We start from the raw sequence: 57671 nt of genomic DNA, 5'->3' as shown, positions 1-57671 counted from the left end.
AATCGCCCTCCGACCGTGATAATATTCGACATGACCGCTCTCCTTTTTGTGGATCACTGCAGACCCACCTTGGCACATCGATGCCGCCGGAGGGCGGTTACATCGTTAAAGCCAACTCTGGCACGATCCGGTTCTTTTTTCTTTGGCTCCCTCGCCCCCTTCTGGGCGAAAAGCACAGCGCAATAATGATATAACCATCTGAAAAATAACAAATAACTATCATATTTCTGATATTCGCACAATTGTGCTATACTTTAGATATCCGTTATTTACCGAGTTTGTTTGGTCTTTTTTTTGCACCAAGGCAGCGCGTGAACGGCTGCTTTTGCTGCCAATGGTAGGATATTTTCAATGCCTGTATATTCAGCCGCTTCTGGCGACCCATTCGTTATCAACACAACTCAAACTGGACGACAAAGTGATCCTGATATCGCTGTTTTGTCGAACGGCAACTATGTCATCGTCTGGAATTCGCCCGGACAGGATGATCCCAATGCTTTCAGTGACGGCGTCTTTGGACGCGTATTCACCGCAAATGGCCTACCGCTGGGGGATGAGTTTCAGGTCAATGACGTAACCGACAACTTCCAGCGCGCCGCGCAGGTGGTCGCAGGTAACAACGGAGGTTTTACTGTCTTTTGGGAGAGTTTCGTTGCTGATAACAGGGGCGGCATTGTGGGACGCAGCTTTGCCTCAGATGGCAGTGCCGCAGGTGCCGAATTTGCCGTCAACACAACCACGAACAGCATTCAACGCAGTGTTGTCGCCACGGTTCTGAATAATGGCTCCATCGCCACCGCTTGGGAATCGCAAGGCCAGGACGGGAGTCAGGGTGGTATCGCGGCCCGCATCACTGGGACTGGCGGCGGCGGCGAGGATGATTTTATTGTCAACACCACATTGCCCTTAAACCAAACGGCACCTGCGATAGCAGCATTGGCAGATGGTTCGTTTGTTGTCAGTTGGACGGGCGAACTGCCGCGCGTCGGTGCAACGCCACAGTTCGAAACCTATGCCCAACGCGTTAGCGCAGCTGGGGCACTGATTGGCGACGAAATTCTTGTCAACACGACCAGCATTGGGGGCCAGTTTAATAGCGATATCGCAGCTGTGGCGGGCGGTGGGTTCATTGTCACTTGGCAGAGCAATTTTCTGACCAACCGGGCGATCAATGCCCAACTGTATGACCAAAACGGTGCGCCTGTGGGCGGCGAGGTTCTGGTGAACACCCATGGCAGCCCTGCAACGGACGCGCCCTCTGTGATTGGCACGCCGGATGGAGGATACCTGATCAGTTGGCGGTCAGGCGGTGTTCATACCAATCCCGATTTGCCAGGCGGGCATTACGCGCAACGTTTTGATGCGGGCGGAAACCGGGTCAGCGAGGAATTTCGTATATCGACCCAAATTAACGGCAACCCAGCCCAGGCGCGCCTTGCTGTGACCATTACGGGTGACATAATTGCGACATGGCAACATGGCGGGCCTGCCGGGGACGGCAACGGCGGTATAAGAGCGCAGTCGATCGTGACAGCGGGTGAGGTCACCGGCACCAATGAAGCGGATTTCTTGCGCGGTGCGCATCTGGGCGACCGGATTGAAGGTTTGGCCGGAAACGACACCATCTATGGGTTTGACGGTCCCGATACCATATTTGGCGATGCTGGCGATGATCTGATTTTCACCGGCAGTGGTGGAAATTTTGTCGGCGGCGGATCTGGCAACGACGTTATCCGAGGCGGGTCTGGCAACGACACCATCTATGGCGGTGTTGGAAGCAACGATGTCAGTGGCGGTGCTGGGAACGACCTTCTGCGCATGTCTACCGGGGCCGACACTGTTTACGGCGGGCTTGGCGATGACAACATCGGAGGCGGCGCGGGCAATGATCTGATCATCGATGGCGCGGGAACCAACATCATCTACGGTGGTGCGGGCAGCGACACGGTACAGGGTGGTTCGGGCACGGATTCGATTTATGGTGGCGGCAACGGGGCCAACCGCCTGTTTGGCAACGCCGGTAACGACCTGGTTGTTGGCGGTGCGGGTAATGATTTGATCGGCGGCGGTGTGGGCAATGACGCGCTTTATGGATCGACAGGCAACGATACAATCTATGCCGGGGACGGCAATGATTTCATTGGTGCTGGCGCTGGGAATGACGCAATTATTGCAGGTGTCGGCAGTAATCGGATTTATGGCGGAGCGGGCAATGACACCGTCTATGCGGGCGTGGGCCGGGACGTGATCACCGGAGGACCCGGTGTTGATCATTTCGTGTTCAACTCGGCAGCGCAGATTGGCCTTGGTGCCGGTCGCGACGTGATCACGGACTTCACCAGCGGCGTTGACAAGATCAATCTTGACCTGCTTGACGCCCAGTTCAACGGCGCGTCTGGCCTGATCGGAAACGGACAGTCCTCGTTTTATTACTACGCAGCTAGTGGCTTGTTAATTGGTGATTCTGATGGCGATGGCTCGGCGGATTGGGCGCTGGAAATGAGCGGCGCACCGTCTGTCGCGGTGGATGATTTTATTCTCTGATCAACCAACAGTCCCGACGCGACCTTTTGGGCTCTTCGCTGTTGAATGGCCCTCCAACTGACACAGTATTGTCACCGAGATTTGACTCGCTCCATCGTCGTGCATTCTTTGTCATGATGTGGTCTCCCCTCGTTTTTCTTTCGTTATCGCTGGGCTGGCTAAAACCATTGCAGCCCTTGCCTATGGGGAGGGTCAGAAATGACAGCCCTGCGGGTTTCAACGTTATCGGAACCCCTCCGCACAGAAATGGCTCGCCTGAAAGGGGCGGGCCACCACCTCTTGCCGTTGGGTGGTGTGGATGGGAATGCGCCGCTGTTGCGCGCATGGGCTGGCCCCGGCCTAACCTTGGGCAGGATCTTGGCCCCCATGCATCGGACTGGCTCTACAACTTACGGCGTGCGGCTGGATGGCTTGGCGGTAATCGACTGCGATGAGGATGACAGCGCACTCGTTGCGCAGATGGAAGCGCGGTTTGGTCAAAGCCCTGTCCACGTCAAAACACCACGCGGGCGGCATCTGTATTATCTTGCGGGCGGCGTGATGCCGAACCTACGCAGCGAAGGCTTGCCCGTGGATATCAAGACCGGGCCGCGCAGCTATGTGGTGGGTCCGCACTCACTGCGCCCTGATGGCGGCTTCTATGAGCCAGTGAAGGGTTTGCTGGGGAAAGATGCCCTGAACCCCCTGCCCGTCCCTGCAAGCCCGGTGTCTGACCCGATCCTGACCGGGCATCGTCATGTAGAACTTGTGAAGGAGGCCATGCGGATGGTGGAACTGGTGAACGATGCCGCTGAACTGCAAGCAAACTTTGCAGGCATCCGTGACGATTGGTGCGTTGATCCTGCAACAATGCCAGATAGTGAACTCTCAGGCATTGCCGGATGGGCTTGGAAGTATCGCTTGGAAAACCGCATTTATCGGGGCCGTGACAGCGCCTTCCCAGTACAACGGCGCGCCTTAGACGCCCTGCGCAGCCAAGCTATTGGCACAGATGCTATCGCGCTGCTGGTGCTGCTGGAGGATCAGCACGGACACCACCCCGGAAAACGCTTCCCATTGGACTTTGATGCCATGCGGAAGGCGGGGCTGCTGAACCTTTCCAAACTCCGACTACGCGCCGCACGCCGCACGCCGCACGCTGGAGGGCGCTGGGCTGTTGCGGCTGGTGGGTCGGCATCGCGCCGGATCAGTGCGTCAAACCTTTGTCCTTACAAGGTCGCATCCGGGCAGAGGCGGCGCGGTGGATGTGCAACCCATGCATAAGGCTCGCTCGGACGGGGTGGCAGGGGAAGTAAGGGGAAGGGGCTAGTATTACTTATGACGCTTAATTTCAGACCTACAAATTCAACGGAGGCAAAAAAGCCATCACAACCAAACCCGAAAAACAAAAGGTGCTGTCAACAATCCCCAAGGCGCAACAGGACCGTATCAAAGCAGTCGCTAAAAAACAGGCCGCAAGCGCAGATGGTCCGCCGATGAAATCCAATATCATGGATGGGGTGCTGCAAGTCAGTTTCACCCATGCAGAAAGATCAGATAAATAACCCGCCTCTGCATTGCGATTAAGTTAAGTTGGACGGCTAAACATGCCAGCACCTGACCCGAACGGGGTTTATATCTCAGAGCGTGCCGAAGGCCGGATTACAGTCACCCATGAGGGTTATCTATGGAGCAATGGCAGCCACGACCGTTTTAAGCGGGCGGTGACAATTCTCAGGCGGCTCCATTTCGGCTCATGGCAGTGTGATTGGTGTTAGGAGGCTCTGCAAACATGGCGCAGAGCTGATGCCATGTATTGCTGTGAAGGATGTCGCAAGCGAGCAGCGCGTCAGAGGCGGCTGTGGAGAGGATAACTTTCCAAATGGTTTCGGCAAAATCCGGAGGTGAGACATGGGCGGAATAGGTAGCGGACGGCACTGGCAGTTTGGGGCAGACGCAACGGAAGGCTATCGTTCGATTGACGTGCGGTGGCTGAAACGCGAGGGGCTTCTGTCCTCAGGGGTATGCCGTCACATTACGTGGTCCCGTGGCGGCGAGTTACAGGCTCGATTAATGTCAGGTCCGAATCCGGTCGCGCGATCCTGAACTATCGCCAGCGGGATCGAGGCGGAGAATGGCAGGACGAAAGCTATCCAGTCCATCTCGATACCACGCCCTGCCACATGGGTGGTGAGCGGCATTGGTTCCTCTGCCCTGTCCGTGGGTGCGGTCGCCGCGTTGCTGTACTCTATGGCGGTGCAATCTTCGCGTGCCGCCATTGCTATCGGCTGGCCTATCCTTCTCAGCGTGAAAAGCCGGGGGATCGAGCGGCCCGAAAAGCTGATAGGGTCAGGGATAGGCTAGGCTGGGAAGCTGGAATATTGAACGGCTCGGAGCCTTGGAACAGGCCCAAGGGGATGCATCAAGCCACCTTTGATCGTTTACGCTGGAAACATGACCGTTTTGTAAATCGTGCTTTGGTGGGATTAGCTGAGCAATTTAGTTTTGATCTAGAAGTCAAACACCGTTTCTAAAATAGGCTGATTTAGAGGTGTGCGAAGTTGGCACGAAATCGGGGCTCTCTGTTTGCATATCCGGACAAAGGTTGCGCCGCTGATTTAATATTGACGTTCATTTGCTTGAAAGCGGACACTCCCCCAAGAATATTGAAAGGGGCATTTCATGGGCGAACTGAAAGTGCGTTTTCTGCCTGAGGGTGGGTTCGACAAGAACGGAGCATTCATCGAATACGAGGACGATGCACCGAACGGTGACGAAAAGGAGTATCAGCGGCAGTCCTATCTGACGCTCGACCTTGCCTGCAATGACTTACACGTTGGCACGCACTTCTCTGTATTGAACGAGACTGAGGAACAACCGGAGCGCACCGCCAGTAGAGCGATCAGGGCAAAGGGCGTGGTCCAGCCAGCGCGATGGGGAAGGTTCTCGCTATCGCGGATGGGTGAACGGCAGAATATCCATGAAGTCGATGTGCGGATACGAGAGAACAAGCACGGCGAAGCCGCGATGATGTCCGGATTATTCATTGAAGGTGACCTCGACATCGAGAGCGAGGATTCCTTCTTTTTGCAAATCGAGATGCACTCAGACAGGTTTGCTCCGCTTCTAAAAGAACTGGCCGCACCAGGTGCTAAGCTACGATTGTCCGTCGATGTTGAGCGGTTCAGAAACTTCTATGCCGAGTGGTCCCCCTCCATCAGCGAAGGGCGGGTGATCAAGTTCCTCAAAAGCAAGCGAGACGTTGAGAACGCCGACGAGATACCGGAAGATTTCTGGCGGACCCCGGAGTTCCAGCGTGAGTTGGTATCCAACCTAGACGATCCGCCTGTAAGGATCAGCGTTGGGCGTCCCCTGCAACCTCTATCTCTCGCCCCCTCCACCGCAGAGGACGAAGAGGATGACTGTGACAAAGATGTTGGCGCGCCTTTATCGAGCTTCCAACCGATGCCCGCGCCAGTCCCTAATCCTATCCCGGCGCTCGAAGAGCTATCTAAGCGTTTGCGGCGCGGGGCGTTCTGGATCAGTCTCTGGTTGGCCCTGATCTTCGCAATCCTGCTCCTGCAGGCATGATCGGGCAAAACGCCCCGATAAACGGTGGCGATGTGGTCTGGCCGCTTTACCATGCAATCAAATACTATAAGACCAAAGGTCCAAGCGGTTTTTCTATGTTGGGTATTATGTGGGGTAATCCCTCAAAATCACCAATTTATACAGTGATTTCAAGGGGTAATGGCGGAGACGAAGGGATTCGAACCCTCGAACGCTTGCACGTTACTCCCTTAGCAGGGGAGCGCCTTCGACCACTCGGCCACGTCTCCGTCGCCCCGTTTAGAGAGGGTGAGCTCAGGAAACAAGATCAAAATGGTCCAAAATGCAGCTATCTTGAAAAATCTATGGTGCTGGACCCTAAGACCAATCTGCATGTAGTTTGGTCGCCGCCTAACGCAGCGCGTTTTTCACGATTGGACTACCAGGACATTGAGATTTTGTAGCTGTAGTTTATCAGCCTACCATCCAAGAGAGCAGGCACTATGATCCTGCCTGAGACCTCGATCTTCGATGTTCGGACAGATAAATCAAGGGCATCTGTACACTCCCGAACCATCCGAATTTTTCTCAGGAATTTTGCAGCGCGCACTGGGTATGATCCCGTCTTCCTCAACCCAACTCGAAATGATCCCTGAGATTCATTCATGGAGCAAAGGCACCTGGCAGTAGGCTTCATCCCAATCTGCAGCGCCAGCGCCTTACAAACCACCCAACACGAACTCGTCCAAGTCTGAACCAAAGATCGATCTCACAACGCGATCCCTTAATGCGGGCTCAACGAAACAACGGGTAGGCTGGCGGGAAAATCTCGTCGACCGGCGGATGCCCCCATGTTCGTTCGGGATACTTCTTTCGCAATCCCTCGAACTGGATCTGGGCACGGCTACGGGCCTCAGCCATGTCCATCCCCGCCACCTGCCCTTCGCGCATCGAGAGCCGTCCGTTTACAAAAACCGCCTTGGTGACGCGCCCTGACGCCCCGAGGACCAGCGTGCGGATCGGATCAACTTGCGGGGCCATCATCGGGTCCGACATGTCGAAAATTGCAATGTCGGCCTTCGCACCTTTCTGAAGCCGCCCCAAATCGGATCGCCCGAGTACATTGGCACCGCCAAGAGTGGCCGCGTCAAAGAGGTGTTCGGGCGCTGTCTCGGTCTGGCTGTCCCCCGCCATCCGCGCCATCATCACACCGACAGCCATGTTCAAAACCATATCAGGTGGCGCTGTATCGGTGCCCATACCAATGTTGATGCCCATGCGCCGCAGCTTGCCAAAGGATCTAAGCATCGCGCCGGAGCGACCGAAGACCAACGGACAATGCGCGACCGTCACACCGTGATCGCGGTAAAGCGCGAGGTCCGCGTCGGTTGCAAAAGTGGCATGTGGCGCGATCAGGCGCTCGTTCAATGCGTCAAAGCTGGCGAGCCATTGCGGGGCCGTTGCGCCATGCAGAGATTGAACCGTATTCCGCTCCATCTCCCCCTGTGCCATGTGCAGCCGCACCGGAATATCCAGATCCCGCGACGCAGCCATCGTGCGCGTCAAAAGCGCCTCTGTGCAGGTTTCCACGCGGTCGGGCGCCAGCATGCCCTGCACCAGACCGTCAAACCGTCCCGCCTGTGCCTTTACAAAAGCGATCCCGTCGTCCAGCCCAACCAAACCGCGCGCCTCGTCAAAGCGCGGCTCCAGTACACCGGGAGCGGTGCAGACGATGCCGCCAGCGCGGTACGCGGGGCCGAGCCAGACCCGCAGACCCAACTCCCCCGCCGCCTCTGCAGCCGCTTCGAATTCCGCGACAGTTTCGCCCCATTCACGGTAAAACAGTGAGGCAATTGGCAAAGCGGAGGTGATGCCGTTGCACAGAAGTTGCGCAAAGCTAAACCGCTTTTGGAAGGCGAGTTCATCCGGCGAGTACATCTCATAGGGGCCGCGCTCGACATAGCCTTTCGGCCAGACACGGCCCTTGGCCCACGCGGGCCCGCAATCGACCCCCAGCGTCGTGGTGTCGAGGTCCGATAGTGCATCAAGGTCGATCAGGCCCGGCGAGATCAGTACATTGCCTAGATCAATCCGCCGCGCGACGTCGCCCTCGAACTTGGGGCCTACATAAATGATGCGATCCCGCTCGAAGACCAATTCGCCATTCTCCAGCAGGCGATGGCCGTCCTCCTGATGCGCGACGATCCAGCGCGCCGTGAGCAGCGTGCGCCCGTCCGGCTGGGCACCAAGTGTGAGATTTTCAAGCATCACGGCGCCTCCATCACAGGCTTACCGGCGCGTCCGGTGATCCGGCCCGCTTTCACAGTCAGCGCGACAGGTCCGCCCGTCGCGACTGCCTCCGCCAGAGTGCTGCCTGAAACCAGTGCCAGATCGGCATTGCAGCCGACCTCGACGCCATGCCCTGAAACACCCATCACGGCGGCACCTCCGGTCGAGCAGATGCCCAGCACCAGTGCCAGATCGGCGTCAGAGCGCAGATTGTTCTTTTGGGCCACGATGCGCGCGCGATCCAGCATGTCGGGGCGGTTCCACGGGTTCCATGTGTCAAGCACCCCGTCGCACCCTGCCCCCATGCGGATGCCCGCGCCCAGCACACGCTTTACCGCAGGAACCGCACTTGAAGGCGCACCCGTGGTCAGGATTGGCACATCAAGGTCGGCCAAAGCGGCCAGCAAAGCTTCGGTCCGGTTCCAGTCCGGCATACCGAGGCAAAAGGCGTGGCTGATGGCGACCCTGCCCTTCATCCCCAACGCCCGCGTGCGCTCAAGGATCAACTCCATTGAGAACGCTCCAAGTTCCCCTGCCTCGTGCAGGTGGATATCAATGCCTTTGCCGTGTTTCTCAGCCAAAGCAAAAATCGTATCCAGATGGCCCTTCGGGTCGTGGTCGATCCCGCAAGGATCCAGCCCGCCGACCAGATCGCCGCCCATCGCCATCGCTTCGTCCAAAAGCTCTGCCGTGCCGCGGCGGACCATCAGGCCCGATTGCGGGAAGGCAACAATTTCGATCTCGACCACATCGCGCAGGGCCTCGCGGGTCCGCAGCACGCCCTCCATCGCGCCAAGGCCGTTTTGGGTATCCACGTCGACATGGCTGCGAATATGAGTAACGCCGTTGCCCGCAAGCGCCAGCGCGTGACGCATCGATTGCTGATGCGGATCGTGCCTATCAGCTGTGCGCGCAGCGCGTTCATTGTCGATCATCGAACGCAGGTCGGTGCCGACAGTGTTTTGATACCACCCCATGCCCATCATCGTCTTGTCCAGATGGGTATGCGCCTCAACGAGGCCCGGAATCGCAATCGCGCCCTGTGCGTCTTCAACATGCATGTCGGGCGCTTCGATACCTGCGGCAATCTCCACGATGCGACCCTTGCGGATTAACATGTCGGTCTGCGCAGCGCCCATCGGGCGCAGGTTGCGGATAAGAAGGTCTGTCATGCTGCCTCCGGGGCAAAGCCCCCTGTTTTGATGCGGGGCCATGCGTAGCCACCAAGTTTTGAAGTGCGGTAACCCATGCCGATCAAGGCTTCGGCCTGTCGCACGGCTGCAGTCACGCCATCAATCACCGGAACGCCGGTTTCTGCGGTCAACCGCTCACACATCTCCGCCATGCCAGCACAGCCGAGCACCACAACTTCGGCACTATCATGGTCACGCGCGGCGCAAACCTCGGCGGCCAGCAGCGCGTAGGACCCATCGGGGTCCTCCTCTAACGTCAGAACAGGCAAATCAATCGCACGCACGCGGCGACAGCGCCGTGCGGCCCCATAGCTATCAACCAAGTCCTCAATAATCGGGACCGATCGACCCAGTGTGGTGACAACCGAAAACCGCACCGAGAGTGTCATTGCGACCTGAACGGCAGCCTGACAAATCCCGATGACTGGCGCGGCTGCGACCTCGCGTGCCGCTGAAAGGCCTGGGTCATCAAAACAGGCGATCACATGCGCCCCCGCGCCGCGCGCTTCGGCGGCACGGATCTCGGCGAGCATCGCGGGAATGGAAAGCGCCTCGTCAGCATAGCCTTCGATCGAAACAGGCGTGCCTCTGGCGGTCACGAGATCGATCACGGTGTCCGCGCTTGCAGCACGCCGTGCCGCCCGCCCGATCTGCGCTGTCATGGAAATAGTCGAGTTGGGATTAATGACATGCACGCGCATCATTTCGCCTTTTCTTGCCGCGGGGACAGTTGCGCGGCTTCCCAAGAGGCTGCCTCGTCTGGTTTTTTCAGCTCGAACTGCTGGTCTGCAATGATGTAATTATCAGCATGCAAACGCGCGATGGGCTGGTAGACCTGCGCATCGACATAGCGCCCTTGCGGATCGAGACAGTCGTTGCGCACGGTCATTTCCACCACCTCGCCCAGCACGATAGCGCGGCGCGGAAAATCGATAATCCGCTCGACGCGGCATTCCATCGCGCAGGGTGTGCGAAGCAGATATGACGCGTCGATCTGGCGGCAGGCTTCGGTATCGAGCCCTGCAAACTTCGGCTCGTCCACATCGCGGGAGAAATTCACTCCGCAAAGGATCATTGCGTCGGCGATCTCCATATCGACCATGTTGACACAAAACTCCTGCGTGCGTCGAATATTCACCAGCGTGTCTTTCTCCTCTCCGTCACCGCGGGTCTGGATGCCCAGAATGACAATCGGCGGATCCTGTGAGAAGACGTTGAAAAAGCTCATCGGCGCGGCATTGGAGTGGCCTTCCTCCGACCGTGTGGTCACCAGCGCAATCGGGCGCGGGCCGACAAAATTAGTCAGTAAACGGTAGCGGTCTTCGGGGGGCAGTTGGGTGAAATCAAAGTCCATTAACTGGCCTTTCTTTGGGGAGGCACATCAGCTCGGCCTTCTTCTACCGCATGGCAGCGCACATGTGTCGCACCTCTAGCCAAAAATCTTGGCGTTTCAGTCCGGCAGCGATCGTTCGCCAAGGGGCATCGGGGGTTGAAATGGCAGCCCATCGGCGGCGTGACAGGGTTGGGCACCTCGCCTGCAGGGCGGTCCATATCACGGTGCGCCATGGTGATATCAGGCACGGTTTCGAGCAGGAGCCGCGTATAGGGATGCTGGGGGTCGGCAAAGATCTGATCCGCTGGCGCAAGTTCGACCAGACGCCCCAGATACATCACGCCAATGTAGTCAGAGATATAGTTCACTACTGCCAGGTCGTGACTGATGAACAGATAGGTCAGGCCTAGCTCGCGCTGCAACGCGCGCATCAGGTTTAAAATCTGCGCCTGCACAGAGACATCCAGCGCCGAGGTCGGCTCGTCGCAGACCAGAAACTCCGGCTTGGTCGAGATCGCCCGCGCAATCGAAATCCGCTGCCGCTGGCCGCCAGAAAACTCATGCGGAAACTTCTCGCCATCTGCCGCTGAAAGGCCGACGAATTCCAACAGGCGGTCGACTTCCTTGCGCCGCGACGCGGGATCGGGATAGGTGCCAAAGCTCTTCATCGGCTCACCAATAATGCGCGCCACACGCCAGCGCGGATTGAGGCTGGCATAGGGGTCTTGGAAGATCATCTGCATGCGGCGCCGCACATCCGGTGGCTGACCGGCAGAAGTGCCGGCAAGCTCATGACCGTCGAGCTGAATACTCCCGTTCGAGGGGTGCGTCAGGCCCATCAGCAGCTTTGCCACAGTGGATTTGCCACAGCCGGATTCCCCCACGAGGCTGAGCGTCGTGCCGCGTTCGATGGAAAAATCGACCCCATCCACCGCATGGACGTATTTGCGCGCGCTGCCCGACATGAGGCGGTTCAGGAACGGTTGGGACAGATCGAATGACTTTTTCAGTCCCGAGACCTTTAAAAGCGGAGTGCTCATGCGGGGACCTCCTCGGCCAGATGGCAGGCGACCGATTTCGTCGCAGTACCGGTTGATTCAGGGCGGCGCTGGGTGCAAACCTCGATCCGGTGGGGGCACCGCGGGCTGAAAGCACAGCCCTCGGGGCGGGCATTGGGGCGCGGCATCGCGCCTTCGATCTGGGCCAAGACATCAGGCCGAGGACCGATGCGCGGGATGGAGGCCATCAGACCCGTGGTATAGGGATGCTTCGGGGCCGTCAGCACCTCGGTCACCGTGCCGATCTCGACGATCCGGCCTGCATACATCACCGCCACACGGTCCGCAGTTTCGGCGATCACGCCCATATCGTGGGTCACCAACACCACCGCCACGCCGGTTTCGCGCGCCAGCTTGCGCAGCAGCGCGATGATCTGGGCCTGTACGCTGACATCCAACGCTGTAGTTGGCTCATCCGCGATCACCAGCCGTGGCTCGGCACAAAGCGCGAGAGCAATCACCACCCGCTGCCGCATACCGCCCGAGTATTGGTGCGGATAGGTGTCGATGCGCGCTTCCGGTGCCGGAATACCGACGCGGCGCAGCCAGTCGATCGCCCGCTCCCGCGCTTGGGCCTTAGGCAGTTTCAGATGGGTCTGGATCGTTTCGATCAACTGTTCGCCCACGGTCAGCACCGGATTAAGGCTGGTCAGCGGATCTTGGAAGATCGCGCCAATTTTACGACCCCTGATGCGGCGCATCTCTTCGGCGCTGAGGTTGTCGATGCGGCGATCTTCAAGATGGATCTGGCCTTTGGTGATGCGGCCCGGCGGTTCGATCAACCCGATAATCGCAGCACCGGTCATCGACTTCCCTGCCCCGCTTTCGCCGACCATGCCCAAGATCTCACCCGGCGCTACTGAAAGTGTCACATCCTCAATCGCGTTCACCGAGCCACTGCGGCCCGGAAAGGCGACGGTCAGGTTTTCGACGGTCAATAATGTCATTGTTTCTACCTCAGTTTCGGGTTCAGGGCGTCGCGCAGCCAGTCACCCAGAAGGTTGACCGCGAGGACGAGGATGACCAGGACGGCGGAGGGGAAAATCACCACCCACCACACACCGGAGAAGAGATACTCATTCCCGATCCGGATGAGCGTGCCAAGCGACGGCTGGGTTGCGGGCATGCCCACACCGAGGAAGGAAAGCGTCGCTTCGGTCAGGACCGCCATGCCAAGGTTAATTGTGGCGATTACCAACACCGGTCCCAGCACGTTGGGCAGAATGTGATGGATCATGATGTTCAGCCCCGACACGCCATTGATCCGCGCCGCTTGCACATATTCCTTTTGCCGCTCCACCATCGTCGAGCCGCGCACGGTTCGGGCATATTGCACCCAGTTGGTCAGCCCGATCGCGAGGATCATCACCCAGATCGCCGCATCAGCGTGACGCTCAGGCGGCAAAACACCGCGGGCGATGCCGTTCACCAAAAGAGCGACAAGGATCGCAGGAAAGCTCAGCAGAATATCGGCCACCCGCATGATTGCGCCATCGACCATCCCGCCGAGAAACCCACCCAGCAGCCCCAGCGAAATCCCCAAAGCGGCAGCCAGTGCGACACTGGCAAACCCGACGATCAGCGACAGGCGCAGCCCGTAAAGGATAGAGGAGTAAAGATCGCGCGCTTGCTGGTCGGTGCCCAGAAGATAACGCGGATCGCCGCCCGCCACCCAGCTCGGCGGCAATTCACTATCAAGCAAGAAGAGCTGCGAGATGTCGTAGGGGTTTTGCGTCGCCAGATAAGGCGCCAGCAGGGCTGCGGCGAAAAGCACGATCAGCAGCAGGCTGGAGATGCGCGCCACCCAAGACTTGCGAAAGCTCCAAGCGATGTCGCTCTCGTAGGCGCGGTTTAAAGTTGCAGATATCATATCTTCCCCCGGATCAATGCGCGGAACGTGCGCTGTCAACACGCAGGCGCGGGTCAAGCACTGCGTAAAGCAGGTCGACGGTGGTGTTGATGATGACGAAAATCAGGCTGACCAGCACTAGGTAGGCGGCCATCACCGGCACATCGCCAAAGCTTACGGCTTGGATGAAAAGTGCACCCATGCCGGGCCACTGGAACACAGTTTCGGTGACAATGGCGAAGGCGATCAGCCCGCCAAGCTGCAAGCCAAAGATCGTGATCACGGGGATCAGCGTATTCTTCAGTGCGTGGCGAAAATGAATCGAGCGGTTGGTCAAGCCCCGGGCCTTGGCGAACTTGATGTAATCGGTGCGCAGCACCTCAACCATCTCGGCCCGTACCAGTCGCATGATGAGCGTAAGCTGAAACAGGCAGAGCATGACCGAGGGCAAAATCAGCGCCTTAAGGCCCGAAATGGTCAGAAACCCTGTAGACCACCATCCGATATCGATAACGCCACCACGTCCGAAGGAAGGCAACCAGCCCAGCCAGACCGAGAAAATGAGGATGAGCAGAATACCGGTGACGAAGGTCGGCAGCGAAATCCCGACGAGGGAGAGGAACTGCAAGCTCTGCGCCGACAAGCTATTGGGCCTGAGCGCAGTCAGGATGCCAAGCGGGATGCCGAGGACCAATGAAAGCCCCGCAGCCACCAACACAAGCTCTGCCGTGGCGGGAAAACGCTCGGAAAGAAGCGTCGAAACCGGCCGCGCGTTGCGCCATCACAGGCCGAAATCGCCGGTCGTGGCACGGGCGACAAAGCGGCCATATTGCACCCAGATCGGCTGATCGAGACCGAGGCGTTCGCGCACGGCGTCGCGCTCTTCGGTGGTCGCGTTCTCGGCGACCAGTGAATTCACCGGATCGCCCATGAAGCGGAACATCATAAACGCAATCAAAGCGACGGCGAGCATGACGAAAACCGATTGGATGATACGGCGGATGAGAAAGCCGAGCATGGTGAATTCCTCTCTAGGGCTTATGGTCCGTCAGCGGAGCCGGAGATATGTCACCCCCGGCTCCATATTAGGTCACTTGGTGACGTTCGCGTACCAGAGGCGCACCAGATCATCGGCAGCCTGCGGGATTTCCACGGTGTCGCGCGCGGCCCAAGACAGCGGCTGCTGGTGCAGCGGCAGCCATGGCACATCGGCCTTGGCCAGCATCAACGCTTCCTGCATCATTTCCAGACGCTTAGCCTCGTCGACTTCGACGGCAACCGCATGGGTCAACGCGTCAACCTTGGCGTTGGAATAGCCCGCTGGCGTGAACGTGCCATACTCACCGCCCGGTGAGGCCAGCATCGCCGACAGGACCGAGAAACCGTCGAGCATCGGGAGTGTCGCCCAACCCAGCATGAAGACATCAACCTGACGGTTGTCGACTTTTTGGAAGTGCATCTGGCGCGGTTCGGTCACCAGACGCGGCTCGAAACCGGCCTGCGCCATCATCGCCGCCATCGCCTGACAGATTGCCTCGTCGTTAACGTAGCGGTCGTTCGGGCAGTTCAGGTTAAAGGCGAAACCTTCAGGATACCCGGCCTCGGCAAGCAGGGCCTTGGCCTTTTCGGGGTCATAGGCAAGGCGCGCGTCCATCGCATCGGAATAGCCCTTCACGGCGGGGGCAATCAGCGAGCCGGTCACGCGGGATTTGCCGCGCATGATACGGTCGCGGATCAGGTCCATGTTGATGGAGTGGTACAGCGCCTGACGCACCTTAACGTCCTTGAGCGGATTGCCCTCAACGTTGCCGTCAATCAGGCTGTCACCCATGTTGATGCCCATCATGATGCTGCGCAAACCGGGGTTTTGCAGCATTTTGACACCCTCGGTCGCCTCGATACGGTTCGCGTCCTGCAACGGCGCGGGCTCGATCAAATCAATCTCGCCGGAGAGCAATGCTGCCACGCGGGTGGCGTCTGACCCAATCGGAGAATGCTCGATCCGTGTCAGGTTGTGCTGCGGCGTGTCCCACCAGCCCTCGTTGACCACCAACACGTTCAGCGCATCGGGGCGGCGGCTTTCCAGAGCAAACGGGCCGGTGCCGTTGGCATTATTGGTGGTGTAGCCTTCTTCGCCTTGGCTGGCATCGATGACGGGCACGGAGTTGTGCTCCTCCAGCCAGCCCTTATCCATGATGAAGATGTTGGAAAGGTAGTTATTGAGCAGCGGTGTCGGCCCTTCAAGGATCACATCTACAGTCAGGTCATCGACGATCTCGACGGCCTTCAATCCGGGCAGGTTGCCACGCAGCGGCGACTTCGGATCGACTGCCCGCATCAGCGAAACCTGCACATCATCCGCGCCAAAGCTCTGACCGCCTTGGTAGGTCACGCCTTCGCGCAGCTTGAACCGTACCCGTGTCGGCTCGATGACTTCCCAGCCTGTCGCCAAAGCCGGTTCGATCTTCATATCCGCATCATAGCGCACCAGCGGCTCATAGATGTGGTGGGTGAAAATATTGGTGAAACTGTCGGTACTGGCATGTGGGTCGAGCCCGTAAACATCCCGCGCTGTGGCATAGCGCAGGGTTTCGGCACTGGCCCCAGCCGCGACGAGTGTCACAGCAGTGGCGGTCATCATGAGGTGACGAAGCATTGGCAAATCTCCCGTTGGTTGTTCGCGGTCCTCTGCGGAAATCAAGCAGGGCCGCGATACCCACATTGCAAACACAAGCGACATAAATTGTCTACAATTATTTATTCTTGTGTAAACATCATTGTTGACCTACTTTCTTGTTATACTGGAAATTGCCTGTAAGGTCGGGAGGATACCAAGCATGAATTCAATGGAAACAAGCGCAGACACACCGCAAATGGATGTCTACAATCGCATCTGGCTGTCGATTGCGGAGCGCAAGTTGAAGCCCGGCACCCGCCTAAAAGAAGAGCAACTGGCCGAGATATTCTCGGTGAGTCGCGCCCGTGTCCGCCAGGCGCTGTCCGCTTTGGAGCACGATGGGCTGGTGACCTTGGTACCGCATCGGGGGGCTTTCGTGTCGCAACCCTCGACCGAGGAAGCCCGCGATATCTTCTTTGCACGCAGAACGATTGAGACCAGCCTCGTGGCGCGGCTTTGTGCCGCCGCCACTGCTGACGATCTCGCGCGGATGCATGCCCATGTTGAAGAAGAACGCGCCGCGCGCGCAGCGGGCGATACCAAAGCGACGATCCTGTTGTCAGGCGGGTTCCACCTTTTGATCGGGGAGCTTGCGGGCTCCCCCTACCTTTGGGAAGTGCTGCGCGATCTGGTGTCGCGCACCTCTCTCATCATGGCGATGTACCAGACCCGCAGTCAGGCCGATTGCGGCCCTGATGAGCATGCCGAGGTTTTAGAGGCCATCCGTAACGCCGATGCGGCGCGGGCGCAGCACCTGATGGACCATCACCTCGACCACCTCGAAGGCAAGCTTGATCTGGACGACACCACCGAGGAAACCAACGACTTGCGGGATATCCTGTCATGACAGCGCCCCATGATATTCTAATCCATTGCGCCAGCATCATCACCGTGGATCCCGAGCGGCGGGTGATTGAGCCAGGCTGGATCGCGGTAGACGGCAATCTGATTGCTGCCATCGGCACCGGCACGCCCCCTGCTGCGAAACGGGTGATCGACAAAGCGGGCCTAATCGCCCTGCCCGGTTTGATCGACGCGCATTCGCATTCGGGCCATGGCCTTGTGCGCGCAGCAGGCGACGCAGACGGCGACCTATGGTTTCAAATCTGTGAGGAAATTTACGCAGGTGTCGCCACGCCGGACTTTTGGCGGGCCGAAGCGCGGTTGGCCCAGATGGAGCGACTGATGGGCGGTGTCACCACGGCAGTTTCGCTGCTGGGCGGTGGCGCGGATATCATGCGGACCGACACGCCAGACGCCGGTGACGCCCATTGCGACGCAACGGTCCAAGCCGGTTTGCGCACCATCATGGCCGTCGGTCCGGGGCGCTTGCCGTTTCCCAAACATTTTGGCCCTGATCGCCGCCCCGTTAGCTTTGACGAACAAATGGAGGTCTGCGCCGAGCTGATTGATCGCCACGATGATCTACTCGGCCGTCGCACAGGCGTTGCGTTAATTTTACCGGTCTATGCGCAAGACCATATGGCGGACCACGGGCCAGAAATCCGCCGAATGGCGACCGCGATGCGCGCATTGCAGGACAGCACTGGCACGCTCTTGACGCAAGACGGCCATCGTGGCGGCACCATCGCACTGGCGCGGGAGTTGGGGTTGTTGTCGCCAAAGGCCGCACTTGGTCACAGCGTCGACCTCATCCCCGCAGATTTTGAAGCCCTGCGCGCTACCGGTGCAACAATCATTCACAATCCGTCAGCGATCATGTCGATTATCGGCAGATGCCCCGTGCCCGAACTGCTGGAGGCTGGCGTCACTGTCTGTCTCGGCTCGGACGCTGGCGCGCCGGATCGCGGATTTGATATGTTCCGTCACATGGCACAGGCAATGCATTATCACCGTCGGCACTTCCGCGACCCCGCTGTGTTGCCGGATGGAAAAGCACTGGAGCTTTGCACCATTGATGCCGCCCGCGCCCTTGGAGTCGCTAATGAAATCGGGTCGCTGGAGGTCGGAAAGCGGGCTGACATCGTTCTGCTGGATGGCCGCAAACCGCATCTGTGGCCGCCTGTCATGGCGCTCAACCGGATCACCCATTTTGCCAATGCCGCCGATGTGGATACAGTGTTGGTGGATGGCCGCGTGCTGATGGAAAAGCGTCACGTTCCGCACTTGGATCTTGAGGAGATTCTCACGGAAGCCGAAGCCGAAGCTGATCGGGTTTTCACAGCATGTGGACGGATGGATGCACGCGTTGAAACCGCTAACTCATGGAAGCAGGCACGACGTGTGACTGGCGCATACCGTGCCGCAGGCTCTGACGAGTAAAGACACTCTGAGGGTTTTACCTCCGGCGAAAATTTCCTAAGAAAGTTCCGCCGGAGATGGATTTTCAGCTGCGCAGCCGTTCGACAATGCTCTGGGCAGTGACCACGCCGACGATCGCCCCATTGGCTGAAACGCTGATCCCTTCGGGGGTGCTGCTGACTTGATCAATAAGATCGCGCACAGGCGTTTCGGCAGCAACCGAAGGCCCTGTCGCAGTGCTTGACGCCTGCATCACATCACGCGCTGTCAGCACGCCGAGCGGGTTCATATTGGCCACAAAATCAGCGACATAATCCGACGCCGGGTTAGAGAAGATATCGCGCGGCGTGCCAATTTGAACAATGCGCGCGCCTTCCATGATTGCAATGCGACCGCCTAGCTTGAACGCTTCGTCCAGATCGTGGCTCACGAAAATAATCGTGCGCTTCAACTCGCGTTGCAGATCAAGCAGCTCGTCTTGCAGGCGGGTGCGGATCAACGGGTCAAGCGCTGAAAACGGCTCGTCCATCAGCAATATCGGCGCTTCGGTGGCAAAGGCACGGGCAAGACCCACACGCTGCTGCATCCCACCCGACAGCTCGCCGACTTTGCGATCGGCCCAGTCTTTGAGCCCCACCAACGCCAGCTGCTTTTTGGCACGCTCCATACGCTCGCCCTTTGGCACGCCGCTCAGCTCCAGCCCCAGCGCCACATTGTCGAGCACGGTGCGCCACGGCAGCAAACCGAACTGCTGAAACACCATCGACACACATTCGCGCCGGACCTTGCGCAGGGTCTGCGGGTTACACTCCTGCACATTGGCGGACCAGTCGCCATCATGGACCGTCACGTGGCCACGCGCGACAGGGTTGAGCCCGTTGACCGCCCGCAGCAACGTGGACTTGCCCGACCCCGAGAGCCCCATCAGCACCAGAATTTCACCCTCGGCCACATCGAGCGAGCAATCATGCACGCCCAAAATCTGGCCGGTGGCTTCTTCGATCTCGCTGCGGCTTTGGCCCGCATCCATCAAGGGCAACGCCTTGGCGGGACGGTCGCCAAAGACGATTGAGACATTGTTGAATGAAACTGCTGTACTCATTTGCCACCCACCCGCAACATCCGGTCGAGCATGATTGCCACGACAACAATAATCAGACCGCTCTCAAACCCGAGGCCCGTATTTACCTGATTGAGCGCTCGAACCACCGGCACCCCAAGGCCATCGGCCCCGACAAGGGCGGCGATCACCACCATCGACAGCGACAACATAATGGTCTGGTTCAGGCCGGTCATGATCTGCGGCAGCGCATAGGGCAGCTCGATTTTCCAAAGGGTCTGATGCGGTTTGGCACCAAATGCCTGCGCGGCTTCAAGCAAGGGCCGCGGGGTGGAAGCAATACCGAGCTGGGTCAGCCGGATTGGCGCGGGCAGCACAAAGATCACCGTTGCGATCAAACCTGGCACCATGCCGATGCCGAAAAACACGATCGCAGGGATCAGATAGACAAAGGTCGGCAATGTTTGCATCAGGTCGAGGACAGGGCGCATGAACTTATAGAGCCTTGGCCGGTGTGCCGCAGCGATACCGATCGGCACGCCTACGCCCATACAAACCACACAGGCCGACAACACCAGCGTCAGGCTTTCGGTAGTTTCTTCCCAATAGTCCTGATTAATAATGAACAAAAATCCGATCACCACAAAAGCGACTGTCTTCCAGTTGCGCTGAATGAGCCATGTCAGCCCGGCAAAAACCGCAATGACGATAAGCGGATGCGGCGTTTGCAGCACCCAGAGGATCGCGTCGATCAGCCGTTCCATCAAGTCGGCCAAGCCGTCAAAAAAGAACTCTCCGTTGATCTGGAGCCAGTCAAACACAGTTTCTGCCACATCGCCGATGGGCAGCTTGTTTTCGGTCAGCCAGTTCATGCGACCCCCTATGAAATGTCAAATGCAGATAAAACATACCCGCCCGCGATGTTTCGGGGGCGGGTAATTCGTTAGGTAACCTGTCGGTTACTGCAGCGCGGCTTTCGCGGCTTCAAGGGCGTCGGCACCCTCAAGAGTGGTGACACCAGCAAGCCAAGTATCAAGAACTTGTGGGTTTTTCTTGATCCATGCGGCGGCGGCATCGTTAGGCTTTTCGCCGTCATCAAGGATGGCGCCCATGATCTCGTTCTCCATCGCCAGCGTGAATTCCATATTGGTCAGGAGCTTGCCCACGTTGGGACACTCTTCGACATAACCCGCGCGGGTGTTGGTATAAACTGTTGCTCCACCAAGATCAGGACCAAAGAAATCATCGCCGCCCTGCAGGTAGGTCAGTTCGAAGTTCGCATTCATAGGATGCGGCTCCCAGCCCAAAAAGACCACTGGCTCGCCTTTGCGGGTCGCGCGCTCGACCTGAGCCAGCATCCCCTGCTCGGAGCTTTCGACAACCTCGAACTCTTTGAGATCAAAGGCGTTGTCATCAATCATCGACTGGATCAGGCGGTTGCCGTCATTGCCGGGCTCGATGCCGTATATCTTACCTTCAAGTTCATCGGCTTTGGTTGCGATGGCGTCAAAGCTGGTGATGCCCATATCAGCGGCGACCTTGTTAACGGCCAAAGTATACTTGGCTCCTTCAAGGTTGGCGCGCACGGTATCAACAGTGCCGGCGTCACGGTAGGGCGCGATATCGCCTTCCATTGTGGGCATCCAGTTGCCGAGGAAAACGTCGATGTCGCCCGCCGCAAGCGACGTATAGGTAACCGGAACGGCAAGGATCTTCACGTCTGCCTCATAGCCCAAGGCATCAAGCAGCACGCTGGCCGCGGCCGTGGTGGCGGTGATGTCGGTCCAACCCACGTCAGAGAAGGTCACTTTTTCACAGCCTTCGGCGTAGGCAGCGGTGCCCATTGTAAGGGCCAGAGCGGTCGTCGCAAACAAGCGTGTCATAACAGATAATCTCCCCGAGAGTTTTTTATTGATTTGCGAGCCAATAAAACGGCATTCACCCCCGCTTTGCAACACGATTCGTTGTCAGCCTAAGGAGTGGCGTCTTTTAGGAGGGGACGCCTCTACAGCTATTTAATCGTGAAAAAAGCAATTCCAGCCAGCAGATCCTACCCTTCTAACAGTGCGCTAGAGGAGCGTGGTTTTTGCCGCGCCCCTAGTTGCGCAGCCCGAATGCCAGATCAATCGCCCGCATTGTGCCATCCCCATAATCGCCATCAATTGCACTCTCGTAAAACCCGTGCTTTGCCAAAAGTTCTTGCAGTGCCTTGCGCGTCTCTACAGTAAATATCGCAGGATCTTCGCGGAGAAGCGTATAAACTTCCTGCGCGCCAAGCCTCAGTGCGCGATAGAGATACCGCGCGGCATCCTGCGGCCCTTTGCCCTTGATATTGCCGTCATTTATCAATGCGGCATAGCGAAACAGCGCGTGTGGATGTCCCGCCTCGGCGGCACGTTCAAAATAAACCAGACTGCGCGCTTGGTCCGGCCCGATGTTCAAGCCACCCTGAGAATATAGAAATCCAAGATCATTGAGGGCGGGAGGATACTCCTGTTCGGCAGCGGCGCGGTACAATTCCATCGCGCGATCACTATCCTGCACCACGCCGAGCCCCCGCTCGTAAAGTTGCGCGAGTTCAAACTGCGCTTCCACAGACCCATCTGCCGCAGCACGTTGCAAAAGATCCGCAGCCTCCTCTGGTGCATATCGCGGATCGTCTGGGGCGAGTTTGACATAGGCCGATGCCAGCATCGCGCGGACATCGCCAGCCTCGGCCATCTCCGCATATTTCGCTGCCTGCCCGTCTTCTAAAGCCGCCCAAGCCGCGCGACGATCCGCAGTTGGAGAGTCAGAACTGCCGCCTTCACCGCCAGAAGCAAAGGACGGATGCGCAAAGAAACTGCCGTATACCTTCGGGGTTTGCATGTTGTCTGACGCCTCAACCACCGCCGCGATTACTTTTTTGACGGCCAGTGCAGCTTCGAGATCGGTCGTTGTGAGATTATCAACAAGAGCTTGCAAAAAGTAGCTGTGTTTCCCAGCGCTCTTCAAAATCGGCTCCCCGTCTTTCGACGCAAACATAACCATCGTACCGAGCGGCGGCGTCGCTGGCGCAAGGCCATCGGAGCGAAAAACCTCCCGACTTTCGCCTTCCGAGGCTTTTGCCTCCAAAGCTGCCATACCGCCCAAGGGTAGACAGCAATCCAGCAAGATCAGCCGACCCCTGCGGGCACCGGCCACCGCGTCTTGCAATTGCCCTAACGTAACCCCCGTTTTCTCGACGTCTTCTGGCGAACCAATCTTTGCGTCCACCGGAAAAAAGACATTCTCACCTGCCACATCTGCGCCATGACCTGCATAATAGATTAAGGCAAAATCTGCGGTCTCGGATCTAAAGGCGAAATCGTCCAATGCGGTTCGTAAATCCGTCCCGTCACTGTTGTGCAAAGTGACCGTGTCAAACCCAGCGGCGGTTAAGGCTTGCGCTACATTTCGAGCGTCTTCGGAGTCGGTTTGCACGGATTCGAGCGTTTCATACGCCTGGTTTCCGATGACCAGCGCCATCTTTTCCTGCGCAGATGCGAAGAGAGGCAGCAAGCACAAGAGAATTGGAAAGATCAGGCGCATAAAGTGCTCCTTGAACTGAAATTACAGGTTAAAGTCTACACTTAGCCCAATGAACCGCTCGGACCACTTCATACAAAGCCAGTCACAGGCTCCGAAATACTAGCCCAAGAGAGACGGTGGGCATCCCTGTCAGAGCGTAGCGCACTACAACCAAGTATGTTTAGAAACTCTGTAAAATTTCTTAAGAAAATGGCTTGTTCAGCGGGCCGACTGCATCGCCCACCATTCACGGGATCTTGGCTGCCGGCTTCGGCAAGCCGGATGTTTAAATTATCCAGAAATATCTACCATAATACCCACAGTTCTAGTTGCCGTCGTTTTCTCTGCAACCCGGGAAATTTTAGCTTGATACCAATACAACCTACAGTTAGAAGCTCTCGCGAGCGTCGTCCTTATTTTTTAGGTAATTACGTCTGGGCAACGGCCGCCGCTCTACGAGCTTAACATTACGAATTTCTATTAATGTCCATTTTTTTCTTTTATCATAGAAGCTTATCAATCTGAGACTGTCAGAAAGGGAAATCATTTCCGCATCCCGTAAAGCAGGTCAGTCACCAGTTATAGGCAAAATCCAGACCACAGGACAAAGAATGTCTTATTTGATTTTATTATTCTCGTCCGGTCAAAATTCATTCTGACGGTTCCCGAAACTTCAACTTCGAAGCTTTCAGAAGTATTTAGAAGTCTGGATTTTCCGCCTCCTCCCTGCCCTTCGAAAATTTCTGCACCTCACCAGCCGGCTTACGGCTTTATAGTCAGAGAATTTACGGTATGCGAAGGTATACTGTCGACCTTGCAGGATAGATTGGATATGGGAGGGTAAATCCCGCCCTATGGAGTGTCCTATGTCCGATATCATCTACACCAAAGTCGACGAAGCACCGGAGCTTGCCTCCGCGTCCTTCCTGCCGATCATCCAGAAATTCGCCGCCGCTGCAGGCGTGTCCGTCGGCACCAAGGATATCAGCCTTGCTGCCCGCATTCTGGCCACCTTTCCGGAGCACCTCAGCGCGGCACAGCGCCAGTCGGATGACCTCGCCGATTTAGGGCGTCTTGTGAAAACGCCCGATGCAAATGTCATCAAATTGCCGAATATCTCCGCCTCGGTGCCGCAGCTTGTAGCCGCAGTCAAAGAGCTTCAGGCTCAGGGTTTTGCCCTGCCCGATTACCCCGAAGCACCCGAGACTGCCGATGAAAAAGCAATCCGTGCTAAATATGATGGCATAAAAGGCTCAGCCGTGAACCCGGTTTTGCGCGAAGGCAACTCGGATCGTCGCGCGGCCAAGGCCGTGAAAAGCTTTGCCCAGAAGAATCCGCATCGCATGGGCGATTGGGCGGCCGACAGCAAAACCCACGTCTCGGCGATGTCGGGGGGTGATTTCTTCTCCAACGAAGTTTCTGCCACGCTGTCAAAAGACGCCACTGCCAAGATCGTTCTGGTCACCAATGCGGGCGAAACAGTGCTGAAAGACGGGATTTCCTACCCCGCCGGCACCGTCGTTGATGCCACCTTCATGAGCGTTGCTGCACTCCAGACCTTCTTGGCTGACGAAATCGCCAAAACCAAAGTTGAAGGCACCCTGTTTTCGCTGCACATGAAGGCCACAATGATGAAGGTCTCGGACCCGATCATCTTTGGCCACGCAGTCAAAGCCTACCTCGCGCCGGTTTTTGAAAAACACGGTGAGGCGATGCGCGAACTGGGCGTAAATGCCAATTCCGGTCTGGGCGACCTGCTGGCCCGCGTGAAAGGCAACGCCGAAATCGTCGCTGACATTGACGCTTGCATGGCGGCCCGCCCACCGATGTATATGGTCGACTCAGATAAGGGTATCACCAACCTGCATGTCTCCTCGGATGTCATCATCGACGCCTCGATGCCTGCGCTTATCCGTGCGGGCGGCAAAGGCTGGGGGCCAGATGGCAAAGAATCCGATACCAACTGCGTCATTCCAGACAATTCTTATGCGCCTGTGTATGACGAAACCGTAAACTTTTTCAAAGAAAACGGTAAGTTGAATCCGGCCACTGCAGGCACAGTGCAAAACGTCGGCCTGATGGCGCAGAAGGCAGAGGAATACGGCTCGCACCCAACCACTTTCGAGATTGCCGAAGCTGGCACCGTTAAGATGATCCTCGACGATGGCACCGTGCTGCATGAGCATAACGTCGAAGCAGGCGACATCTGGCGCTCGGCCTCGACCCGCAAGGCGCCTATCGAAGACTGGGTGAACCTTGCGATCGACCGTCAAAAAGCCGAAGGCTGCAGCGCGATCTTCTGGCTGGACGCGAGCCGTGCCCACGACGCCGAACTTATCGCCTACGTGAAGCCGATCCTCGAAGCAAAAGGCGTTGCCGACAAATTCGAGATCATGGCCCCGCGTGAAGCGACCCGCGCCTCGTTGGAGACGATCACCAAGGGCGACAACACCATCGCCATCACCGGCAACGTGCTGCGCGATTACCTCACTGATCTGTTCCCGATCCTCGAACTGGCGACCTCGGCCAAGATGTTGTCGATCGTCAAACTGATGAACGGCGGCGGCTTGTTTGAAACCGGTGCGGGCGGTTCAGCCCCAAAGCACGTCCAGCAGCTTGAAAAAGAGAACCACCTGCGCTGGGACAGCTTGGGCGAATTCTGCGCACTTGGCGAAAGCCTGACCTTCCTGGCGGACGCCAAGGGCAATGAAAAAGCCCGTGTTCTGGGTGAAGCGGTTGATGCCGCGACCCAAGGGATCTTGGATAACGACCATTCACCTTCCCGCAAGGTCGGCGAGCCTGACAACCGCAACAGCCACTATTGGTTTGCCCGCTATTGGGCCGATGCGTTGGCAGCGCAGTCGAAAGATGCCGAGTTGGCCGCGCACTTTGCCCCGATTGCAAAAGAGTTGGCCGCTAGCGAAAGTAAAATCCTTGCTGAACTGGCCGAAGTTCAAGGGGATGCCGTCGATTTGGGCGGTTATTTCCGCACGAATGCCGCGAAAACTGCGTCCGTCATGCGGCCTTCCGCGACTTTGAACGCGATCATCGGTTGATCCGGTAACGTACCAATCGGGGCCGCTGTTTTATGAAACAGTGGCCCTTTTTGCGTTAACAGACCCATGATCAACGCTAAATCAGGCGTCAAGGCTCTTTGAGAGACTTCGCGCGCTGCGGGCCAACGTGCAGGTACTCGCCAAGGAAGATGGCGATATCCTCGCAATCAAAATACGCATGAAACCACCATACTTTTATTCCCTCCCGCATGGACAATTTAGGCGGCTGCAATAAGTACTTCTGTCAAACCGGCACCGCTTTTCGGCACATGGGGTACTGTCCCGTCGAAACTCTACCAAAGCACCGTGTCGTCAGACAAAGGACCGACGGAATGAGCTCGACAGTGCCGGATGCGCTTATCAGATACATGCAAAATGCGCCGATCGCGCTGGCCTTGGGGGCCATCGGTACGCCTGACGAGCCCTTGGTAAGCGTCAATGATGCTTTCTGCCGGCTGACCGGTTACGCGGAATCTGATGTCGTCGGAAAAAACTGCCGCTTTTTGCAGCCTGAAACCGAGGATACGAAAGACGCCCGCGCGCAGATGCGGGCTTTTCTGGACGATCCATCGGTGAATGCCGGCCGCTTCGAAGTGCCCAATATGCGCGCCGATGGGAGCCGCTTTGACAATTTTGTGTTTATGTCACGATTAAAAAATCAAACCGGCGAAGGGTCGTTCATCTTCGCCTCCCAATTCGATCTCTCTGCTGCAAATAGCTATAGTGAACTTAAAACCTATGATCACCAATTGGGCAAAAGCATCGAAGACGTGACCGATTTTGGCAAGAACTTCGGCCTGATGATGCGCCAATCCGCCGAGCTTTTATCACAATCGGCGGCAACTATCGCAGGTATCCGACTGCATGGATAACCAAACTGCCACACCCGAGCCCGAGACCCCGATCTCGCGCGATCCTTCCACGCCGGTTATCGGTATTGGTGCGTCCGCTGGCGGGTTGGAGGCACTGCGTGCGTTCCTAGAACCAGCGCGGCTGCCCACCGGCATGGCCTATGTCATCGTCCAGCATCTTGATCCGAACCACGAAAGCATGTTGGCCGACCTTCTAGGGCGGCAAACCTCGCTCAACGTGCGACAGGCCGAAGACGGCGAGACCGTGCTGCCGGATCATGTCTATATCATTCCCCCTGGGCACGGGCTGGTGATCCGCAATTGTAAACTGGCGCTAGAGCCGTTCGTGCAACCGCGCGGGCTGCGCCGTCCCATTGATGATTTCTTCATGTCTCTGGCGGATGATCTGGGCGCGATGTCCGCCTGTGTGATCCTTTCGGGCACGGGCGCGGATGGCACGCTGGGCCTGCGTGCGATTAAGGAACACGGCGGGTTGGCTTTGGTGCAGGAACCCAAGTCCGCCCGATACGACGGCATGCCGCTTTCGGCTGTGTCCACAGGCATGGTCGACTTCGTGCTAGCGCCGGAAAACATGCTGGACCGGCTGCGCGACTATTTTGGCCGCGCGATTGATGATAAGGGATCCGTCGTTGGCGACAGCGAGCAGATTGACGCCATTTGCCGAACCCTACGCAAACACGTCGGTAACGACTTCACCGGTTATAAACACACCACGCTTGCGCGTCGCATCCAGCGCCGCATGCAGGTGCTACAGTTGACCGACGCTGGCGCCTATCGCAAGAGGGTGCGCGACGACGCGAATGAGGCCGCAGCCTTGCAACGCGACCTGCTGATCAACGTCACCCGCTTCTTCCGCGACCCTGAATACTTCGAGGCACTGCGCGAAAGTGTGATCGTGCCACTGGTAGAACGGGCCAACCCGCATCAGGAAATTCGCGTTTGGGTGCCGGGCTGCTCCAGCGGCGAAGAAGCGTATACCCTTGCGATGATCCTTAACGAAGAAGCGCTGCGCCAGAACGCCTCCCTGCGGATCAATATTTTCGCCTCCGACATCGACGAACAGATGCTGGAAATTGCGCGTGAAGGCCGCTATCTGGCCTCCTCGCTGATGGATATCCCCGAAGACCTGCGCGAACGTTATACCATCCAGCATGGCGACCATTTCCGTATTTCGCCCGGTGTGCGCGACATGGTGCGGTTTTCCTCCCATAGCGTGATCAAGGACCCACCGTTCTCACGCCTTTCGCTCGTTTGTTGTCGCAATCTGTTCATCTATTTCGGCGACGGATTGCAATCAGCCGTCCTGCCGATTTTCCACTATGCGCTTCAGCCAAAAGGGTTTTTGTTTCTCGGCCCGTCCGAGACGATTGGCCGTGCCGATGATCTGTTCACCCCGATCAACCACCGCGCCCGAATATTTTCCCGCATAGACAGCACCCCCCGCTATCCGATCCAGCTGCCGTCGATCTCTGACCGGCAACTGCGCGGACGGCGCGCCGAGACGCCGGCACAGCGCGACCAAAGCACAACTCGAAACCTCGCGCTGGAACGGCTGGCCGAGCGTTATGCGATGCCGGGCGTGGTGCTGGACCGGAACGGAAACCTGATCGAGATTTACGGCAGGCTAGGGCGTTACTTTGAATTCTCGGCAGGCTCCAACCATTCAGCCTCCCGTGCCGCACGGCCGGGCCTGCGCGAAGTACTGCTACCGCTGATGCGCCAGGCCTGCGAAAGCCGCCAGCGGATGATCGCGCGCGACGTCGTGGTGCGGGCCGAATTCGGTCGTCAGAAGATTAACGTCGTGGCCGATCCGCTGGCCGATGATACGGTGCTGATGGTCTTCCGAGATGTTGATGGTTTCGAGGCCGAGCAGGACGATGATCTGATGGATCTCGGCCCCGCAAACGGTCAGGTCGAAATGTTGGAGGGCGAGTTGCAACACACCCGCCGCCAGCTGCGCGACAAGACCGAAGAGCTGGAGACCGCGAACGAGGAGCTCAAAAGCTCGAACGAAGAAATGATGTCGATGAACGAGGAGCTTCAATCGACAAACGAAGAGCTTTCGACCGTTAACGATGAGTCGAAGGAGAAGGTCGACCAGCTGAGCGTCGCCAACGATGATCTGAAAAACTTTTTTGAATCCACACAGCTCCCCGTTGTTGTGCTGGACAATGATCTGCGGCTGCGCAGCTTTACCGACGCGGCGCTCGAGATTTTCCCGTTCCAACGCGGCGATCACGGGCGGCCACTCAACCAAGTCACCAGCCTGCTGTCCAGCGACGCGCATCTGGCCGCAGCCGCCCGCGTGATCAAAGACAACAGCCTTGAGCGGTTGCCGATGTCACAGTCCGATGGCTCGCGGCAATGGATGCTAATCGTGCATCCCTATCTTGTGCGCAGCGGCGCTCAGGAAGGCGTTACGATGGTCTTTACCGACATCACCGAGATGACCTCATTGCAGGCCGAGCTTGATCAGGAGCGCGAACAGTTGGAGCTTGCCGTGCAATTGGCTGGCATCGGTATCTGGGAGTACCAACCGGAACTAAACCGCGCCGTGATTGATGAGGGGCAAGCCAAGTTACTCGGCATACCAGAGGCAGGTGGCCACCCTGAAGCCCTGCTATACGAACGTGTTATTGAAAAAGACCGCGAAAATCTGCGCCGCAGCCTTGAGGAGTGCATAGCTGAGGAAAAAGAGGTCACTGTCGAGTTTCGCGTCCCGCGCGGCCCACACGAACGGCCCCGCTGGCTGCGCACCTTGGCCCGCCCTATTGTCGGCGATGGCCCGACGCGGATCCTTGGCGTCAGCTTTGACGTGACCGCAGACCGTTATCTGGCCGAGAACCGCGAATTGATGATCGGTGAGATGAATCACCGCGTCAAAAACCTCTTTGCGGTGATCAGCGCGATGGTTTCAACCATGTCGCGCAAGGCCACCAGCACCAAGCAACTGGCAGACGACCTTCGCGATAATATCTCCAGCCTCGGACGGGCCCACGCGCTAACCAATCGTCCCGATATTAACGAGGGGATCACGCTTGAGGACTTGTTGAGCGCCATCCTCAAACCGTTTCTGACCCAGTTCGAAATTGAAATTAGCGGCCCGGAAGTGCAGCTTCAGCAGGCCGATGTAACACCGCTGGCATTGATCCTGCATGAATGGTCCACCAATGCGGTGAAATACGGCGCGTTGAGCGAGAATGCCGGAAATTTGCATATCTCATGGACGGGGTCGCGTGAGGGCGGTTGTGAACTGACATGGCGCGAGGTCCTGACGTCTGCGCCTGACCCCGCGACGAACACGGCAGGTTTCGGATCACATCTTTTGCAGATTGCGGCACGTCAATTGCAGGCAGAACTGGACAACGCGCTTTCGGGCAACATCTTTCAATGGACACTAAAATTGTCTGGACGTGAAGAAAGTTAAGTAAATGGTAAAAATTCTATTGGTAGAAGACGAGCTTCTGGTCGGGCTCGATATCAAGGATACATTCGAGGATGCGGGGCATGAGGTGGATGGCCCTTATCCGACTGTCGCCGAAGCCTTGAGAGTTGCCCAAGCCAACCCGCCGGAGCTTGGCTTTCTGGATGTGCGTCTGGCAGATGGCGTGGTCGATCCACTGGCTAAATGGCTGTCAGACCATGCCATTCCGCTGGTCTTTCATTCTGGCCATGCAGGGGCTTATAACTATGGCAGCGATTACCCCCATGCCGCGTTTTGTGAAAAACCTTCAACACCAAATGAATTGCTGGCGATCGTGGAGCAACAGGCACGCGATAAATAGCGCGCGACAATAAGCGGCGCGCGGACCCTGCCCGCGCGCCCCGATCTCAAATCTTCGCAGGCTCGACCACGGTAAGATGACCCGCGTCCCAAAGCGCCGGACAAACCTCCGCCTCGGCATGGCCGTTGCGGATGCGGCGACAAGGGCCGACAGGAATATCCGTAGCCATCAACACCAGGTCGGTCATCATTGCCGCCGTCTGCGGTGCGAGCGTTGCGTGAATACCATCCAGCGAAGCGCCGACATCGCAGGGCGTGAACACGCTTGCCCCGCCAACTCCGGTATCGGTTGCGATCTGGCCGAACGGCACACCGACGGCCCCCAAAACGCAAACCACCGTCTGAAGCTCGATCGCGCGGGCACGGGCACAGCTGAAAACCCGATTATAGCCGGTAATCATATCGGTCTTTGCCGGAATGATCACCAAATCAAGGTCGAGCATCCCTAACCGCGACCAAAGGCTGGTGAACTCGCTGTCCAGACAAATGATCATTGCAATCCGCAGGCCGTTCCATTCGATCACATTGATCGTTTCACCGTGGACCGTGATGCCCCCCGCGCCGTGCTCTTCAAGCGGGGTCAGGCTCAGCTTATCCTGCGCATGCCGCGACCCATCTGGCGTCAGCAACCACGCACGGTTGAGATAGGTCATCACCCCGTCACGTTCACCTGCGGCAAAGGGGATCGTCCCCGGCAGGATCGATACGCCGTATTGCGCTGACATGCCCGCAATCGCGTCAAGGGCGATTTGGCCACATTCGTAGAGCCAACCCATCGTGTTCGCGGTGGGCAAATCGGCAGGGGCAAAGCTTAACCACTGCGCACAGGCAAACTCGGGCAACACCAACATCTGCGCCCCACGCTGCGCTGTTTGCGCAACCCGCGCCTCTAATCCTGCCAGCCATGTGTTGAGGTCCGGCACCACCGGCTCAAGATTGGCAGCCCATAGATCAATCGATACATATTCCATTATTTTTCCAGCCCAGATGCGGTTCAGTTCCACTATCTAAAGCGCGGGAGCCATCTGAACAGGGTAAGGGCACCAATCTCTCGCCCGTGCCCCGCCTCAGCGCGTCACTTGAACGCCGCTTCCAGCCGCTCGATGCTCTTTGCGGTGATGCCAACGGCGGGGGGAATCTCCACGTTTTCCCAGCTTCGCTTGGCAACCGTTTCCAAAGTAAACGCAGCAGCACTTTTGATGTCAGCAAGCTCTTCCCACGACACAGGCACGGCGACGGGCGCATTTTGGCGTGCGCGGAGGGAAAATGGTGCAATCGCCGTTGCGCCGCGTTCGTTGCGTAGCCAATCAATGAAGATGCGCCCCTTGCGTTTGGCCTTGGACATCTGGGTCGTATAGCGATCAGGTGCCCTGCTGGCGACAAGCTGGGAGAAAACATGGGCATAGAGCTTGACCGTATCCCAGCCTGAAACGCGGCGCAGCGGCACCACGACATGCACCCCTTTCCCGCCTGACAACAACGGCCATGATGGCAGCCCGAGGCCTTGCAATGTATCGCGAATGTCTACTGCCGCCTCTTTCACCGCGTCAAACCCCAGCCCCTCGTCGGGGTCGAGATCAAAAACCATACGGTCAGGCCGCTCCAGCCGGTCCCGCCTACTGCCCCAGATATGAAATTCGATTGTGCCCATTTGGGCTGCTGCGACCAAGCCAGCGGCATCTGCTACAAACATATAGGGCTCGGCCTTGCCATCGCTTTGGGTGATGTCGATCACCTTCAAGCCTTCGGGAAAGCCTTTGCCCGCATGTTTCTGAAAGAACTGCTGTCCCTTCAAACCTTCCGGCAGCCGCAGCAATGACAGCGGCCGGTCTGCGGCGGCGTGCAGAATGCGCTCAGCGGTACGTTCGTAATATTGCGCGACTTGCAGTTTGGTATAGGCGGCGCCGGGGAACACCAGCCGTTCGGGCGAGGAAATGCCAATCCCCGCAACCAACGGGCGGTCCTCAGGCACCACATCGTTATCAAGCGTCACAGCGCGGGCGGGTTTGTCGGCGCGCAGCCCGTGAAATACCGCATGACGCAACCGCCCTTCCGAGGTGCGCTCGGCGTAGGAGATCTCGGCCACAAGGCGCGGGGTGATCCAAGTGATCCCGCGAGCCTCTGCCGGAGTGATGTCCACAGGCGCTGTTTTGCAGACCAACGGGCGCATTGCAGCCGCCAAATCCGCCATCTGATCGTCGTTAAAGCCGGTGCCGACTTTACCCAGATAGGACCACCCTTTGCCCTCGCGCACGCCCAAAGCAAGCGATGCAAAGGGACGCCCGCGTTTGTCGCTTTCCTGCCAGCCAAGGATCACAAATTCGTCCCTGCGTTGGCACTTAATTTTGCGCCAAGACGTGCTGCGTTTACTTTGATAGGCCGCATCCAAGCGTTTAGCGATGATGCCCTCGCCGCCTGACGCGCAAATCGTGTCGAAGGTTTCGGCAGCATCCTGCACAATGACGGGGGAAAGCTGTGCAGGCCCGAGCAGCGGCAGCGGCTTCCATATTTTTTCAAGCAGGGCGCGGCGATCGGTCAGCGGCCTGCTGGTCACATCGGACCCGTCGCACGACAGCAGATCGAATCCATAAAACCGGAAAGGCCCGCCTGCCTTAATCGCCTGCTGCAGACCAGAAAAGCCGGTGACACCGGCCCCCGCGACGATCTCACCGTCGATCAGGGCGTTCTCACAGTCGAGTTCATCGAAGGCGGGCAAGAGGCTGTCAAATTGCTCCGTCCAGTCTTTGCCGTTGCGAGTAAACACACGCGCCCCCCCCGCTCCCAGAGCGACTTGCGCGCGGTAGCCGTCAAACTTCACCTCATGCCACCACCCCTCCCCCTCGACCATCTCGTCCGAAAGGGTCGCGAGCTGTGGTTTGGCAAAACTCGGCCGCTTCCCTGAGTGGAGCACAACCGAGGCTTTCTCTCCTGATATTTCAACTTTTGTGCGGTTAGACAAAACCGACCGGCGATAATGCGTGACAGGATCACGGGCACCAGCGGCGTCATCATCGGCTTTGGTCATCAACCAGTTCTCGCGCTTTCCCTCGGACTTCATCCGCACCAGATGCCAATCCCCTGCCAGTCGCGCGCCATGCAGCCGCATGTGCAGATGCCCTTTCGCAAGCCCTTTTTCGACCGGAATGAGCGGCTCCCAATGGCCGATATCCCACAACATTACGATGCCCGCCCCGTAGTTACCCTTGGGTATCGTGCCCTCGAAAGTGAGGTAGGAAAGCGGATGGTCCTCTGTGCGCACAGCAAGGCGTTTCTCGCCTGTATCATAGGACGGCCCGCGCGTGACGGCCCAAGAAAGTAGTACCCCGTCCCATTCCAGCCGCAGGTCGAAATGCAGGCGGGTTGCTGCGTGCTTTTGCATCGAATAGCGCAGCGCCAGATGGCCCGCGCCAGTACTATCCGACGGCTCCGGTGTGCGGTCGAAATCCCGCATCTCGTTATAGCGGTCGAGGCAGCCCATCAGGCCGACTTTTTAGTGCCTGCGGCGCGAGGCTTGGCCTTTTTAGCGCTCGCCTTTTTCGCACCGTCTTTCTTTAGGCTTTCTTTCAGAGCAGACATCAGATCGACCACATTCTCGGCCGAGGGCGCATCGTCGTCCCCTGCCCGCGCCCGCGGGGTCTTCTTGGATTTGCGTTTCTGGTCGATCAGGTCCCGCAGGGCTGCATCGTAGTGATCCGTAAACGCGGCAGCGTCGAATTTGCCAGTCTTGCGATCAATCAGCTGCGTCGCGACCTCCAACAGATCCGCATCCGCAGGATCATCCTCGATCTGCGAAAAGAGCGGATCAGCCTCCTTAATCTCATCTGCATAATGCAGCGTTTCGAGCAAGATACCGTCGCCACAGGGACGCAAGGCACACAGATGCTCCCTGCCCCGCATGGTCAGCTGCCCCAGACCGACCTTATTGGCCTGCCGCAGCGCATCGCGCACAACGCGGTAGGCATCCTCGGCCAGATCATCGGTCGGCACGACGTAATAGGGTCGGTCATAATAGAGGGGGGGGATTTCCGTGAGACCGACAAACTGCACCAGTTCCAGCGTCTTTTTGGTCTCAAGCTTGATCGCGTCGACCTCGTCCTTTTCCAAAAGTAGATACTCGTCATTCTCGAGTTCATAACCCTTCAGAATATCCTCGGCCTTCACCGGACCGATCCCCGGCACGGATTTCTCATAGCGCACCCGCTTGCCGGAAGGACCATGGATTTGGCGGAAACTGACCCGAGCCCCCGTCTTGGTGGCCGAGTGGATTTCTACAGGAATCGAAACAAGGGAAAGCCGTATCTGACCGGTCCAGACCGCGCGGGATGCCATAACATATCTCCTTAATAATGTAGGACAACGCGCGGCACCTGCTTTGGTTCAAGCGTCATAATGAACCGCCGTCTGACCGCTCCGTCTGTCCCTGCACGGACCAACAAATTGCCTCAAAAAGTTGACAAAACCATTAGTTGTCTTACTGTGGACTTTCGCAACTTTTAGCTGAGAAGGTCAATCGACCGAGCGGAAGTTGGCACAATATCACAAAATGGAGTGTATCGAGTGGGCGCATATCTGGTCACGTTCAACGCGAACCGTAAGCAGGATTCCGATAACCTTGATGCCATAATGGAGAGTCTGGAAGCCGTTGCGATCGGCGAATGTTTGTGGGGGATCGAGCTGGCCACAGATGTTGACGATGTCTGTGGCTGGCTACAAACCCAACTGGGTATTGAAGATGAGGTGGTTGTGATTAAGCTGCGGCCCCGTTTGGAGCAAAGTACCCAAAATATCTCGGCCCGTGCTACGCGCTGGTTGGACCGTGTCTTGAATATTAAGGGCAACGCGGCAAAGTTGGAGCTGGTGCCTTAGGCATGACCGGGATTGCCGTGCATTGATGGGCTCCCTGCCCCTCCCAAGCCAGTAAACTATGGCTTCCCCATTCATTTCTGTGGACGGCCCCCGTGATACGGCAATTAATTTTCTAAATGGTGCTGTCAGACAAATGCGAACCAGTCTCTGTTCTCCAGCGATCTCAATATTTTAGGCTGCGCAGAGGCCGCGCCACTCGGCAAGAGCGGCGGCGCGGTTCAGCTTGAAATTTGATCGGCTGTAGAGGTGGCGCTCCGCATTAAAATGGTTGTGAACTGAGGCATGGACGGCGACGAATTTTTGCAAGGTTCGCATCCGCCTAAAGCGAAGCATGGCCCGCTCTCTTCGTCTAAATGGCTGGTGTGAATTCTCGGCTCGATTGTTGAGCCAGCGGCCAGTTTCTTGTTTGTCCACATTGCCGATGACCTTCAGCGCCGCGCCATAGGAACGCAGCATGTCGGTGACGAAAATATGTGGGCGGCCATGGCGTTTGATTGTTTTTCTTAGGAATTTCAAAGCTGCCTTGCGATCACGGCGCTTTGTGACAAAGCTTTCCAAGACTTCCCCTTCGTGATCCACGGCCCGCCAGAGGTAGTGCGTCTCGCCGTTGATCTTCACAAACACCTCGTCCAAGTGCCATTGCCAATTTGAATATGCGCGCATCTGGCTGACTCTTTTCTTGCGGACCTCAGCAGCAAACAGCGGGCCAAACCTGTTCCACCAAAAACGAACCGTCTCGTGGCTGATATCGATGCCGCGTTCGTGCAAAATATCTTCAACATTGCGAAGCGAAAGCGGAAACCGAACATACATCATAACCGCCAGTCGGATGATCTCGGGGCTCGTCTTGAAATATCGGAAGGGGCTGTGCTTTGTCATCCCGCGACGCTAAATGCTCGCCCTACCCGCCTCAACAAGTTTTCTTCTGACAGAGCCATTCTGCATGCTCATCTCCGCATACATCTTCTTGAGGCGGCGGTTCTGCTCGGCCATGTCCTTCATCTCTACGATGAGCGACGCGTCCATACCGCCAAATTTGGCCCGCCATTTGTAAAAGCTGGCACTGCTCATCCCATGCTCCCGGCAAAGCTCAGAGACCGGCACACCGCCCTCCGCCTGCTTCAACACAGCCATGATCTGCGCATCGCTAAATCGTCCGTTCTTCATCGTAAATCTCCTCAGATATCTTGCCGAGAAAATTCTACTTTTGAACACCACTAATTTTAGGGGGGATTACCGAAGACGCTGCGTTGATGCGCCAGATCTTCAAACTGTTCCTGGAAGGCGACGGCTTGCGGGGGCCCATGGGCATTAAAGCAATCGTAAATTGGCTAAACGAGCGTGGTTACCGAACCCGTAGTGGGAAAAAATGGGGTATAGGAACGTTGCATCGAATGCTACGGGACCCAGTATATTCGGGCACCTTTATATTCCACAGCTCCCAAAACGGCGGTGCTGATATCTCTGTTCCGGCTCCGGAGATACTACACAAAGCTGAGTTTGAAGCCGTCCAGCAACTTTTGACGAAGCGAAACCCCCAGAGAACACCGCCCCGAGTCGTCACTGGCCCCGTCTTACTCACAGGCTTGGCGAAATGCCCACATTGCACAAGCGCGATGACCATGCGCACCGGTAAAGGCGGATCGTACAAATACTATGCGTGCTCAAACAGAATGAGAACAGGTCCGACAAGCTGTGTTGGTCGAAGCGTTCCGATGTATGACTTTGATGCGCTAATAATGCAGGAAGCAACGAAGGCGTTTGTTTCCGTGGGAGCGATCAAGAACATTCTTGCGCCATTGGCCGCGCAGAGCCAGCAGTCCTGGCAGGATATCGAAGCAATCCTTAATGAACGTGAATCAGAAGTGCTTGTCGCTAAGCGAGTAATCGATAATTTATACCAACTGGTTCAAAACGGCTTGGTGGATATAGTCGATCCCGACTTTAAAAAGCGGTTCTCAGATGCTAAGGTGAATTTCGATCAGTCTTGTAGGCAACGTGATCAAGTTGCGGCCGAATTACTACCTAAGGACAAGGTCGACCATACAAAAATCTCAGATTATGTAAGTTTGCTCTCCGAAGCTTTCCAAGGCAACGCCATACATATGAAAAAGGGTCACCTACGTGCGCTCGTAGATGAAATTATAGTAGGCGAAGAAACAATAACCATCTCCGGTCGTCGGTCTAATTTCGAGAATGCTATCAAGAACGGGCGTGTAGCACTTTCTTCGGTGCCCACTTTTGTTCGTGTATGGCGGTCGGAAGGGGATTCGAACTAGAGCGCCCCCTTTTCCTTACAGAATGTAGAAACTGACCTAAAGCTCAAAGCCCCAACCTCACCTTTCCCCTTGCATTTCAACATGTTCGGAGCATTGCTTGTCTACCGCTCGCGCCGGGCGGTGGCAGAGAGTTATTTGACCGCTGCCGACATTTCAGGGAGCCTTTTATATGCGCACTAGCCAGACCCATCCTTTACAGATCGCCACAGTACAGCCCGCAACGGGCAGCGGGCGGATCGGCATTACCTTCTGTCCTGGAAAAGTCCAGCCCGGTGCGATGTCAGGCAGTTGGAACCGTGACCTCGGGATTGATCTTGATGCCATCGCCGATTGGGGCGCCGTTGCGGTTGTTACATTGGTGGAAGATCACGAGCTGGTCACGCTCAAGGTGCCTGCGATGGGCAACGAAGTCCGTGCGCGTCATATGGACTGGTTTCACCTTCCGATCCCGGATGTCTCTGTGCCCGACGCCACGTTCGAGCAGCAATGGGATGTTGTCGCTCCCGACCTAATGCACCGGCTCCGCTCCGGATTCGACGTTCTGGTCCATTGCAAAGGCGGGCTGGGCCGCGCGGGCACGGCGGCGGCGCGGTTAGTGATCGGCATGGGCGTGGCACCGGAGGAAGCCGTCAAAGCCGTGCGCGCGGTCCGTCCCGGCGCCATCGAGACCAGCGCCCAACTTGCCCATGTAATGGCGCAACGTGTAGTGCCTGAAACCACCCCCGACACCTCGGCGGTTGCAATCCGGGACCGCGCAGTGGGCGCGCTTCTCGGCCTCGCGGTTGGCGATGCGGTGGGCACCACGCTCGAGTTTAAGGCCCGCGACACCTACGCTGCCCTCACGGACATGGTGGGTGGCGGTCCCTTCGGCTTGAAGCCGGGTCATTGGACTGACGACACAGCAATGGCCTTGGCACTGGCTGACAGCCTGCAGCAGGATCCGGCCCTCGACGCGCGCGACCTGATAAATCGCTTTGTCGACTGGCACGCACAGGGCACCTATTCCTGCACCGGACGCTGTTTCGACATTGGCATCACCACACGTCAGGCACTGGCGCGGTGGCAGACGACGGGCGATCCGTTTGCAGGCTCAACCGATCCGATGAGTGCTGGCAATGGCAGCCTGATGCGGCTCGCTCCGGTCGCCATCCGGCATTTCAACAACCGGCCGATGCTGCGCGATGTCGCCGCACGACAAAGCCTCACCACCCATGCGGCCCTGGAAGCAGTGGAGGCCTGCGTGGCCTATGCCGAGGTACTGGCAGACGCGATAGCGGGCGCGCGGCCATCAGACGCCCTGCGCGCTCATCACGAAGGCTACGCGGGCAAGATCGACAGCATTCTGCATGGCTCTTGGCGCGGCAAGTCGCGCAAGGACATCCGCGCCTCCGGCTATGTCGCACATTCACTTGAAGCCTCGCTGTGGTCCGTCGGGCGTACCGGCACCTATCACGCCGCAGTGCTGCTCGCGGCCAACCTTGGCGAAGACGCGGATACCACCGGGGCCATCACTGGCCAACTGGCCGGTGCACTTTACGGTGTGAAAGGAATTCCAGAGGAGTGGCGTAAAAGGCTCGCTTGGGGCGACCGGCTGTCAGAGGCGGCGGACGCCCTGGTTACACAAGCCGTACGCTGCTGAGCAATCAAAACGCGCGCTGCCGCTTTAAGACAGTGCGTTTTCGACCTCATCCAGTCTGGCCTGCACTTCAGAACGCAGTTTTTTGAACGCTTTGCGACCCGACGCCGATTTTTCGGCAGCGATCATTTCGGCGAGCTGCGCAAGATAGGCCCGCAGAACTTCAGCGTGAGCTCGCAGCGTTGCGAATTGCTTCCTTTCTTCCTCAGTATAGAGGCCACGCACTGACACGGTGCCTGTTTCGGGATTGATCAAGATATCATCGGGATGTGGAACCAGTTCCGGTTCGTTTTCAAGACCGAGCCGCGCACGCCGCGCGAGCTCCAGTTCCCCACTCGCTTTGGCTTCCATCATGCTCTTGATAAATTCAGCCTCAAGAGCTTGATCCGCGGAACTGATCTGAGCCATTTGCCGGAGGATCAGCTCCTGTGCTCGTGCTCTACCCCTGATCGCATCAGCAAACGTGCGGCGCACTGTCGCTTGCATCATGGTCAGGCTACCCTCTTGTTGCCCTGGAACCTGCCGTCCTGCCTCGCGCAAGAAGTCATCGCGGAACCCCCACCCTTGCAGATCAACTGGCTTGTTCTTTGATCCGCGCGGGCGGCCGTTCGGATTGCCCGATCTGCCTTTCGCAAACTGCGTATGCGAGGGAGGTTTACCATAGCCAACCTTGTAGCTTTTGGCCCGTTTGTCGCTCGGATCGTCTTTACCATGGTCCATCATACTTCACTCCGCGGCCAACCGCAGACGACCTGTTCCGCCTGGTCCCCGGTATAGGCCTCCCAACGCGCGAGAATGGTATCGCAATAGCTCGGGTCCAATTCGGCGAGGTAGGCGCGACGGCCAGTCTTGCTGGCAGCGATGAGGGTGGAGCCGGAGCCGCCAAACAGATCCAGTACGATATCGCCGCGCGCCGAGACATCCCGGATTGCATCCATGATCATCTGTACAGGTTTCACCGTGGGATGCAGTGTCAGCTCATCCATGCGACTGGTCTTACGGGTGTTGACGCCGCGATACTGCCAGACGTTTGTGCGGTAGCGACCATGCTGGCCCAACTCGAAGGTGTTCACATGCGGCGTTGTGCCGTGTTTGAAGGCAAAGATCAGTTCGTGCCGCGAGCGGTAGAACGTCCCCATGCCGCCGTTATCTTTCACCCAGACGATCAGGTTCTTCAGGCTATGATATACCTCGGCGCCCGCCGCCAACATCTCCGACATGTGCCGCCAATCCATGCAGATGAAGTGGATTGACCCATCATGACTGTAGTCGCGCAAATTGCGCATTGCAGAGGTGAGAAAGGTAACGAACTCTTCTTCGGACATTTCCCCGGCCGCCATCGCGAACTCCCGGTGCTTGGTCTTGCCAGAATTGCCTACGTGACCTTCAATGGGCACGTTGTACGGGGGATCCGTGAACACCATCCGCGCCTTGGCGCCCTCCATCAGCAAGCGCACCACCTCCCCCTTCAAAGTATTGCCGCAGATCAGGCGGTGATTGCCCATCTGCCAGACGTCCCCCGCTTTGACCCGCTGCGGGATTTTTGTGGGGATTACGTCATCTTCGGGATCGCCTGGCTCTTCCGGCACCAGCCCCTCGACCATGCGGTCGATGTCGGCGGAGGAAAATCCGATCACGCCAATATCGAAGTTCAGGTCTTCCATGGTCAGCAGATCAGCCAATTCGCTGGCCAGCAGATCCTCGTCCCACCCGGCATTCAAGGCGAGCTTGTTGTCAGCAAGGATATAGGCCCGCGTCTGAGCTTCCGTCAGGTTGGCGATCTGAAGGCAGGGCACGGTTTCCATGCCGAGCAGAAGGGCTGCCCGGACCCTGCCATGGCCAGCCAAGATCATGTTCTTTGCATTGACCAGGATAGGATTGGTAAAGCCAAACTCTTCAATGCTGTCAGCGATCTGTTTGATCTGCGCTTTCGAATGGGTTCGCGCGTTGCGCTTGTAAGGCTGCAGGTCGTGGGGAGGATGATGTTCAATCTTTTCTTGCATGGGGCACCCCTCATGTTGGCCCTGGCCCGCGCATCTGCGTGCTGCCAGGAGCAGTTAACGTTAAATGATTTGAGAACCGGGCTTGAGTGGGTGCGGACCAAAAGCAGATTTCGGGCCGGGAAGAGGCGCTACCGGTAGATGTTTTGAGTGTCCGCTCAGACAGCGATAAGAGGTTATCGCCACTTGCTTTTAACAAGAACATATTAGCAACCGAGGGGGCTTCGAACAACCAGAATTGAGCGCTTTTGGGCCGCAATCGAGGTCGACTTCAAGCATGGTTCAGGGCAAAGTATCACCAGCCTGATATTCTCAGGCTCGGGTCGGTACGAGGGTCTCCAGATGGTGGCCCGTCAACACCGGAGCCCAACCTTGACTCACAATGAAGTCGAATCACTTCCGCCAATTTCGAACGTCCGATCCCTCCCACGTGAGGCGCTCCTAGCGCTCTGGATCGAGCTTCATGGCACCCCGCCACCCGCTCGTTTGAGCCAGACATTTCTGCGCAGGTTCATCGCGTTTGATCTGCAGGCTTGTACCAAAGGTCCCCTGCCACAATCTGCCAAATCCCAACTCGCCAAACTTGCGGCTGGGAAGACCAGCGCCGCCAAGCCGGTCCTCAAGTCTCGCGGGCGCTATCTGCGCGAGTGGAACGGCGTGACCCATGTTGTGGACGTCACGGACCAAGGCCATCTCTACAAGGGAGAGACCTATCAGTCGCTCTCGGCGGTCGCCCGCGCCATCACCGGGGCGCATTGGTCCGGGCCTCGATTTTTTGGTGCCCCGCGGGGCACCTCGGAAACCCATAGTCCAGTCCGCCGGAGGGCAAAATGAGCGCGCTCCCGCACATCCGCTGCGCGGTCTATACCCGCAAATCCTCCGACGACGGCCTAAATCAGGAGTTCAATTCCCTAGACGCGCAGTTTGAGGCCTGCGCTGCCTATATTGCAAGCCAGCGCCACGAAGGCTGGCGCCTCTTACCTGCACGTTATGACGACGGAGGCCTATCGGGCGGCACCTTGGAGCGCCCGGCGCTGCAACGATTGATGGCAGACATCGATGCCGGACAGATCGGCATGATCGTGGTCTACAAAATAGACCGACTGACCCGCTCGCTGGCAGATTTTGCCAAGCTCGTCGAGCGGCTCGACGCCGCAGGCTGCTCTTTTGTCTCAGTAACCCAGGCCTTCAACACCTCCTCTTCGATGGGGCGGCTGACACTGAACGTACTTCTCTCATTTGCGCAATTCGAACGTGAAGTCACCGCCGAGCGTATCCGCGACAAGATCGCTGCTTCCAAAAAGAAGGGGCTTTGGATGGGAGGTACCGTGCCCCTCGGCTATGACCCGCACCCCGATCCCCTAGTGAGGGAGCTTGTTGTTAACGAAGCCGAAGCGCCCACCGTCCGAACGGTGTTTCAACTCTACACGGAACTGAAGTCCTTGCGGGGTGTCGAGGATCGCGCAAAAGCGCTTGGGCTTATCTCCAAACCGCGTACTGCGCCAAACGGCGAGACCACTGGAGGCCAGCCGCTGTCGCGCGGCCAACTCCATTATCTACTCAGCAACCCGATCTACCGCGGTCAGATCCGGCACAAAAACAAAATCTATGCGGGGTTACACCCCGCAATCATCGATGCACCGCTTTGGGACAGCGTGCAGTCAAGCCTGCAAGAGGCAAGCCAACGCCCCCGCGGTCGCAGGTCATCAACTGACAGTTCCGCGTCCTGCCCCGCTGCAACGTCTGCCGCCGCACTGATTGGCATGGTGCGTGACGAGACTGGGGATCGCCTAACCCCGTCCCACACGCTTCGACGCGGTCGCAGGTTTTGCTACTATGTTTCGAACCGATTAATCTCCGGCGGGATAGACACAACCGGCTGGCGTCTGCCCGCTGCTGGGTTCGAACACGCGGTGCTTACGATCTTGATCCGCCATCTGAAGACAGCCGCAAAATCCCAAACTGTGCTGACGACACCTGAGGCATCGACCGCTGCTCTGCTCTCGAACCGCATCACAGCGCTGATTGAACACCTGAAGGCCAAGGGCGCACTCGCTTTGCCGAAAATATTGCTCTCGGTTATTGTTTGCCCAAAGGCGGTACACCTGACCCTGTCTTCGGACAGCCTCACGGATTGGTTGAGCATTGCCCCCGGCGACTACGCCGAAGAGTTTCTCTCTTTCACCGCCCCGCTGACCATTCGCCGTCGAGGCGTGGAGACGCGGATTGCGACTGGTGAGGTGATACCTGCCCCCGATGCCACGCTCCTGCGCGTCCTCGCCCAAGCCCACGTCTGGACGGAGCGGCTCAGAACCGGAACACCACTGGCCGAAGTTGCAGCCCAAGCGGGCCATTCGACGTCCTACATTCGAACCCGTGCCCCGCTTGCTTTTCTCTCGCCCACGATCCAAAAACACATCCTGGCCGGCACCCATCCCATCGACTTGAGCTTAGCGCGTCTGATCCGCAGCAAGATCCCCCTCTGCTGGCGTGAGCAAGAGCGCACCTTCGGCTTCTCGGAAGCTTGAAACACAGATCCCTGTTCTACAGCACCTAAATCCCAGATAAGCGCCCTTTGTTTCCCTGATCGGGTATTTGAAATTCCCTGTTATGAATAGCAGGGAATTCTACGCTAAGGTCTTATGAACGCGGGCCTATCTCCCCTCTGAAAGCCGATCGCTCGTCCAAAACGAAAGGTATTCCCTGTAAATGGAAAGCGCGCGCCGCAAATCTAGCCCTTCACCGCGAAGCGAACCGAGGCAGCGGGGCTACAGAGACTGGCTGGGAATACAGGCGCGAAAGCGCGGCAACGTTGCGTCTCTGCTTCGCAAATCGCAACGCAAGCGACTGTAATTACCCATCAATTACAGCTCGAATGCGAAGCACATAGGAGAGACTAGGGTGGGTGGCGGAGGCTCAGGGATTCGAACCCTGGGGACGCTCTCACGCCCGTCGGTTTTCAAGACCGGTGCAATCGACCACTCTGCCAAACCTCCGCAATGATGCTCTCCTAATGCGCTAGTTTTGATTCGGCAAACCCACAATTGACTTGCACTTCACCGCATGTTCGGCTTGGGGAATATTGCCGATTGGCGAACGCCAGCCTTTTCAGGGTACACCTTGCAGGTTAGAGTGCGCCAAAGACCCTCTCAAAGGGGGCTCGGACGTGCCAGCGATCTGGCCAGAAATACGGGCCCCGACGGGTCGGCAGGCAAGGACGACAAATGATAAGCAGGCTCTCCCACCGCATGCGCGCCCCGCACCGGCGCTTTTCCTTATTGGCAGGCACAGTGCTTGCCGTCGGATTGCTGACCGGCTGCGACGACACCGGATTGGGGTTTTCGATGCCCAAGGGCAAGGCCAGCACGGCTGGTGCCACGCAATCGACCAAATTGGTTGAGCGCGATGTCGAGGCGCCCGATGTCTTCTCGGTCACCGATCAGGGTTTGTGGGATGGCCGTCCGTCGCTTGGTGGCGTCTGGGTTGCACATCCTGATGTGACCGACCCCGAGCGGGTGATCATCCGCAACGAGGCCAACGGCAAATTCGTGATCGGTGCGTTGTTCCGCCGTGAACGCGATCTGCCCGGACCAAAACTGCAAATCTCCTCTGATGCCGCCGCGGCATTAAGCATTCTCGCGGGAGCCCCCGCGCCGCTGAATGTCACCGCCCTGCGCCGCGAAGAATCCGAAACGCCTGTAGCTGAAGAAGCTCCTGTGCCCGAGATTGAAGCCGACGGCGCGCTACCTGCACCCGCCGGTGTGACTGAAACCGCGCTGGCTCCGGCAGCGGGCGGCGAAATCGCCGCCACTGCCCTGCCCGCTTCCGTGGCGGCGCCTGCTGCGCCGAAACCACCAGCCACTGCCCCACGGCCTTCTGCCTCCAAGCTTGGCAAACCGTTTGTCCAGCTGGGGATTTTCAGCGTCGAGGCTAATGCCAACCGGACAGCCAAGCAGATGACTGGTGCGGGCATGGTGCCCACTGTCAAACGGTCGGAGATCAATGGCAAGCCATTCTGGCGCGTTGTGGTGGGGCCTGCATCCTCCCAATCCGAACTTGATACATTGATCAAGAAAATCAAAGCGGAAGGCTTCTCTGACGCCTATGCCGTCAATAACTAAATCTAGCAAAAGGAACATGCTGCCGATGATCCGACATCTCGCTGCCAGCTTCGCGCTGCTCCTTCTGGCCCTGCCCGTTCAGGCCTTCGAAACCCGCGCAACTGCGGCTTTTGTGATTGACCAAACTACCGGCACTGTGTTGCTAAACAAAAATGCCGACGAGCCGCTGCCGCCCGCCTCGATGTCCAAGCTCATGACGCTCTACATGGCGTTTGAGGCGGTCGAACGCGGTAAGCAGAACGGCGGTCTTGATCTGGTCGAGGAGCTGCCGGTCTCGCAGCATGCGATGTCTTACGGCGGCTCCACGATGTTTCTGGACACCACCGACCGCGTCAAGGTCGAAGACCTGCTGCGCGGCATTATCGTGCTGTCGGGCAATGACGCCTGCGCGGTAATCGCCGAGGCGCTGAGCCCCGATGGCACCGAATACGGTTTCGCCCGTTTGATGACCCAACGTGCGCAGCAGATGGGCATGACCAATTCGACCTTCGCCAATTCTAACGGTTGGCCACAGGCAGGACATCTGATGTCAGTGCGTGATCTGGGACTGTTGGCCAACCGGATCATCACCGATTTCCCGCAGTTCTATCCGCTCTTTGCCGAGCGCGAGTTCATGTTTGATGGCCGCGCGCCGCAGAACAAAACCAACCGCAACCCGCTGCTCGGCCTTGGCATCGGCGCGGACGGGTTAAAAACCGGCCACACGACAGAGGCTGGTTACGGGTTGGTCGGCTCGGCCAAGCAGGGCGACCGCCGGGTGATTTTCGTGCTGTCCGGACTGGATAGCGCCGCTACCCGCGCACAGGAATCCGAAGCCATCGTCAATTGGGCATTCCGCCAGTTCACCCAGCGTTCGCTGGGCGACGCGGGTGCACGTATTGCCGAAGCCCCCGTCTCGCTCGGAACCGCGCAGACTGTCGGGCTTGAGTTGAAAGAAGACCTCTCGGTGCTCGCCCCTGTGGCTGCTGGCGGTCAGGCTGTTCAGGCCGAAGTGATCTATAAAGGTCCGTTTCAGGCGCCCGTTACCAAAGGCGACCAGTTGGGCGAACTGGTTCTGACCCGCGAAGGATTGCCAGAAATGCGTGTGCCGCTGGTCGCGTCAAATTCCGTTGCGCCGGGTGGGTTCATGGTCAAGGTCACCGCTGCTGCGATGCATCTGCTCCAGCGTTTGAACGCAGGACCACAGGAAGCCTCGTGACATCTAAGACAGCGGGCACAGGCCTCTTTATCAGTTTCGAGGGCATCGACGGCTCGGGTAAATCTACCCAAGCGCGTTTGCTGGCGGATCATCTACGCGGTTTAGGCCGTGACGTGGTGCTGACCCGCGAACCCGGCGGTTCCGCAGGTGCCGAAGAAATTCGCGCCTTGGTGTTGCAGGGCGATCCCGACCGCTGGTCTGCCGAAACCGAAATCCTTTTGTTCACCGCCGCCCGCCGCGACCATCTGGAGCGTACCATCCGACCGGCTCTGGCCGCTGGCAAAGTGGTCATCTGCGACCGTTTCGCGGATTCCACACGAATGTATCAGGGTCTCAGCCGTGGCGATTTGCGTGCCGTCGTTGACGACCTGCACCGCCTGATGATCGGGGTTGAGCCCGACCTGACCATCCTTATTGACATGGACCCCAGCCGGGGATTGTCCCGCGCTTTGGCCCGGAACGGCACCGAAGAGCGGTTCGAGGATTTTGGAGAAGATCTACAAGCCGCGATGCGGGCCGGATTTCTGGCTCTGGCGGAGGAATTCCCCGAACGTTTTGTGGTGATTGATGGCGATCAGGAGATCGAGTGCGTCGCGGCCGAATTGCATCGCGTTGTTTTGCCCCGCTTGAAACTTGGCAACTCGCAGCCTGATAAAACATAAATCGTGCTGGCTTGTCGCGCCAAACCCCTTACCTCCGCCCCCATCCGTGCTAAACGGCTTGCATGACAGATGAAGCCCCCCAACCCGACCGTTTGGAAGGTGCCCAGCACCCGCGCGATACAGCGCATTTGATCGGTCAATCGCAGGCCGAAGCGGCCTTCGTCGATGCGTTCAATTCTGGCAAACAGCACCATGCCTGGATGCTCTGCGGCCCGCGCGGCGTTGGCAAGGCAACGCTGGCATGGCGCATTGCGCGGTTCTTGCTGGCAACACCGGATGCAGAAGCAGGCGGCATGTTTGACAGCCCCGCCCCGGACAGCCTCAACATTTCTGCGGATCACCCCGTTGCGCGGCGTATCGCCGCGGGCGGTGAGGGCAGCCTTAAAGTCGTCACCCGCACTGTCGATCCAAAAACAAAACGTCTGCGCAAACAGATCGTGGTGGATGACATCCGCGCGCTCAACGGCTTTTTTCAGATGTCCTCCGCCGATGGTGGCAGGCGCGTGGTCATCATTGATGATGCCGATGAAATGAACGTGAACGCCGCCAATGCGCTTTTGAAAATGCTCGAAGAGCCGCCCGCCCGCGCCACGCTCTTGCTGCTGAGCCATCAGCCTTCAGGCCTGTTGCCCACCATCCGCTCCCGCTGCCGGACCCTGCGGCTTGGCACACTTGGCCCTGACCAGATGGCGCAAGCGCTTGCGGCCTCCGGTGTCGAGATCAAAGGCAATACCGCCGCCTTGGCCGAGCTTTCCGGCGGCTCGGTCGGCGGTGCGCTGCGTCTGTCACTGATGGGTGGGCTGGAGCTTTACGCCGAACTGGTAGCGCTCGCCGGCACCCTGCCCCGTATGGACCGCGCCCGCGCAATCAAGCTGGCCGAAGCTGCCGCTCAACGCGGTGCTGAGACCAAGCTCAACCTGTTGTTCTCGCTCGTCGATCTTTTGCTGGTCCGCATCGCACGCACCGGTGCCACCGGCGCGCCCCCCGCGATTGAGGCCGCCCCGCATGAGGCCGAAATTCTGCGCCGCCTGTCACCCGATGCCGCGCAAGCCCGCCGCTGGGCCGAAACAGCGCAAGAGATTTCATCGCGGGCACAACATGGGCTTGCAGTGAACCTTGACCCTGCCGCACTGGTCCTAGATACCCTGCTAAAGATGGGCGAATGCGCGCCCCGCTGAACAAACCGGAATAAGAATGACCGACAGCCAGCCGCAAATACCCCAGATCACCGACAGCCACTGCCACCTCGATTTCCCTGATTTTGACGGCGAGCTTGATGATATCCTCGCCCGCGCCGCCGCAGCAGGCGTTACCCGCATGGTCACGATATGCACCAAAATGGCCAATCTGCCACGCGTGCAGGCCATCGCCGAAGCCAATGCGCCGGTGTTTTTCGCAGCAGGTATCCACCCGATGTCCGTCGCCGAAAGCCCGCTCATCGGGATTGACGAGCTGATCGAGATCACCAAACATCCCAAGATGGTCGGCATCGGCGAAACCGGCCTCGATTATCATTACACCGCCGAGAGCGCCGAGGTGCAGAAAACGTCGCTGCACACCCATATCGACGCTGCCCGCCAGACCGGCCTGCCCCTGATCATCCACGCCCGCGACGCCGACGAAGATATGGCCCGCATTCTGACCGAAGAACATCGCAAAGGCGCCTATTCTTGCGTGATGCATTGCTTCTCCTCCTCGCCCGAGCTTGCCAAAGCTGCGCTGGATCTGGGTTTTTATCTCAGCATGTCCGGCATCACCGCTTTCCCTAAATCCCAAGGCTTGCGCGACATCTTTGCTGCCGCACCGCTTGACCGGATCTTGGTCGAAACCGACGCCCCCTACCTCGCGCCCCCACCGCGCCGTGGTAAACGCAACGAACCCGCCTATTCCGCCCACACCGCACGCCGCGCCGCTGAAACCTTCGAGATGGACTACGCTGATTTCGCAGCCCAGACGCAGGCCAACTTTGAGCGGCTGTTTGCCAAGGCAGCAGCATGGAAAGCGCCAAGCTGATGGCTGAAATGCGCCTCACCATCCTCGGCTGTGGATCCTCCGGTGGCGTGCCGCGCCTCGGCGGCCACTGGGGTGCCTGTGACCCCAACAACCCGCGCAACGCCCGCCGCCGCTGCTCGTTACTGGTTGAGCGGGTCAGCGAAAATGGTAGGACGACCGTACTTATTGACACCTCGCCAGACATGCGCAGCCAGCTCTTGGATGCAAATGTCGGCCAGCTTGACGCGGTACTCTATACCCATGCGCATGCCGATCACGTCCACGGGATAGATGATCTGCGCATGATCGTCATCAACATGCGGGCGCGCTTGCCTGTCTGGGCTGACACCCCGACAAGCGCCGCGCTGATTGAGCGTTTCGGCTATGCGTTCGAGACACCCGAAGGGTCGATGTACCCGCCCATCCTGAACCTGCACGCCATACAGGGCGACGTGCATATTGAAGGCGCTGGCGGCACGCTCACCTTCACGCCGTTCACGGTCGATCACGGCAGTATCAGCGCGCTCGGCTTTCGCATCGGCGGCGTGGCCTACCTCCCCGACGTCTCCACCATTCCCGACGCAGCCCTGAAGCATCTTGAAAACCTAGACTGCTGGATCGTCGACGCCCTGCGCCGCACACCGCATCCAACCCACAGCCACCTTGAGCGCACCTTGGGGTGGATAGACACCCTAGCGCCGAAAACCGCCGTGCTGACCAACATGCACAATGATCTCGACTACGCCGCTGTCGCCGCCGAAACCCCCGACCACATCCAGCCGGCCTATGACGGAATGGTCCTGAGCTTCCCGCTCCCCTGAGCTTCATTTGGCCCAGTAATCTCCACGGGGGTCCGGGGGGTGTGAAACCCCCGCTCCTGCCGTAAGCCCCCCCACGCAAAGGCCCATTTCCGTGCAAACCCTGCTAGACGTCATCCTGCCGGTTTTTCTGGTCATCGGCTTTGGATATGTGGCGGTCTGGCGCGGTCTCTTCCCGCTCTCCGGTATCGACGGGGTGATGAAATTCACCCAGAACTTCGCGATCCCCTGCCTGCTGTTCCAGGCCATTGCACATATCGACCTTTCCGCCTCGTTTGACCCCCGCCTGCTGCTCAGCTTTTACGCAGGAGCCGCAATCTGCTTTGCGGGCGGTATCCTCGGCGCGCGGTATTTCTTCAAACGCGACTGGGAAGACAGCGTCGCCATCGGCTTTTGCTGCCTCTTTTCCAACTCCGTACTGCTTGGCCTGCCCATCACCGAGCGCGCCTATGGCCCCGCCGCGCTCGCTGGCAACTATGCGATTTTGTCATTCCATGCGCCGTTCTGCTACGGGCTTGGGATCACCACGATGGAGTTTGTGCGCAATCGGGGCCAGTCCACTGTCACGCTGGTAAAGAACGTCACCCGCGCAATGTTCAACAACGCTTTGGTAATCGGCATCCTTGCCGGTTTCGCCGTCAACCTTTCCGGCCTGCCGATCCCCGGTGCGTTTGAGGATGCACTGTCGCTGGTTGTGCGGGCCGCCCTGCCCGCCGCGCTTTTTGCGCTTGGCGGCGTGCTGTTCCAATATCGCCCCGAAGGCGACATGAAGGCCATCGCCATGGTCTGCGCTTTTGCGCTGATGGTGCACCCCGCGCTGGTCTGGACCTTTGGCACAGCGCTGGAACTACCGCGCGACGCCTTCCGCTCCGGTGTGTTGACCGCCGCCATGGCACCGGGGTTCAATGCCTATATTTTCGCCAATATGTATGGCCGCGCGCGCCGCGTCGCAGCGAGTTCTGTGCTGATTGCCACAGGCAGCTCACTGTTCTCGGTCTGGCTGTGGTTGACGCTGATCCCGTAATGCGGCGCTAGCGCCCCATCAGGCTTGGCAGCCACGTGCCCAAGGCGGGCATCCACACGATTAATGCCAAGACGAACAGCTTGATCAATAAGAATGGCATCACCGCGCTGTAAATCTGCCGCATCCCGATCTCCGGCGGAGCCACACCGCGCATGACAAACAACAGCAACCCAAAAGGCGGCGTCAGCAACCCGATTTCCATCGTCAGCAGGTAGACCACGCCGAGGACCAGATCATTGATTTGCATCGCATCAGCCAGCGGCACAAACACCGGCACCGTCACCATCAGCATCGAAACCTGATCGATAAAGCACCCCAAGAACAGCAGGATCGCGATCATCCCCAGCAGCACCATCAGTGGTGTTGGCTCGATCGTGTTGATCGCGCTGATTAACCCGTTGGTCGCGCCGGAAAAGGACAGCACCTGCGCAAAGGTCTGGCTGGCGGCGATTATGAACAGGATCATCACAGCCAGTTTAAGCGTCTCCATCAGCGCCGCAGCCAGCTTGGCCCAGCTTAGCGCGCGGTAGCCAGCGCCGATCAAAATCGCAGCCACACAGCCCAGTGCTGCGCTTTCCGTCGGGGTCGCGATTCCCATCAAAAGCGAGCCGATGACGACGGCAAAGAGCAGCGACAGTGGCAGCACATAAATAACGAAAGGTGTCCAGCGTTCGCGCCGCGTCATATCGGGCAGCACTTCGGTTGGCGCGACTGACGGGTCAAGAATGCTGCGCCCGACGACATAGACAACAAAGAGAACCGCCAGCAGCAAGGCGGGCACCACGCCTGCAATCAATAGTCCCGAAATAGAAATTCCCGCCAGCGAGCCCACCAGCACCGCTAGCGCCGAAGGCGGGATCAACATCGCAATTGCTCCAGACGCCATGATCGGCCCCATCGCCATCGACGGATGATAGCCACGCTTGAGCATGCCCGGCAGCAGGGTTGATCCCAGCATCGCGGTATTGGCAATGGTCGAGCCGGAGAGCGCGGCAAAGATCGTGCCGCCAAAGATCGTGACGACCGACATCCGCCCCGGTATCTTGGTTACTACCCGCTCGATCGCATCAATCGCGCGGTGTGCGACACCGGTCTGGAACAGGATTTCTCCCATCAGAATAAACAGCGGTATCGGCGCCAGTTGGAAGTTCGCGACAGAGTTGCTGGCATTGCGGGCAAGCTGCAAAATTCCGCGCTCGCCGCCCAGCACCACATAGGCACCCACCGTGGTCACGGCGATGAAGGCAAAAGCCACCGGCAGCCCGATCAGCAACAAGACTGCCAACCCGCCCAGCATGAGCGTCAGAGTCAGTACCCAATCCATCGTTACAATCCGCTCAATTTGAGGTCATCGACCGGCGGCTGCACCAATCGGCGCAAAAACACGATCACACAGAGCGCCATCGACAAGGGCACAAACGACAGCATCCACCATTCCGGTATGACAAAGGAGGTCCGGATCATCGAGCCGCGCCCCATCGAGGCCAGCACTGCCTGAAGGCCATACCACCCCAAGACCCCCGCCGAGGCGGCGCCAATAATCGAGACCAGATGTCCCAGTATCTGCCGAATGTTCGGAGGTGCCGCGGCGGTGATCAGGTCGACCTTTACGTGGCCGTTATTCGACAACACCCAAGGTGCCCCGAGAAAAGTAGCCACCATTAGGGCATATTGGATCGCGTCCAGTGCCCCGTAAATTCCCGGCAAGCCAAAGTTGCGAGTGATGACGTTGATAGTGATCAATACCGTGATCGCCGCCAGGATACCGGCAGCGATCACGGCTAATAGCCAGAGCAAGCTGTCAAATGTTCGTGTCAGCATGAAATCCTGCCCTGTCTTTCAAGTTAATGCCAGTCTCACTTCACCAGACAGGCGCGGAACTCAGCCGCCAGCGGGGCGTCGATGCTTTCCACATGGGCCCAACCGGCATCGCGCGCGGTGCTCAGCCATTTCTCGGCATCCGCATCGCTCAAGGTGATCGTCTCAATGCCCGCGTCGGCCTGCTTGGCATATTCCTCGACATTCCGATCAGCATTAAGTGCGTTGGTTTCCTCGACCCAGGTCGCGCCTTCCTCAAGCTTTGCGCGCTGCTCATCGCTCAGCCCGTTCCACACATCAAGGTTCACAAGGAAGTTGACGTCCACATTGTAAAAGCTTGGATCGACACGGTATTTCGTTTGCTCGTCCCAGCCCAGATCAAGGATGCCCTGACTTGGCCAGCCGTATCCGTCAATTGCCCCACGCTCCAGCGCGCTGTAAACTTCGCCCGGCGCAGTGCGCACAAGGTTCGCGCCAAGCGCCGAAAACATCGCCTGATAAACCGGCGTCGTGCGGATGGTCAGCCCCGACAGGTCTGGCCCGTCGATGGGTTTGGTCAGATAGAGATGAAAGCCGATTCCGTCCCCCGCATGGGCGAGGTATTTCACGTTCATCTGTTCCTGATGCACGCGGTCGAGCACCTCATAACAGCCATTCTCACGCTGTTCCTGAACAGTATTCTCTGCCAGATGGATCACATCGCCCGTTGGCACCAGATTGGGATAGAACGCCGATGTCACATTGGCCATATCAACCACACCAGACTGCACCGCATTGCCGACTTCAAACGGTGGCACAGCTTCGGGCCCGCCGATCACGTCAATCTGGACGATACCTTTGCCGTTTTCATTGACCCAGTTGGTAAAAGCCTCGAATTCGCGGGTGAAAGTGGTGCCAAGGTTAAAGGCACTCACGGCGCGCAGGGTGACTTCCTCTGCGATGGCCGCGTTGCTGCCAATCGTCGCGATGGTCGCAGCTATAATAGTCGATTTAATGTACATTTCGTTCCTCCCCAGGAAAACCAGCCCGCGCCTTAAGCGCCAGATCAAGTTTATATGTATATGCATGCAACGCTAGGGCCGTTGACAATCAACGTCAACAGCTTGTGCAGGTTGGTGCAAGATAATGCTAAGACGAGGGGGCGAGTTAAATTAAACAGCACCTAATAATTCCCACTTAAAAAAAGGACTTACGTCAGATACCTGAATTAAAAGTTGAACTTCCCACTCTTCCCGCGGGATATCCCTGACCAGATTTGCAATGATATTGGAAATTCACCAAAGGCGGCCCAGTATCGGGCTGCAGTGCGATGTTGCACCAAGATGACAGCGCCCGGCGCGTCAAAGTTGGTACGGGTGAGAGGAACAGTGTAGCAGTAGCAACATGTAGCATAAGCGAAATGTGCCTATATTTTGTTTCACCAGAAACATTCGACTGTAGCAGGGTGTTGCAACTTGTATCATTCCAGCGCGCCTCAAATGGGGGGCTGGATGGGGGGCCGATGGGGGGCGCATGGCAATTCAAAACAAGCTGACGGCGGTGGCAATCAAGGCTGCTAAGGCGGGCGAGAAGATGCAAGACGGCGGCGGGCTGATCTTCGAGCGCACAGCCAACGGCGGCAAGTGGACGTTCAGATACTCGCTCAATGGGAGGCGATGGGCCTCGGCGCGATGCCGGACGTGTCACTGGCAGACGCGCGAAGGTCGCGGGCGCAGTGGGCCGCTGTCCTGCTCAATGGGCTGGACCCGATAACTGGGCGCCAGAAGATAAAGGACGCCGAAGCTGATGCTGCGAGCCAGCACGATCCGACCTACGCAGAAATGGCAGAGGTGACTTTTGAGGCGCGAAAGGCGCGGCTGCGCAACGATGGAGCGCGCCTGCGGTGGTTCTCGCCCATCCTGCTGCATGTGATACCCAAAATCGGTCATATCCGCGTCTCAGCGCTCCACCAGCGCGATATTCACAACGCCCTTGCTCCGATATGGCGAACTAAGCATGAAACGGCTGATAAGGCGCTCTACCGCACCAAGATGGTCATAACCCACGCGCGGCTTATCGGCCACGACGTCGACCCCTTCATCTGTGACGCCGCCCGGCATATGCTCGGCTACCATGATCACATCGAAACCCCGATTGCCGCGACGGCTTGGGAGGACGTGCCGCGTCTCTATGAGGTTCTGTCACGCAAGCCTTACCCCTCGCACCTTGCGCTGCGCTGGACGATCCTGACCGCAACAAGGGGCCATTCCACGCGGGGCGCGATGTTCAGCGAGATTGACGGCGATGTGTGGACGGTCCCTGCGGAGCGAATGAAAGGCCTCAAGGGTCGTGTCCAGCCGTTCAGGGTGCCTCTTTCCGATGCTGCGATGGACGTGTTGGCAGAGTGCAAAGCCAACGCCCGTGGCGATTACCTGTTTCCAAGCCCACGGGTCAAATACGTGTCGGTTCAGGCGTTGACGAAGGTTCTGAATAACATGGGGGAAGCGGGACGGCCGCACGGGTTCAGGACGTCATTCAGGACTTGGGTGCAGGACACAAACGCGGCAACTTATGATGTGACTGAAACATCGCTGGCCCACATCATCGGCAATAAGGTCGAGCGCAGCTACGCTCGATCTGATCTTCTCGACCAGCGCCGGATACTGATGCAGAAATGGGCCGGATACGTCACCAATGCCAGCGGCAATGTCGTGAAGCTGCGCGGTTAATTGCTTAGGCGATTCCAGCGACTGCTCTCAGTCGCTTAAAATCGTGAAATAGCTTCGAAACGTCAGTTCGAAACCGAAATAGAAGCCCTCGCACCAACCGTTTCCGTTTGTGGCCGCTAGGCGTTTGGCACATGGCCCGCAAAAGCTTTGGCGCAGTAATAGCGTAGCGGTGCAAAACCCTAAGACACAATGAAAGCGATAATACTCTCAGAAAGTAACTGGCCGCAACTCAGGTGTTACATGTTGCAACAATGACCATAACAGCGATAATAGCTATATGGATGCATAACAAACTAGTTTTATGAAAGAGCTTTGATGCGCGTTAAGATTGCAGAATTGAGAAAAAAGTGGGGTGTTAGTCAGAGTGACCTTGCTGAACTTATCGGAGTATCCCGGCCTTACCTCGCACAAATAGAAAATGGGACGAGGAGCTTGTCAGTAGTTAGACAAAGCGCCATCGCCAAGGCGTTGGAGATCGACCCATCAGATCTAATTGACTTCGACGCGCCCGACCAGGACGACGAAAAATATCTCATTCAGTCGTTCAGAAGATTGAAGCCGGAACAGAGAAAAGAATGGCTAGACTTAGCACGCGTGGCCACAGGCATCGCTCAGGATAAAAATGATTAGGTGAACCCTTTGGGAACACCTCGACCTGCCATCTCTAGATTTCCAAGGAGATGACGTGGTGAAAAGCAATGCAGTCTCTACGGAGAGTATCTGGATATTTCTGCCTTCAACGGTATGGCTAAGGATTGCTTAGAATGCCTCCTAGGTGTTTGAAGCGTTTGGATTTCCATTGGATTCCAGCCTTGCTCGATAAACAGTGATGCAGCTGCGTGCCGAAGCGCATGAATGCCAAACTTTGATTGACCTTGGTCATCCACAATGCCGTTGTCTACCAACATCGGCTTGAAAACACGATTATATATATTTGAGTAATTCTGCACCTTGCCAACTGAATTTGGAAAGACCAAGCCGATTGAGCTGTCCGGTGCTTGATCTTTCCATGCTACCGAAATCTTGGACACTGTTGGTGCCATAGGGATGCTCCGCACCCCTGCCCTGCTCTTCGGTGCACCAATTTCGCAGTATTCGTCCGCGCGTTGATCGACACGGATGACTTTGCTCTGAAAATCTACGTTATCCCACGTGAGCCCACGCAGCTCGGAAATGCGCATGCCGGTGAAGATGGCTTTGATGATGTAACCGCCCTCCGGCGGCATCGATGTGCCAAGGTGGGTCTGCAATGATCCACAAAAAGGAGAGCGGTCATGTCGGATATTATCACGGTCGGACTCGATTTGGCGAAGAATGTATTCCAAGTGCATGGAGCTGACGGCGCAGGCCACGCGGTTTTGCGCAAGAAGTTACGGCGGACGCAGGTTCTGGCGTTTTTCAGCCAACTTCCGCGATGCTTGGTTGCTATGGAAGCGTGCGGCGGCGCGCATTTCTGGGGCCGTGAGATTGGCAAGTTGGGCCACGAAGTGCGTCT

Annotated in this window: 47 protein-coding genes, 2 tRNA genes and 3 pseudogenes; 25 read left to right on the top strand and 27 right to left on the bottom strand. The window is 57.9% G+C overall.

Annotation, left to right across the window (positions count from 1 at the left end; all coding sequences use genetic code 11):
• The first annotated feature begins 351 nt into the window (after positions 1-351).
• The 3 genes from BM174_RS17915 (at position 352) to BM174_RS21150 (ending at position 4301) form a co-directional block, all read left to right on the top strand.
• A complete protein-coding gene (locus BM174_RS17915) occupies positions 352-2544 on the top strand; it encodes a calcium-binding protein (protein WP_093925217.1) in 2193 nt (730 codons plus the stop codon).
• A 198-nt stretch (positions 2545-2742) separates the two neighbouring features.
• On the top strand, positions 2743-3807 hold the full coding sequence (locus BM174_RS17910; RefSeq protein ID WP_093925216.1) for a bifunctional DNA primase/polymerase: 1065 nt from the start codon (positions 2743-2745) through the stop codon (positions 3805-3807).
• Between the two features lie 323 nt (positions 3808-4130).
• The gene (locus BM174_RS21150) at positions 4131-4301 is read left to right on the top strand and encodes a hypothetical protein (RefSeq protein ID WP_177209519.1); all 171 of its coding nucleotides are present in this window, start codon (positions 4131-4133) and stop codon (positions 4299-4301) included.
• Between the two features lie 252 nt (positions 4302-4553).
• Here the strand turns inward: BM174_RS21150 and BM174_RS21145 are convergent, their stop codons facing one another.
• Positions 4554-4802, bottom strand: a complete 249-nt coding sequence (locus BM174_RS21145) for a hypothetical protein (protein ID WP_177209518.1) — start codon at positions 4800-4802, stop codon at positions 4554-4556.
• A 403-nt stretch (positions 4803-5205) separates the two neighbouring features.
• Between BM174_RS21145 and BM174_RS17900 the strand changes: the two genes are divergently transcribed.
• On the top strand, positions 5206-6114 hold the full coding sequence (locus tag BM174_RS17900) for a hypothetical protein (RefSeq protein WP_093925215.1): 909 nt from the start codon (positions 5206-5208) through the stop codon (positions 6112-6114).
• A gap of 160 nt (positions 6115-6274) precedes the next feature.
• On the opposite strand, the gene BM174_RS17895 is transcribed toward BM174_RS17900, so the two are convergent.
• The 10 genes and pseudogenes from BM174_RS17895 to BM174_RS17850 form a co-directional block, all read right to left on the bottom strand.
• Positions 6275-6362, bottom strand: a tRNA-Ser gene (locus tag BM174_RS17895).
• A gap of 505 nt (positions 6363-6867) precedes the next feature.
• Complete coding sequence (locus BM174_RS17890; protein ID WP_093925214.1) at positions 6868-8340, bottom strand: amidohydrolase family protein; 1473 nt, start codon at positions 8338-8340, stop codon at positions 6868-6870.
• The gene (locus tag BM174_RS17885; RefSeq protein ID WP_093925213.1) at positions 8340-9533 is read right to left on the bottom strand and encodes an amidohydrolase family protein; all 1194 of its coding nucleotides are present in this window, start codon (positions 9531-9533) and stop codon (positions 8340-8342) included. Before BM174_RS17885 ends, BM174_RS17890 begins: the two co-directional genes overlap by 1 nt.
• Positions 9530-10258 carry an aspartate/glutamate racemase family protein gene (locus BM174_RS17880; RefSeq protein ID WP_245766438.1) on the bottom strand — a complete coding sequence of 243 codons (729 nt, stop codon included), beginning with the start codon at positions 10256-10258 and terminating at the stop codon, positions 9530-9532. Before BM174_RS17880 ends, BM174_RS17885 begins: the two co-directional genes overlap by 4 nt.
• Positions 10255-10908 carry a flavin reductase family protein gene (locus BM174_RS17875; RefSeq protein ID WP_093925211.1) on the bottom strand — a complete coding sequence of 218 codons (654 nt, stop codon included), beginning with the start codon at positions 10906-10908 and terminating at the stop codon, positions 10255-10257. Before BM174_RS17875 ends, BM174_RS17880 begins: the two co-directional genes overlap by 4 nt.
• Positions 10908-11927, bottom strand: a complete 1020-nt coding sequence (locus BM174_RS17870) for an ABC transporter ATP-binding protein (protein ID WP_093925210.1) — start codon at positions 11925-11927, stop codon at positions 10908-10910. The genes BM174_RS17875 and BM174_RS17870 overlap by 1 nt, the downstream gene beginning before the upstream one ends.
• Complete coding sequence (locus BM174_RS17865) at positions 11924-12892, bottom strand: ABC transporter ATP-binding protein (RefSeq protein ID WP_093925209.1); 969 nt, start codon at positions 12890-12892, stop codon at positions 11924-11926. The genes BM174_RS17870 and BM174_RS17865 overlap by 4 nt, the downstream gene beginning before the upstream one ends.
• Before the next feature lie 5 nt (positions 12893-12897).
• Complete coding sequence (locus tag BM174_RS17860; protein WP_093925208.1) at positions 12898-13815, bottom strand: ABC transporter permease; 918 nt, start codon at positions 13813-13815, stop codon at positions 12898-12900.
• A 13-nt stretch (positions 13816-13828) separates the two neighbouring features.
• A pseudogene (locus BM174_RS17855) lies at positions 13829-14812 on the bottom strand (ABC transporter permease).
• A gap of 72 nt (positions 14813-14884) precedes the next feature.
• The gene (locus BM174_RS17850; RefSeq protein ID WP_093925223.1) at positions 14885-16450 is read right to left on the bottom strand and encodes an ABC transporter substrate-binding protein; all 1566 of its coding nucleotides are present in this window, start codon (positions 16448-16450) and stop codon (positions 14885-14887) included.
• Positions 16451-16640: 190 nt separating this feature from the next.
• On the opposite strand from BM174_RS17850, the gene BM174_RS17845 reads away from it, so the two are divergent.
• Both BM174_RS17845 and BM174_RS17840 read left to right on the top strand, forming a co-directional pair.
• A complete protein-coding gene (locus tag BM174_RS17845) occupies positions 16641-17318 on the top strand; it encodes a GntR family transcriptional regulator (protein ID WP_218152947.1) in 678 nt (225 codons plus the stop codon).
• Positions 17315-18754, top strand: a complete 1440-nt coding sequence (locus BM174_RS17840; RefSeq protein WP_093925206.1) for an amidohydrolase family protein — start codon at positions 17315-17317, stop codon at positions 18752-18754. Before BM174_RS17845 ends, BM174_RS17840 begins: the two co-directional genes overlap by 4 nt.
• A 64-nt stretch (positions 18755-18818) precedes the next feature.
• Here the strand turns inward: BM174_RS17840 and choV are convergent, their stop codons facing one another.
• The 4 genes from choV to BM174_RS17820 form a co-directional block, all read right to left on the bottom strand.
• On the bottom strand, positions 18819-19835 hold the full coding sequence (gene choV, locus BM174_RS17835; protein ID WP_093925205.1) for a choline ABC transporter ATP-binding protein: 1017 nt from the start codon (positions 19833-19835) through the stop codon (positions 18819-18821).
• Positions 19832-20665, bottom strand: coding sequence for a choline ABC transporter permease subunit (gene choW / locus BM174_RS17830; RefSeq protein ID WP_093925204.1), 834 nt, complete (start codon positions 20663-20665; stop codon positions 19832-19834). The genes choV and choW overlap by 4 nt, the downstream gene beginning before the upstream one ends.
• 87 nt (positions 20666-20752) lie before the next feature.
• Positions 20753-21676, bottom strand: coding sequence for a choline ABC transporter substrate-binding protein (locus BM174_RS17825; protein WP_093925203.1), 924 nt, complete (start codon positions 21674-21676; stop codon positions 20753-20755).
• A 214-nt stretch (positions 21677-21890) separates the two neighbouring features.
• Entirely contained in the window at positions 21891-23363 is a 1473-nt protein-coding gene (locus BM174_RS17820; RefSeq protein ID WP_093925202.1) for a caspase family protein, read from the bottom strand.
• 845 nt (positions 23364-24208) lie between these two features.
• Here BM174_RS17820 and BM174_RS17815 point away from each other — a divergent pair.
• The 4 genes from BM174_RS17815 (at position 24209) to BM174_RS17800 (ending at position 31055) form a co-directional block, all read left to right on the top strand.
• Positions 24209-26398 carry an NADP-dependent isocitrate dehydrogenase gene (locus BM174_RS17815; RefSeq protein ID WP_093925201.1) on the top strand — a complete coding sequence of 730 codons (2190 nt, stop codon included), beginning with the start codon at positions 24209-24211 and terminating at the stop codon, positions 26396-26398.
• Positions 26399-26607: 209 nt separating this feature from the next.
• Entirely contained in the window at positions 26608-27270 is a 663-nt protein-coding gene (locus BM174_RS17810; RefSeq protein ID WP_093925200.1) for a PAS domain-containing protein, read from the top strand.
• Positions 27263-30697 (top strand): chemotaxis protein CheB, encoded by a 3435-nt coding sequence (locus tag BM174_RS17805; RefSeq protein ID WP_093925199.1) that lies wholly within the window; start codon positions 27263-27265, stop codon positions 30695-30697. Before BM174_RS17810 ends, BM174_RS17805 begins: the two co-directional genes overlap by 8 nt.
• A 4-nt stretch (positions 30698-30701) precedes the next feature.
• Positions 30702-31055: a response regulator gene (locus BM174_RS17800; RefSeq protein ID WP_093925198.1), complete on the top strand. Its 354-nt coding sequence runs from the start codon at positions 30702-30704 to the stop codon at positions 31053-31055.
• A 46-nt stretch (positions 31056-31101) separates the two neighbouring features.
• Here the strand turns inward: BM174_RS17800 and BM174_RS17795 are convergent, their stop codons facing one another.
• The 3 genes from BM174_RS17795 to ku all read right to left on the bottom strand — a co-directional run bounded on the left by BM174_RS17795 (position 31102) and on the right by ku (position 35383).
• On the bottom strand, positions 31102-32025 hold the full coding sequence (locus BM174_RS17795; RefSeq protein WP_093925197.1) for a nitrilase-related carbon-nitrogen hydrolase: 924 nt from the start codon (positions 32023-32025) through the stop codon (positions 31102-31104).
• 104 nt (positions 32026-32129) lie between these two features.
• Positions 32130-34532 (bottom strand): DNA ligase D, encoded by a 2403-nt coding sequence (gene ligD / locus BM174_RS17790; RefSeq protein ID WP_093925196.1) that lies wholly within the window; start codon positions 34530-34532, stop codon positions 32130-32132.
• The gene (gene ku / locus BM174_RS17785; protein WP_093925195.1) at positions 34532-35383 is read right to left on the bottom strand and encodes a non-homologous end joining protein Ku; all 852 of its coding nucleotides are present in this window, start codon (positions 35381-35383) and stop codon (positions 34532-34534) included. Before ku ends, ligD begins: the two co-directional genes overlap by 1 nt.
• A gap of 228 nt (positions 35384-35611) precedes the next feature.
• Between ku and BM174_RS17780 the strand changes: the two genes are divergently transcribed.
• Positions 35612-35920, top strand: a complete 309-nt coding sequence (locus tag BM174_RS17780) for a hypothetical protein (RefSeq protein WP_093925194.1) — start codon at positions 35612-35614, stop codon at positions 35918-35920.
• A gap of 171 nt (positions 35921-36091) precedes the next feature.
• Here the strand turns inward: BM174_RS17780 and BM174_RS17775 are convergent, their stop codons facing one another.
• Both BM174_RS17775 and BM174_RS17770 read right to left on the bottom strand, forming a co-directional pair.
• On the bottom strand, positions 36092-36799 hold the full coding sequence (locus BM174_RS17775) for an IS6 family transposase (protein ID WP_093925193.1): 708 nt from the start codon (positions 36797-36799) through the stop codon (positions 36092-36094).
• A 63-nt stretch (positions 36800-36862) separates the two neighbouring features.
• Positions 36863-37087, bottom strand: a pseudogene (locus BM174_RS17770) (transposase); the annotation flags it as partial.
• Between the two features lie 83 nt (positions 37088-37170).
• Here BM174_RS17770 and BM174_RS21625 point away from each other — a divergent pair.
• Positions 37171-38199 carry a recombinase family protein gene (locus BM174_RS21625; RefSeq protein ID WP_425442389.1) on the top strand — a complete coding sequence of 343 codons (1029 nt, stop codon included), beginning with the start codon at positions 37171-37173 and terminating at the stop codon, positions 38197-38199.
• A 169-nt stretch (positions 38200-38368) separates the two neighbouring features.
• Complete coding sequence (locus tag BM174_RS17760; protein WP_093925191.1) at positions 38369-39838, top strand: ADP-ribosylglycohydrolase family protein; 1470 nt, start codon at positions 38369-38371, stop codon at positions 39836-39838.
• Between the two features lie 24 nt (positions 39839-39862).
• Here the strand turns inward: BM174_RS17760 and BM174_RS17755 are convergent, their stop codons facing one another.
• Together BM174_RS17755 and BM174_RS17750 are read right to left on the bottom strand one after the other, a co-directional pair.
• Entirely contained in the window at positions 39863-40558 is a 696-nt protein-coding gene (locus BM174_RS17755; RefSeq protein ID WP_093925190.1) for a DUF5681 domain-containing protein, read from the bottom strand.
• A complete protein-coding gene (locus tag BM174_RS17750; RefSeq protein WP_093925189.1) occupies positions 40555-41838 on the bottom strand; it encodes a site-specific DNA-methyltransferase in 1284 nt (427 codons plus the stop codon). The genes BM174_RS17755 and BM174_RS17750 overlap by 4 nt, the downstream gene beginning before the upstream one ends.
• 369 nt (positions 41839-42207) lie before the next feature.
• Between BM174_RS17750 and BM174_RS17745 the strand changes: the two genes are divergently transcribed.
• On the top strand, positions 42208-42669 hold the full coding sequence (locus tag BM174_RS17745; RefSeq protein ID WP_245766436.1) for a DUF2924 domain-containing protein: 462 nt from the start codon (positions 42208-42210) through the stop codon (positions 42667-42669).
• A complete protein-coding gene (locus BM174_RS17740) occupies positions 42666-44363 on the top strand; it encodes a recombinase family protein (protein WP_093925187.1) in 1698 nt (565 codons plus the stop codon). The genes BM174_RS17745 and BM174_RS17740 overlap by 4 nt, the downstream gene beginning before the upstream one ends.
• A 378-nt stretch (positions 44364-44741) precedes the next feature.
• Here the strand turns inward: BM174_RS17740 and BM174_RS17735 are convergent.
• Positions 44742-44831: transfer RNA gene (locus BM174_RS17735), tRNA-Ser, on the bottom strand.
• A gap of 228 nt (positions 44832-45059) precedes the next feature.
• Between BM174_RS17735 and BM174_RS17730 the strand changes: the two genes are divergently transcribed.
• The 7 genes from BM174_RS17730 (at position 45060) to BM174_RS17700 (ending at position 51650) form a co-directional block, all read left to right on the top strand.
• Positions 45060-45956, top strand: coding sequence for an SPOR domain-containing protein (locus tag BM174_RS17730; RefSeq protein ID WP_425442388.1), 897 nt, complete (start codon positions 45060-45062; stop codon positions 45954-45956).
• 25 nt (positions 45957-45981) lie between these two features.
• Positions 45982-47154 carry a D-alanyl-D-alanine carboxypeptidase family protein gene (locus BM174_RS17725; protein ID WP_093925222.1) on the top strand — a complete coding sequence of 391 codons (1173 nt, stop codon included), beginning with the start codon at positions 45982-45984 and terminating at the stop codon, positions 47152-47154.
• Complete coding sequence (gene tmk, locus BM174_RS17720; RefSeq protein ID WP_093925185.1) at positions 47151-47816, top strand: dTMP kinase; 666 nt, start codon at positions 47151-47153, stop codon at positions 47814-47816. The genes BM174_RS17725 and tmk overlap by 4 nt, the downstream gene beginning before the upstream one ends.
• A gap of 62 nt (positions 47817-47878) precedes the next feature.
• On the top strand, positions 47879-48994 hold the full coding sequence (locus tag BM174_RS17715) for a DNA polymerase III subunit delta' (protein WP_093925184.1): 1116 nt from the start codon (positions 47879-47881) through the stop codon (positions 48992-48994).
• Positions 48995-49010: 16 nt separating this feature from the next.
• A complete protein-coding gene (locus BM174_RS17710; protein WP_093925183.1) occupies positions 49011-49829 on the top strand; it encodes a TatD family hydrolase in 819 nt (272 codons plus the stop codon).
• Positions 49829-50629: an MBL fold metallo-hydrolase gene (locus BM174_RS17705; RefSeq protein ID WP_093925221.1), complete on the top strand. Its 801-nt coding sequence runs from the start codon at positions 49829-49831 to the stop codon at positions 50627-50629. Before BM174_RS17710 ends, BM174_RS17705 begins: the two co-directional genes overlap by 1 nt.
• A 91-nt stretch (positions 50630-50720) precedes the next feature.
• Positions 50721-51650 carry an AEC family transporter gene (locus BM174_RS17700; RefSeq protein WP_093925182.1) on the top strand — a complete coding sequence of 310 codons (930 nt, stop codon included), beginning with the start codon at positions 50721-50723 and terminating at the stop codon, positions 51648-51650.
• A gap of 7 nt (positions 51651-51657) precedes the next feature.
• On the opposite strand, the gene BM174_RS17695 is transcribed toward BM174_RS17700, so the two are convergent.
• Genes BM174_RS17695 through dctP form a run of 3 tightly spaced genes read right to left on the bottom strand, consistent with a single transcriptional unit; the run spans position 51658 to position 54469 of the window.
• A complete protein-coding gene (locus BM174_RS17695; protein WP_093925181.1) occupies positions 51658-52974 on the bottom strand; it encodes a TRAP transporter large permease in 1317 nt (438 codons plus the stop codon).
• Positions 52975-52976: 2 nt separating this feature from the next.
• Positions 52977-53471, bottom strand: coding sequence for a TRAP transporter small permease (locus BM174_RS17690; protein WP_093925180.1), 495 nt, complete (start codon positions 53469-53471; stop codon positions 52977-52979).
• A 35-nt stretch (positions 53472-53506) separates the two neighbouring features.
• Entirely contained in the window at positions 53507-54469 is a 963-nt protein-coding gene (gene dctP, locus BM174_RS17685; RefSeq protein WP_093925179.1) for a TRAP transporter substrate-binding protein DctP, read from the bottom strand.
• 621 nt (positions 54470-55090) lie between these two features.
• Between dctP and BM174_RS17680 the strand changes: the two genes are divergently transcribed.
• Positions 55091-56176, top strand: coding sequence for a tyrosine-type recombinase/integrase (locus BM174_RS17680; RefSeq protein WP_245766435.1), 1086 nt, complete (start codon positions 55091-55093; stop codon positions 56174-56176).
• A 315-nt stretch (positions 56177-56491) separates the two neighbouring features.
• Positions 56492-56806 (top strand): helix-turn-helix transcriptional regulator, encoded by a 315-nt coding sequence (locus BM174_RS17675; protein WP_093925178.1) that lies wholly within the window; start codon positions 56492-56494, stop codon positions 56804-56806.
• Positions 56807-56883: 77 nt separating this feature from the next.
• Here the strand turns inward: BM174_RS17675 and BM174_RS17670 are convergent, their stop codons facing one another.
• Positions 56884-57426: a tyrosine-type recombinase/integrase gene (locus BM174_RS17670; RefSeq protein ID WP_245766434.1), complete on the bottom strand. Its 543-nt coding sequence runs from the start codon at positions 57424-57426 to the stop codon at positions 56884-56886.
• Positions 57427-57450: 24 nt separating this feature from the next.
• Here BM174_RS17670 and BM174_RS17665 point away from each other — a divergent pair.
• A pseudogene (locus BM174_RS17665) lies at positions 57451-57671 on the top strand (IS110 family transposase); the annotation flags it as partial.

Origin of the sequence: Sulfitobacter brevis (assembly GCF_900112755.1) — a bacterium.
GTDB lineage: Bacteria > Pseudomonadota > Alphaproteobacteria > Rhodobacterales > Rhodobacteraceae > Sulfitobacter > Sulfitobacter brevis.
Note: the sequence above shows the minus strand (reverse complement) of the source record. Positions and strands in the feature narration are given on the sequence as shown.

Excerpts from the sequence above, each read along its gene's own strand:
- BM174_RS17845 (WP_218152947.1), top strand. The coding sequence starts at position 16,641 with ATGGAAACAAGCGCAGACACACCGCAAATGGATGTCTACAATCGCATC.
- BM174_RS17915 (WP_093925217.1), top strand. The coding sequence starts at position 352 with ATGCCTGTATATTCAGCCGCTTCTGGCGACCCATTCGTTATCAACACA.
- BM174_RS17710 (WP_093925183.1), top strand. The coding sequence starts at position 49,011 with ATGACCGACAGCCAGCCGCAAATACCCCAGATCACCGACAGCCACTGC.
- BM174_RS17705 (WP_093925221.1), top strand. The coding sequence starts at position 49,829 with ATGGCTGAAATGCGCCTCACCATCCTCGGCTGTGGATCCTCCGGTGGC.
- ku (WP_093925195.1), bottom strand. The coding sequence starts at position 35,383 with ATGGCATCCCGCGCGGTCTGGACCGGTCAGATACGGCTTTCCCTTGTT.
- BM174_RS17675 (WP_093925178.1), top strand. The coding sequence starts at position 56,492 with ATGCGCGTTAAGATTGCAGAATTGAGAAAAAAGTGGGGTGTTAGTCAG.
- BM174_RS17695 (WP_093925181.1), bottom strand. The coding sequence starts at position 52,974 with ATGGATTGGGTACTGACTCTGACGCTCATGCTGGGCGGGTTGGCAGTC.
- BM174_RS17800 (WP_093925198.1), top strand. The coding sequence starts at position 30,702 with ATGGTAAAAATTCTATTGGTAGAAGACGAGCTTCTGGTCGGGCTCGAT.
- BM174_RS17690 (WP_093925180.1), bottom strand. The coding sequence starts at position 53,471 with ATGCTGACACGAACATTTGACAGCTTGCTCTGGCTATTAGCCGTGATC.
- BM174_RS17870 (WP_093925210.1), bottom strand. The coding sequence starts at position 11,927 with ATGAGCACTCCGCTTTTAAAGGTCTCGGGACTGAAAAAGTCATTCGAT.
- BM174_RS21145 (WP_177209518.1), bottom strand. The coding sequence starts at position 4,802 with ATGGCGGCACGCGAAGATTGCACCGCCATAGAGTACAGCAACGCGGCG.
- dctP (WP_093925179.1), bottom strand. The coding sequence starts at position 54,469 with ATGTACATTAAATCGACTATTATAGCTGCGACCATCGCGACGATTGGC.
- BM174_RS21150 (WP_177209519.1), top strand. The coding sequence starts at position 4,131 with ATGCCAGCACCTGACCCGAACGGGGTTTATATCTCAGAGCGTGCCGAA.
- BM174_RS17885 (WP_093925213.1), bottom strand. The coding sequence starts at position 9,533 with ATGACAGACCTTCTTATCCGCAACCTGCGCCCGATGGGCGCTGCGCAG.
- BM174_RS17850 (WP_093925223.1), bottom strand. The coding sequence starts at position 16,450 with ATGCTTCGTCACCTCATGATGACCGCCACTGCTGTGACACTCGTCGCG.
- BM174_RS17890 (WP_093925214.1), bottom strand. The coding sequence starts at position 8,340 with ATGCTTGAAAATCTCACACTTGGTGCCCAGCCGGACGGGCGCACGCTG.
- BM174_RS17910 (WP_093925216.1), top strand. The coding sequence starts at position 2,743 with ATGACAGCCCTGCGGGTTTCAACGTTATCGGAACCCCTCCGCACAGAA.
- BM174_RS17880 (WP_245766438.1), bottom strand. The coding sequence starts at position 10,258 with ATGATGCGCGTGCATGTCATTAATCCCAACTCGACTATTTCCATGACA.
- BM174_RS17825 (WP_093925203.1), bottom strand. The coding sequence starts at position 21,676 with ATGACACGCTTGTTTGCGACGACCGCTCTGGCCCTTACAATGGGCACC.
- choV (WP_093925205.1), bottom strand. The coding sequence starts at position 19,835 with ATGAGTACAGCAGTTTCATTCAACAATGTCTCAATCGTCTTTGGCGAC.
- BM174_RS17840 (WP_093925206.1), top strand. The coding sequence starts at position 17,315 with ATGACAGCGCCCCATGATATTCTAATCCATTGCGCCAGCATCATCACC.
- BM174_RS17730 (WP_425442388.1), top strand. The coding sequence starts at position 45,060 with ATGATAAGCAGGCTCTCCCACCGCATGCGCGCCCCGCACCGGCGCTTT.
- BM174_RS17815 (WP_093925201.1), top strand. The coding sequence starts at position 24,209 with ATGTCCGATATCATCTACACCAAAGTCGACGAAGCACCGGAGCTTGCC.
- BM174_RS17865 (WP_093925209.1), bottom strand. The coding sequence starts at position 12,892 with ATGACATTATTGACCGTCGAAAACCTGACCGTCGCCTTTCCGGGCCGC.
- BM174_RS17860 (WP_093925208.1), bottom strand. The coding sequence starts at position 13,815 with ATGATATCTGCAACTTTAAACCGCGCCTACGAGAGCGACATCGCTTGG.
- choW (WP_093925204.1), bottom strand. The coding sequence starts at position 20,665 with ATGAACTGGCTGACCGAAAACAAGCTGCCCATCGGCGATGTGGCAGAA.
- BM174_RS17740 (WP_093925187.1), top strand. The coding sequence starts at position 42,666 with ATGAGCGCGCTCCCGCACATCCGCTGCGCGGTCTATACCCGCAAATCC.
- BM174_RS17875 (WP_093925211.1), bottom strand. The coding sequence starts at position 10,908 with ATGGACTTTGATTTCACCCAACTGCCCCCCGAAGACCGCTACCGTTTA.
- BM174_RS17820 (WP_093925202.1), bottom strand. The coding sequence starts at position 23,363 with ATGCGCCTGATCTTTCCAATTCTCTTGTGCTTGCTGCCTCTCTTCGCA.
- ligD (WP_093925196.1), bottom strand. The coding sequence starts at position 34,532 with ATGGGCTGCCTCGACCGCTATAACGAGATGCGGGATTTCGACCGCACA.
- BM174_RS17805 (WP_093925199.1), top strand. The coding sequence starts at position 27,263 with ATGGATAACCAAACTGCCACACCCGAGCCCGAGACCCCGATCTCGCGC.
- BM174_RS17775 (WP_093925193.1), bottom strand. The coding sequence starts at position 36,799 with ATGACAAAGCACAGCCCCTTCCGATATTTCAAGACGAGCCCCGAGATC.
- BM174_RS17810 (WP_093925200.1), top strand. The coding sequence starts at position 26,608 with ATGGACAATTTAGGCGGCTGCAATAAGTACTTCTGTCAAACCGGCACC.
- BM174_RS17760 (WP_093925191.1), top strand. The coding sequence starts at position 38,369 with ATGCGCACTAGCCAGACCCATCCTTTACAGATCGCCACAGTACAGCCC.
- BM174_RS17725 (WP_093925222.1), top strand. The coding sequence starts at position 45,982 with ATGATCCGACATCTCGCTGCCAGCTTCGCGCTGCTCCTTCTGGCCCTG.
- BM174_RS17755 (WP_093925190.1), bottom strand. The coding sequence starts at position 40,558 with ATGATGGACCATGGTAAAGACGATCCGAGCGACAAACGGGCCAAAAGC.
- BM174_RS17900 (WP_093925215.1), top strand. The coding sequence starts at position 5,206 with ATGGGCGAACTGAAAGTGCGTTTTCTGCCTGAGGGTGGGTTCGACAAG.
- BM174_RS17750 (WP_093925189.1), bottom strand. The coding sequence starts at position 41,838 with ATGCAAGAAAAGATTGAACATCATCCTCCCCACGACCTGCAGCCTTAC.
- BM174_RS17715 (WP_093925184.1), top strand. The coding sequence starts at position 47,879 with ATGACAGATGAAGCCCCCCAACCCGACCGTTTGGAAGGTGCCCAGCAC.
- BM174_RS17795 (WP_093925197.1), bottom strand. The coding sequence starts at position 32,025 with ATGGAATATGTATCGATTGATCTATGGGCTGCCAATCTTGAGCCGGTG.